Origin of the sequence: Kitasatospora sp. NPDC056651, from assembly GCF_042792155.1 — a bacterium.
In the GTDB taxonomy this organism is placed as follows: domain Bacteria; phylum Actinomycetota; class Actinomycetes; order Streptomycetales; family Streptomycetaceae; genus Kitasatospora.
Genome location: NZ_JBHTWX010000043.1, coordinates 1 through 56,764 on the forward strand (window position 1 = coordinate 1; position 56,764 = coordinate 56,764).

Sequence of the window (56,764 nt, forward strand, 5' to 3'; positions counted from 1 at the left end):
ACGGGGAACCGTTCGGGCCCGCGGCCTCGTCGTGTTGCCTGGTCGACGGGATCGAGCCTGGTCGACGTGATCGAGGGAGGGCACGTGGGGGTGGGCACCGGGATGGCGGGGCTGCTGCGGCGCAGGGCCGGGCTGCTGGGGGCACGGCTGCGGCAGCGGCCGGCCCAGCGCCGGGTGTTCCAGGCCGGGACGGTGCTCTGCTCGCTCGCCCTGGCGCCGAGCGCCTGGGTGTGGCTCTCGGCGGGGGACCGGGTGGGCACGGTGGAGAGCGCGCCGTCCGCGCCCGTCGCGGTGGTCTTCGGCGCCGGGCTGGACCAGGGCAGGCCCTCGCCGTACCTGGAGCACCGGCTGGTCGCGGCGGTGGACCTGTACCGGGAGGGGAAGGTGCGGGCGATCCTGGTGACCGGGGACAACGGACGGGCCGAGTACTCCGAGCCCGACGCCATGTACACCTACCTGACCGAGCACGGGGTGCCCGCGGACCGGGTGGTCCGGGACTACGCGGGATTCGACACCTGGGACTCCTGCACCCGGGCGCGCCGGATCTTCGGGGTGGACCGCGCGGTGCTGGTGAGCCAGGACTTCCACGTCCGCCGGGCGCTGGCACTGTGCGAGGCGGCGGGCATCCGCTCGTACGCGGTCGGGGTGCCGGAGTCGCGCGACGAGACCTGGCTCTACGGCGGGCTGCGGGAGGTCGCCGGGGCGGGCAAGGCGGCGGTCAACGCCTGGCTGCGGCCGGACCCGCTGTTCCTCGGGCCCGAGGAGGATGGCATCCCGAAGGCGCTGGCGGAGACCGCGGGCAGATAGCCGCCCGGGGCCGGCCGCGGGGTTCCCGGCCGGGTTCGTACGCACTGTCGGACCCGTACGCGATGATCGGCGGGTGCGATCTCTGCCGAGCATCATCCACCTCGACATGGACGCCTTCTTCGCGGCGGTGGAGCAGGCGGCCAAGCCGAGCCTGCGCGGCAAGCCGGTGATCGTCGGGGGGCTCGGCGGTCGCGGTGTGGTCTCCACGGCCTCGTACGAGGCGCGGAAGTTCGGGGTGCACTCGGCGATGCCGATGGCGCAGGCGCGCCGGCTCTGCCCCAACGCCGCCTTCCTGTCGGGGCGGTTCGAGGCGTACCGGCAGAACAGCGAGATCGTGATGGGGCTGCTGCGGCAGCTCTCCCCGCTGGTGCAGCCGCTCAGCCTGGACGAGGCCTTCGTGGACCTGGAGGCCGGCCCCTACGGTCCCGCGCTGCGGGAGGCGGACCACGAGACCGGCGAACGGCTGGTGCTGGCGCTGGCGGAGGACCTGCGGGCGGACATCGAGCGGCTGACCGGGCTGACCGGCTCGGTGGGGGCGGCCGGCTCCAAGCTGATGGCCAAGATCGCCTCGGAGCAGGCCAAGCCGAACGGGCTGGTCATGGTCGAGCCCGGGCAGGAGCGGGCGGTGCTCGGCCCGATGCCGGTGCGGGCGCTGCCCGGGATCGGGCCGGCCACCGAACAGGTGCTGCGCCGGGCCGGGCTGAACACGGTGGCCGACCTCGCGGAGGCGGGGGAGACGGAGCTGGTGCAGCTGGTCGGTCGGGCGCACGGCGCCGGGATCTTCCAGATGTCCATAGGCCTGGACGAGCGGCCGGTGGTCGCCGACCAGGACGCCAAGTCCGTGTCGGTGGAGGACACCTACGAGGTGGACCTGGCCGACCGCGACCGGGTGCTGCGCGAGGTGGAGGCGCTGGCCGCCCGGTGCGTACGGCGGCTGCGGGCGGCCGGGCGCTCGGGGCGGACGGTGGTGCTCAAGGTCCGGCGGTTCGACTTCTCGACGCTGACCCGCTCGGAGACGCTCGGCGGGCCCACCGACGACGAGGCGGTGATCACCGCGACCGCGCGCCGGCTGGCCGAGCAGGTGGACATCACCGGCGGGGTGCGGCTGCTCGGCGTAGGCGTCGCCCAACTCGCCGACTACACCCAGGAGGACCTGTTCGCGCAGGCGCTCCGGGAGGAGGCCGCGGAGCACGCCGAGGTGGCGGCCGCGGCGGAGCAGGCCGAGGAGGAGCCGGAGGCCGTCGTGGTGCGGCGCTGGATGCCCGGCCAGGACGTCCGGCACACCGGGTTCGGTCCGGGCTGGGTGCAGGGCAGTGGCGTCGGGAGGGTCACCGTACGGTTCGAGACGCCGTGGAGCGAGCGGGGGCGGGTGCGGACCTTCTCGGTGGACGACCCGGAACTCGAAGCGTCCCGGCCGCTGCCGCTGCGCCGGGGTGAGGGCGATGACGGCGGGGCGGACGACGGGACGGACGGGGGCGGACGGGCGGACCGGGGGGACTGAGGCACGAAAACGGCCCCACCCGGTGGGGGAGTACCGGGTGGGGCCGATCACCGTGCCGGCTCCGTACGTTCGTGATGCCCTCGCGACGTACGGAGGCCGGATGCCCCGCGCCCTGTCCCTGAGCGCGGGGGCCGGACGCCTCGTCAGGCGTCGGTCTTGACCAGCTCGGGGCTGGAGTCCTGCTGGGCGGAGCCGCCGACGACGGTCGCGGTGGTGGCCGACGTGATGCCGCGGATCAGGAACGGGACGACGCCGGCGACGGCGCAGACGACGGCCGCGGTCCAGAACGCGTGCTTGTAGGCGTCCAGGGTCGGGAAGGAGAACGGGATCTGCGGCGGCAGCTTCATGATGTCGCCGGTCAGGATGGCGGCCATGACGGCGGTGCCGATCGCGCCGCCGACGGTGCGCAGCACGGCGTTCATGCCGTTGGCGATGCCGCTCTGCTCGGCCGGGACGGCGCCGTTGATGTAGGCCGGCATCGCGGAGAACGCGAGGCCGATGCCGAGGCCGAAGATCGCCGAGGCGGTGTAGATGTCCACCTCGTGGCTGTGGCGCACGGCCAGGTAGGCCATCGAGACGGCGCCGAGGACGCCACCGAGGACCAGCGGCAGGCGCGGGCCGCGGCGGCCGATCAGCAGGGCGCCGACCGGGGCGGCGACCATCGAGCCGATGGCGGACGGCAGCAGCATGACGCCGGCGTGCAGCACGCTGGCGGTGAAGCCGTAGTGGGTCAGCTTCTCCGGGGTCTGGGCGAAGTTGCTGATGACCATGAAGGAGCCGTACATGCCGAAGCCGATGAGCAGGCCGGCCAGGTTGGTGAAGGCGACGGCCGGGCGGGACATCATCTTCATGTCCACCAGCGGGTGCTTGACCTTGGACTCGATGATCATCCAGACCAGGGCGACCACGGCGGCGACGGCGAACAGGCCGAGCGTCTTGTTGGAGGTCCAGCCCCAGTGGTTGCCCTGGCTGACCGCGACCAGCAGGGCGGAGAGCCAGCCGGCCAGGGTGAGGGCGCCCAGCGGGTCGGCGCCGCCGTCCTTGTCGGTGACCGGGTCGGACGGGACGCGGAAGGCGACCAGGGCGACCGCGAGCAGGCCGCAGGCGAGGCCCATCCAGAAGATCGACTTGTAGCTCCAGTGCTCCAGCAGGAGACCGGTGGCGACCAGGCCGAGGCCGGAGCCGACGCCCATCGAGGCGCTGATGGCGGCGACGCCGCCGGTGACCTTCTGCCTGGGCAGCTCGTCGCGGACGATGCTGATCGCCAGCGGGAGCACGCCACCGCCGGCGCCCTGGAGGACGCGGGCGACGACCAGCCAGGTGAACGAGTGGGTGCTGACCGCGAGCGCCGAACCGGCGACCAGACCGGCCAGTGAGATCAGCAGCATCGGCTTACGGCCCCGGAGGTCGCCGAAGCGGCCCAGGAGGGGAGTCAGCACGGCTGCGGAGAGCAGGTTGGCGGTCATCAGCCAGGTGACGCTGGACGCGGAGACGTCCAGTTCCTTGGCCAGCGAGGGCAGGATCGGGACGACCGCGGTCTGCACCACGCTGTACGACAGCATCGCCAGGATGAGGGCCGGCAGGACCCGGGCGCCGCTCTGCTTCTCGGCCGCGGTGGTGGGCTGTGGTGCCTCACTCACGGTTGCTTCCTCCCGTACATAGTGAATGAACTGAAGTAACTTTGCCGACGATACTTCAGAGTGTCAAATATCGAGCGGTTAAGCTTTGGCAAAGGCGAAGGGTCGGGTACGCGACAACGGGGGCGGGGGGTGTGGGGCGGGCCGGCAGGAGGGGTGGGCGCGCGCCGAGGGCCCCGGACGGTGTCCGGGGCCCTCGGGTGGGGGTGCTGTCAGGTGAGGGGGTGCAGGGCGCCGGGGCGGGGGGCGTCGGTGGCCGGGGAGACCGGGGCGGTGGTGTCGTGGATCTCGACGTGTTCGCGGCGCAGTTCGTCCCGGACCACCTCCTCGGTGGTGTAGCGCTCGACGACGAGGCGGACCCGCTCGACGGGAGCGAGGTACTTGCGGATCACCGGGCGCTCCTCGCGGAGGGTGACCTCCTCGACGGCCTCGGCGACCTCCTTCTCGGTGAGGCCGGCGCGCTCGGCCTCGCTGACCGGCATCCGCTCGACCCGGACGCGCTCGTGGACCACCGGGACGCGGCGTTCGACCTGCTCGGTCGTCACGTACCTGCGCAGCTTCGCGGTGCCGATGGTGTGCCACTCGGTGGTGATGTCCAGCCGTTCCTCCCGGCAGGTGATCTCGACCGGGCTGCCGGCGGTGGGGGCGGACGGGGTGGAGGTGGGCGGGGCGGTGGTGGCGCGTGCTGCGGCGGCGGCCGCGGCGGCCGCGGGTGCGGGTGTCGGGGCGGGCCGCGCCTGGTGCTTCGGCTCCACCACGGGGACCGAGGGGGTGGGCGCCGGGGCGGCTGCGGGCGCGGGGGCGCCGAGGGTGCGCAGGCCGGCCTCCGGTGCTGCTCCGCCGGTGTCGGCGGTGGCCGGGGCGACGGGAACGACAGGATCGACGGGAGCCCTGGGCGGGGCGGGCTCGGCGGCGCGCTCGGGGTGGTGGAAGGTGAGCGACCTGGCGGGGGCCGCCGCGGTCGACGCGGCGGCGGCCGCGGTGGTGCCGAAGTCGAGGTCGGGCTGCTCGGCGCGGCTCCCCTCCTCACCGTTCGGGTGGCCGTCCACCGGGGTGTCCAGCCCGTAGTAGCGGTAGAGCTGGAGTTCCTGGGCGGGGGACAGGTGCTGGCCGACGCCGAAGTCCGGCGACTCCTTGACCAGTGACTTGTCGTAGGGCACCCGGAGCTCGTCGCCGGCGAACTCGCTCGTGGTCAGCGGGACGAAGGCGTCCCGGCCGAAGATGCCGGTCCGGACCGCGGCCCACTCGGGCCGGCCGGTGGCGTCGTCCAGGTAGACCTCGTCGACCGTGCCGATCTTGTCTCCGTTGCGGTCGACGGCCCTGTGGCCGATGAGGTCCCGGGGGTCGATGTCGGTCTGCACTCATTCCTCCAGTGCGCTGAGCTGCGGAACTCCCACAGGAAGGCGGCCGGAGCACCCGTTCCGTCCGCCACTTCACACCAAAAGCCATGAACCGGACGAACGCGACCGGGGTGCGCCGGACGGGCTGCGCACTGGACCGTCCGAGGGAACGCGCGTAGACCCCGAGTGACCTGACGCACCGGTGATCCGAGGGCCTCCCGCTGGTACCCTGGGCCGCGACCGCCGAGCCTGCTCGGGAGAGTCCCCGGCAGTGAAAACCGCTGGTCGGGGCGCCGAAGGAGCAACTCCTCCCCGGAATCTCTCAGGCATCCGTACCGTGCGGGCTAGGTCACTCTGGAAAGCAGGGCAGGAGCGCCGGCGCGGGAGCCGACGACCACCACCCTCACCGACGGTGCAAGCCGACGAAGCGCCACAGCGCGACGTGCGGGCGAAGCTCTCAGGTCCCGATGACAGAGGGGGAGGCCTTTCGGGTCCGTCCGCCCAGGCCGGTCCGCTGTCCGCAGCGGCGTTGGCCGGCCGGCGTGCGTACCCCCGCCGGTCCGTGACCAGGAGGCCTCGACCACCATGAACGCCCAGCCGAACGCGGGACGCCCCACCGGCGCCTCGACCCTCACCGAGCTTGAGCTGGCCAGTCCCTTCGAGAACCGTCACATCGGCCCCGACGCGGCCGCGCAGGAGAAGATGCTGGCGTCCGTCGGCTACGGCTCGCTGGACGAACTCGCCGCCACCGCGGTGCCCGAGGCGATCCGCTCCATCACCGCCCTGGACCTGCCCGGGGGCCGGTCCGAGGCCCAGGTCCTCGCCGAGCTGCGCGAGCTGGCCGGCCGTAACCAGGTGCTCCAGCCGATGATCGGCCTGGGCTACTACGGCACCTTCACCCCGCCGGTGATCCTGCGCAACGTCATGGAGAACCCGGCCTGGTACACCGCCTACACCCCGTACCAGCCGGAGATCTCGCAGGGCCGCCTGGAGGCGCTGCTCAACTTCCAGACCCTGGTCTCCGACCTGACCGGCCTGCCGACCTCCGGCTCGTCGCTGCTGGACGAGGGCACCGCGGCGGCCGAGGCGATGGCGCTGGCCCGTCGCGTCACCAAGGTCAAGGGCGGCGTCTTCCTGGTCGACGCCGAGACCCTGCCGCAGACCGTCGCGGTCATCAACACCCGCGCCGTGCCGACCGGTGTCGAGGTCGTCGTCGCCGACCTGTCCGAGGGCATCCCGGCCGAGATCGTCGAACGCGGCGTCTTCGGCGTGCTGCTCCAGTACCCCGGCGCCACCGGTGTGGTCCGCGACCTCGCCCCGGTGATCGAGCAGGCGCACGGCCTGGGCGCGATCGTCGCCGTCGCCGCCGACCTGCTCGCGCTGACCCTGCTCAAGTCCCCGGGCTCGCTGGGCGCCGACATCGCCTGTGGCACCTCGCAGCGCTTCGGCGTGCCGATGGGCTTCGGCGGCCCCCACGCCGGCTACCTGTCGGTGCGCGCCGAGTACGCCCGCTCGCTGCCCGGCCGCCTGGTCGGCGTCTCCGTCGACGCCGACGGCAACCGCGCCTACCGCCTGGCGCTCCAGACCCGCGAGCAGCACATCCGCCGCGAGAAGGCGACCAGCAACATCTGCACCGCCCAGGTGCTGCTCGCCGTGATGGCCTCGATGTACGCCGTCTACCACGGCCCGGACGGCCTGGCCGACATCGCCCGCCGCACCCACCGCTACGCCGCCGCCCTCGCCGAGGGCCTGCGGGCCGGCGGCGTCGAGCTGCTGCACGGCGAGTTCTTCGACACCGTCACCGCCGTCGTCCCGGGCCGCGCCGCGGAGATCGCCGCCGCCGCCCGTGCCAACGGCATCAACGTGTACCAGGACGGCGAGGACCGGATCTCGGTCTCCACCGACGAGACCACCACCCGCGAGCACCTGGCCGGCGTCTGGGCCGCGTTCGGCGTCGAGGGCGTGGAGGTCGCCGAGAGCGCCGAGGCGCTGCCCGCCGCGCTGCTGCGCGAGGACGAGTACCTCACCCACCCGGTGTTCCACAGCCACCGCTCGGAGACCGCCATGCTGCGCTACCTGCGCCGCCTGTCGGACCGGGACTACGCGCTGGACCGGGGCATGATCCCGCTGGGCTCCTGCACCATGAAGCTCAACGCGACCACCGAGATGGAGGCGGTGACCTGGCCGGAGTTCGGTCAGCTGCACCCCTTCGCCCCGATCGACCAGGCCCAGGGCTTCCTGACCCTGATCCGTCAGCTGGAGCAGCAGCTGGTCGAGGTGACCGGCTACGACGCCGTGTCGATCCAGCCGAACGCGGGCTCCCAGGGCGAGCTGGCCGGTCTGCTGGCCGTGCGCGCCTACCACCACGCCAACGGCGACACCCAGCGCGACGTCTGCCTGATCCCGTCCTCGGCGCACGGCACCAACGCGGCCTCCGCGGTGATGGCCGGCATGCGCGTGGTCGTGGTGAAGACCCTGGTCGACGGCGACGTCGACGTCGAGGACCTGAAGGCCAAGATCGAGCAGCACCGCGACAGCCTCGCCGTGCTGATGGTCACCTACCCGTCCACCCACGGCGTGTACGAGACCCAGATCACCGACATCTGCGCCCTGGTGCACGAGGCCGGCGGCCAGGTGTACGTGGACGGCGCCAACCTGAACGCGCTGGTCGGCCTCGCCAAGCCGGGCAAGTTCGGCGCGGACGTCTCGCACCTGAACCTGCACAAGACCTTCTGCATCCCGCACGGCGGTGGCGGCCCGGGCGTCGGCCCGGTCGCGGTGCGCGCCCACCTGGCGCCGCACCTGCCGAACCACCCGCTCCAGGCGGAGGCCGGCCCGGCCACCGGTGTCGGCCCGATCTCGGCCGCGCCGTGGGGCTCGGCGGCCATCCTGCCGATCTCCTGGGCGTACGTCCGCCTCATGGGCGGCGAGGGCCTCAAGCACGCGACCCAGGTCGCGGTGCTGAACGCCAACTACATCGCCAAGCGCCTGGCCCCGCACTTCCCGGTGCTCTACACCGGTCCGGGCGGGCTGGTCGCGCACGAGTGCATCATCGACCTGCGCCCGCTGACCAAGGAGACGGGCGTGACGGTGGACGACATCGCCAAGCGCCTGATCGACTACGGCTTCCACGCGCCGACGATGTCCTTCCCGGTGGCCGGCACGCTGATGATCGAGCCGACCGAGTCCGAGGACCTGTACGAGATCGACCGCTTCTGCGACGCGATGATCACCATCCGCGGCGAGATCGACAAGGTCGGCTCGGGCGAGTGGGCGGCCGAGGACAACCCGCTGCGCAACGCCCCGCACACCGCCGCCACGCTGGCCGGCGACTGGGCGCACGGCTACTCGCGGCAGGAGGCGGTCTTCCCGGCGGGCGTGAACCCGGCGGACAAGTACTGGCCGCCGGTGAGCCGGATCGACGGCGCGTACGGCGACCGCAACCTGGTCTGCTCCTGCCCGCCGCTGGACGAGTACGGCGTCTGAGCGGAGGAGCGGTGACGCGGCAGGGCCCCGGCGGAGTTTCCGCCGGGGCCCTGCCCCTTGTGCTGTGGAGTCGGCGGCTGCCCCCGCCGTACGGCCGGACCGGGTGGTCAGGCCGCGTGGGCGACGGGGCGGCGCGGGGCGATCACCCGGCCGTCGGGCAGCAGTTCTCCGGTGTCCTCGAACATGACGACGCCGTTGCAGAGCAGGCTCCAGCCCTGCTCCGGGTGGCGGGCCACCGAGGCGGCCGCCTCGCGGTCCTCGGACTCGGCCGACGGGCACTCAGGACGGTGCTGGCACATACGCGTACCCTCGCTTCGCTCTGCGATCCTCCCCGTGGGGCGGCCACCGGAGGTCGTGCCGTCCGGAGCCGCCGCGGTAGTCGGATCCTGTCCGCGCGCCGACCAGGTGTGGACCGACGCTCAAGTGGGTAGGACAGGTGGTCCTTCCACGCTGGTTCCCAGTGTCGGCATCTGCGGACCCGCGCGCAGGGATTTCGTGACATGCGCCACAACTCCCGGTCAGAGATCACCCGTTCAGGTGGGACCGGCGGGAAACGGCGCACCAATGGGCCAGGAGGGGCATGGCCCGTTGGGGCCATAGCGGATGGTCCGGCTGGGGGGTGTTCCAGGGAAGGCGTTCCCGGGGGCGGGTACGAGGGCGTGCGCGCGGGCACGGCTGTGGGCCGCCGGGCGGGTGGGCCCGGCGGCCCGCGGGGTGCCGGTGGGTCAGGAGGAGCCGAGCAGCAGCGGCCTGGCGAGCGGCGCTCGGGCGAGCAGGGGCAGCAGTTCGGAGGCGGGCCGGGCGCGGTGCGCGGTGACGCCGAGCGGGGCCGGGGCCAGTGGGATCAGGAGGTCGGTGGCCGTCCCGGGGTCCGGGTCGTGCAGCCACAGCGCCGTGGCGTACTGGCCGGGGAAGGTCAGCAGCCGGGGCCGCCGGGGGGTCCGGGCGCCCTGGGCGAGCTGCCAGGCCTCGCGCAGCGCCCTGACCGTCGAATCGAGGTAGGGGCCGGCGGTGAAGTGGGAGAAGGTGTGGCCCTCCGCGCTCTGCACCACCTCGGCGGCGGCGGCCACCTCGGTGCCGTCCTTGATCAGGAAGCGCCAGCCGGTGCGGCGGGCGGCCGGGAGCCCCGGGCGCGGACCGTCCAGGACGTACACGGCGAGCGGGTGGGCGGGGAGCAGGGGGCCGTTCGGGTGACGGAGCGCTGCGGCGGCGGGCTGGCGCAGTGCGGTCTCCGAGTCGAGCGCGCCCAGGACCGCGCGCAGGGCGCTCGGCGGGGGCTGGGGGGTTTGCAGAGTCATGGCGGGATCCGCCTCTCCAAGCGAGATCGGCGTGCGAGTGCGGCATACCGGCGTGGCGCGGCGACGCGTCGACGGTGACGGGGCCTGCCGTGTCCGGTTGTGCAGGATCGCGGTGCCGGCGCGGTCGCCGCCGTCGATGGGACCTCGGGGCAATGGCCGACCGGCCGGGCGCTGTGCGAATTCGAACAGGTGCGCAGGGTGACCTGTTTATCACGGGCTGTGGTGGCGGGCAAGTCTGTAGTTCTTCTGATTTTCCGTCAGATGCCTTGCAATGCAAGCCAGTACGCGTGTTCGGGTATCGATCTTCGAGGTGGGCATATTGGTTGCACGGTCGGTCGACCGGGGTGCTCGACGGGGTGGCTCTTGAGGAGGGGACCGTGGGCGAGAAGGTCGTGGCGACTCGGGCGGAACTGGCGGACCGGCAACTGTACCGGCGCAAGCTCCAGGCGTGCCTCGAAACGCTGGGACGGATGATCCGGGAGGACCGGTTCGACCGGCCGCGGGCGGTGATGGGCCTGGAGATCGAGCTCAACCTGGCCGACGAGCAGGGCCTGCCGGCCATGACCAACGCGCAGGTGCTGAGCGAGATCGGGTCCAGCGACTTCCAGACCGAGCTCGGCAGGTTCAACATCGAGGTCAACATCACGCCGCACCGGCTCTGCGGGCACGTCTTCGAGGAACTGCGCGAGGAGATCGACACCGGGCTGCGCTACGCCGACCGGCGGGCGGCCGAGGCGGGCAGCCGGATCGTCATGGTGGGCATCCTGCCGACGCTGGAGCACGCCCACACCGGGCTGGACGCGATGAGTCACAACCAGCGGTACAGCCTGCTCAGCGACCAGATCCTGGCCGCCCGCGGGGAGGAGATCGCGCTGGACATCGAGGGGGTCGAGCACCTCCAGCTGGAGTCGATCACCATGGTGGCCGAGGCCGCCGCCACCTCGCTCCAGCTGCACCTCCAGGTGACCCCGGAGCGGTTCTCCTCGGTGTGGAACGCGGCCCAGGCGATCTGCGGGCCACAGTTGGCGCTCGGCGCCAACTCGCCCTTCCTGTTCGGGCGGGAGCTGTGGCGGGAGACCCGTCCGGTGCTCTTCCAGCAGGCCTGCGACACCCGTTCGGCGGAGCTCAAGGCGCAGGGCGTGCGCCCGATCACCTGGTTCGGCGAGCGCTGGGTGGACTCGGCGTACGACCTGTTCGAGGAGAACCTGCGGTACTTCCCCGCGCTGCTGCCGATCTGCGACGACGAGGACCCGCTGAAGGTGCTGGCCTCCGGCGGCGCGCCCAGGCTCGCCGAGATGCGGCTGCACAACGGCACCATCTACCGCTGGAACCGGCCGGTGTACGACGTCGCGGGCGGGGTGGCGCACCTGCGGGTGGAGAACCGGGCGCTGCCGGCCGGGCCGACGGTGGCCGACACGCTGGCCAACGCCGCGTTCTACTACGGGCTGGTGCGGGTGCTCGCCGAGCAGCCCCGGCCGATCTGGACCCGGCTGCCGTTCGAACGGGCGGATGAGAACTTCCGCCAGGGCGCCCGGTACGGCATCGACGCGGTGTTCCAGTGGCCGCGCCCCGGGCGGGCCGGGCGCGGCGGCGGGCTGCAGACCGTGTCCGCCGTCGACCTGGTGCTGAACGAACTGCTGCCGATGGCCCACCAGGGGCTGGACGAGTGGGGCGTGGAGCCCGCCGACCGGGACCGCTACCTGGGCATCATCGAGCAGCGCTGCCTGCGCCGCACCAATGGTGCGTCCTGGCAGGCCGCGACCTTCCACCGGCTGCGCGAGCAGTACGGGATGGACCGGCCGGCCGCGCTCGCGGCGATGACCAGGCGATACGCCGAACACATGCGCGGCGGCGAGCCGGTGCACACCTGGCCGGTGGGCTAGCTAGGCCCTTCCCTTCGGATCCTGCCGGGCCGCCGAGCCGGACGGGCCCCCGGCCTCCCCGTCGGGGCCGTCCGGCGGTTGTGCCAGGATGATCGCTCCGGTGGTCGGCCGACGGCCGGAGCGACCGCCCGTCCGCTGGAGCCCCCGTGACGACCGTCCCGACCGCGCCGGAGACCGCGAAGCCCACCCGCCGGCTGTTCGGCGTGGAACTGCTGATCGTCCTCGGCCTCTCCCTCGGGGCCAGTGGGATCAGCGCGCTGATCAGCTTCACCGGCTCGCTCACCGAACCGCTCAAGCTCGGCCAGCAGGTCGCCACGCTGAACGGGTCGCGGGCGCCCGGGCGGCCCTGGCTGGACCTGGTGTGGCAGCTGTACTACATCGGGCGCGGGCTGATGCCGGTGGTGCTGGTCGGCTACCTGCTGGTGCGCGAGGGCGTCGCGCTGCGGGTGCTGGGCTTCGACCTCGGGCAGAAGCTGCGCGACCTCGGCCGGGGCGCCGGCGTCGCGGCCGCGATCGGCGGGTCGGGGCTGGCGCTCTACCTGGCCTCGCAGGCGGCCGGGTACAACCTGACGGTGGCGCCGTCCGGCCTGCCGGACGTGTGGTGGCGGGTGCCGGTGCTGGTGCTGTCGGCCTGGCAGAACGCCATCCTGGAGGAGGTCGTCGTCCTCGGCTACCTGCTGCGCCGGGTGGGGCAGCTGGGGTGGTCCTGGCCGGCCGCGGTGGCGGCGAGTTCGGTGCTGCGCGGCTCGTACCACCTGTACCAGGGGGTCGGCGGGCTGATCGGCAACATGGTGATGGGCGTGGTGTTCTGCCTGCTGTACCGGCGCTGGGGACGGGTGATGCCGCTGGTGGCGGCGCACGCGCTGATCGACACGGTGGCCTTCGTCGGGTACGCGCTGCTGGCCGGGCACGTCAGCTGGCTGCCGACCCCCTGAGCGACGGCCCTCCGAGCGACGGCCCTCCGAGCGGCGGCCCTCCGAGCGGCGGCCCTCCGAGCGGCGGCCCTCCGAGCGACGGCCCTCCGAGCGGCGGCCCTCCGAGCGACGGTCCCCCGGGTGACGGCGCCGGGCCGCGCGGCGGGCGGGCGAGCAGCCGGTCGACGTGCCGGCGCTCCAGGCCCTGGCCGGGGTCGACGGGCAGCAGCACGCGGTCCCGGCGCCAGCGGGAGCGGCGGACCAGCCGGGGTGGGATGACGTCGTCCACCCAGGCGAACGGGCGGCCCCCGGCGTAGCGCAGCAGCGGGGCCCACTTCGCGGCGGAGAACAGCTCCATCAGTGGCACCCGCGGGTCGCCGGGCTGCGGGACGTAGCCGGTGAAGGTGACCACCGGCAGCGGGTCGAGGCCGATCGCCGGGGCGATGTGGGTGTTGGCGTGCTCCTCCCAGGTGGTCGCCCAGACCAGGTCGTACGCTCCGGCCAGCTCGCGCAGCCAGGCGCCGTGCCGGGTGGACAGCAGGACGGTGTGGCCGAGGAGCGCGTGGGCGTCGAATCCGGCGTCCGGATGCGGGCAGACCGGGTTCAGGACGCCGTCGACGTCCAGGAACAGCAGTGGCTTCGGCACCGGTGGCCCCTCGGGACAGTGGAGTTTCCTGACTGGTCGGACGTCCCTCCGGCACCTCCGGTTGCCCCCGGGCGGGCGCACGTGGGGCGCCCTGAGCGCTCAGGTGGCGGGCGTGGGCTCGGGGGCGGGCACCGGTGCGCCGGTCGCGCTTCGACGGCTCAGCCGACGGACCTGGGGATCCACCAGGACGGCCACGCTGAGCAGCAGGCAGGCGGCGGCGCACGCCCAGAGCGCGCCGGACAGGCCGAGCACCACGGCGGCGGGGCCGGCCAGCGCGGTGCCGACCGGGGCCAGCGAGTAGGAGCCGAGTTCGTCGTACGCGGTGACCCGGGAGAACATCTCCTCGGGTATCTCCTGCCGGAGCGCGACCATCCAGTTGACGCCGAAGACGGTGACGCCGACGCCGGACAGGAACATCGCCACGACCAGCAGCGGCAGCGCCACCTCGGCGGCCAGGGCCAGGGCGGGCACGCCGAACAGGAAGACCCCCCAGTTGCCGACCAGCAGGATCCGGCGGGGGCGCCAGCGGGTCATCAGCACGCCGGCCGCCACCAGGCCGACGCCGTACGCGGACATCGCCAGGCCCCAGGCGCCCGCGCCGCCGAGCCGCTCCTTGGCCGCGGTCGGCCCGTACACCGCCTCGACCGCGTTGACGCAGGCGAGCAGGACGGAGAACTGGAGCACGATCACCCAGAGCCAGCGGCGGGAGGCGAACTCCCGCCAGCCCTCGCGCAGATCGCGCAGCATGCCGCCGGAGGAGGGCACGGGGGCCCGCTCCGGCTCCAGGAAGAAGCGGAGCGCGGCGGCGACCAGGAAGCAGAGGGCGTCCAGGGCGAGCACCCAACCGGGGCCGACGACCGCGGTGAGCGCGCCGCCGAGGGCTGCGCCGCCGATCTGGGAGGCGTTGAGGCCCATCCGGAAGACCGCGAAGGCGCGGGCGGCGTGCTCCTGGGGGACGGCCTGCATGATCATGCCGCCGGAGGCGGGGGCGTAGAGGGCGTAGCCGGCCCCGCCGGCGGCGGAGAGCACCAGCAGCTGCCAGAGCGGGACGTCCCCGGCCAGCACCAGCGCGGCCAGCACGGCCTGGGAGAGCCCGCTGAACACGTTGGCGCCGACCATGATCAGGTGGCGCGGCAGCCGGTCGGCGAGGGTGCCGCCGACCACCATGAGCAGGACCGTGGGGACCAGGCGGGCGGCGGTGACGTAACCGACCTCGGTCGTGGTGCCGCCGGCGCCGAGCACGGCGAAGGCGGTGGCGATGGGGGCGCCGGCGTTGCCGAGGCCGCTGATCACGGTGGCGGCGGTCTGGATGCGGAAATTGCGGCTCGCCCAGGCGAAACGGCGGGGGTGCGGGGGAGGGATCGGCACCCGGCGACTATCCCGAACGGTCGTACCGGTGTCCATCCGGTTTTCCTGCCGAACCCCCAGGTGGGAGGGATTCAGCCGAGGTGGCCCCAGAGGAAGGTGAGGGTGCGGCGCCAGGCGATCCGGGCCTGGAGCGGGTCGTAGGTGCCGATCAGGTTCTCGTCGTTCATGAAGGCGTGCCCGGCCGGGTAGAAGTGGATCTCCGGACGGACGTCGGTGGCCTCGCCGATCCGGATCGCCGCCTCGTCCACGGCGGCCATCGGGATCGAGCCGTCCAGCTCGCCGAAGTGGCCGAGGACGTGGGCGGTCAGGCCGAGGTAGTCGAAGGCGGGATCGGGTGGCAGGCCGTAGAACGGGACCACGGCGGCCACCTTGTCGCCGGCCCGGGCGGCCAGCAGCAGGGCGAAGCCGCCGCCCATGCAGAAGCCGACCACGCCGACCGCGTCGCCGACCACGCCGTCCAGTGCGAGCAGGTGGTCCACGGCCCCGGCGAGGTCCTCCACCGCCCGGTCGACCGGGAGCTCGCGTCCGAACCGGGCCGCCTCGGCGCCGTCATGGGTGGTGGCGCCGCCGAACAGGTCGGGGGCGAGGACGGTGAAACCCTCCGCGGCGAAGCGGTCGGCCATGGCGGCGATGTGCGAGGTGAGCCCCCACCACTCCTGCACCACCACCAGGCCCGGGCCGACGCCCTGCGGCGGGCGGGCCAGGTAGCCGTGCGCGGTACGGCCGTTGCTCGGGAAGGTGACGTTCTGCCGGGAGCCGCCCTGGTCAGGCATGGCTTCCTCTCGGTGGGTCGGGCCGCGCGGGGTGGGGCCGGGTGCGGCGGGGGTTCGGCGGGCCGGTCAGCCCATCTCCTCCAGGGCGCGGCCCTTGGTCTCCTTGATGAAGAAGGCCACGAACGGGATGGAGAGCAGCGCGAAGGCCGCGTAGATGACGTACGTCGCGGAGAGGTTCCAGTCGGCGAGGCTTGGGAAGGAGACGGTGATCGCCCAGTTGGCGATCCACTGCGCCGAGGCGGCGACGGACAGGGCCAGCGCGCGGATCCGGTTGGGGAACATCTCGCCGAGCAGGACCCAGACCACCACGCCCCAGGAGAAGGCGAAGCAGAGCACGAAGACGTGCGCGGCGATCAGCGCGACGGTGGCATGGGTGTTGTCCAGGGTGGCGGTGTCTCCGGTGCCGTGCCGGTAGGAGAACGCCCAGGCGGCGGTGGCCAGCGCCGCCGCCATGCCGATCGAGCCGGCCAGGGCGAGCGGCTTGCGGCCGATCCGGTCCACCAGGGCCATCGCGATCACGGTGCCGATCACGTTGATGATCGAGGTGGAGAGGCTGATCAGCAGGGAGTCGGACTCCTTGATGCCGACCGACTGCCACAGGAAGGACGAGTAGTAGAAGATCACGTTGATGCCGACGAACTGCTGGAACACCGAGGCGCCGATGCCGACCCAGACGATCGGCAGCAGACCGAAGCGGCCGCCCAGCAGGTCCTTGAGCCGGGGCTTGCGCGCGGACTCCAGCACCGCGCGGATCTCGGCCACCCGGGCGTCCAGGTCCACGCCCTCGCCCTCGACCTCGAGCAGCACCTTGCGGGCCTGCGCCTCGCGGTGGTCGGCGATCAGGAAGCGCGGCGACTCCGGGATGGCGAGCGCCATCAGCCCGTACACCAGGGCCGGGATGGTCTCGACGCCCAGCATCCACTGCCAGGCCTGGATGCCGCCGAGGTGGTTGGTGGACTCGCCGCCGGCGGCCTGGTTGAGGGCGAAGTTGGCGAGCTGGGAGACGGTGATGCCGAGCACGATCGCCATCTGCTGGAAGGAGGCGAGCCGGCCGCGGTAGGCGGTCGGGGCGACCTCGGCGATGTAGGTGGGCGCGATCACCGAGGCGATGCCGATCGCGATGCCGCCCACCACGCGCCAGATGGCCAGGGTCTCGATGTTCGGCGGGAACATCGAGCCGACGCCGCTGGCCGCGAACAGGACGGCGGCCAGCAGCATCGTGCGCACCCGGCCCAGGTGGTCGGCGAGCCGCCCGGCGAGCACCGCGCCCACCGCCGAGCCGAGCAGCGCGATGGCCACCACGAAGGCGGTGGTGCCGTGGCCGACCGCGAAGTGCTTCTGGATGCCCGTGACGGCGCCGTTGATCACCGCGCTGTCGTAACCGAACAGGAAGCCGCCCATGGCGGCGGCCGCCGAGATGAACACCACGTGACCGAGGTGGGCCTCGCCGGCCGCCCGTTGGCTGTGGACTGAGGACACGCGCTCTCCCGGGGGTCGACGGGCCCGCTCTGACGCCGAGTGGGCAGGGCTCGTCTCACATTCGATCAGCGCGGCGCCCGGCCTGCGCGGGTTGGCGGCCGACCGGGTGATCCCGGGTCAGTCGGCGGCGCGCGGCCGGTCGGTGCGCGGGGCGGCGGTGCGCGAGAGGTCGGCGTGCGGGCCGGTGGGGTCCGCGCCGGTGCTGCCCGCCACGGCCGTGTCCGCCCGGGTGGTGCCCGCGTGGGCCTGGTCCGTGTGGGCCTGGTCCGCGCCGAGGACGCCCGCCCCGGCGGTGCGTCGCCGGTGGCGGCGGAGTAGCTGGGTACGGGCGGCGCCGTACTGGTCGCGGGCGCGTCCCCGGCCCTCGGCGCGCTCGGCGAGCCGGTCGGCGATCGCGTACTGCGCCTCGGCGGGCTTCTTGTCGTCGTACTTGAACTTGGCCCGCACCTCGTTCACGGTCAGCCGGAGCCCGCGCAGCCCGGGCAGCTGCCGGGCCAGCCCCTCCTCGCCGGGCACCACCCGGACCTCCGGCGTCTCGGGCTGGAAGTGCGCCAGCTGGCGGTTGAGGATCTCCGCCTTGCCGGCCGCGGACTCCACCACCTCGGCGGTGCAGTGGAAGTGGACCGAGGCGTAGTAGCTGGTCGGCGTGCCCGGTGCGCCGCGCCAGTGGCCCGGGGCGAAGGCGTAGCCGTCGGTGACCGCGAGGGTGACGTGGGGGTCGGCCCGGACGGCGGCCAGCAGCGGGTTGGGCGCGGCGAGATGGAGCAGGACCTCACCGCGTTCGGCGTCCAGCAGGAAGTGCGTCGGGACGAGGACCGGCCCCTCGCCGGGGGCGCCGTTGGCGGCCAGCAGGCCGAAGTCGCGGCCCTCGGCCAGCCAGGCGCGCCACTCCTGCTCGTCGCCGCGGTCCCAGGATCTGATCAGCATCGGTGCGCCTCCCGTCAGCGGGGGTAGCCGCGCAGGTGCGCGGGGAGCGGGACGGTGCCGCCGGGGTGCGGCTCGGGGGCGCCGTGCACCGTGGTGACCGGGATGAGGCCGGACCAGTGCGGCAGGCCGGCGTCCTCCGGGTCGTCGTCGGCGCCGTCGTGGCGGGTCTTGGCCGAGACCTCGTCCAGTTCCAGCCGGAGGACGGCGGTGGCGGCGAGCTCCTTGGCGTTGGCCGGACGGACCTCGGCGGAGCGGCCCGGCACCGCGTGGTCGACCAGGGCGGCGAGCGCGACGTCCAGCTCCTGGGGGTCGGTGACCTGGTGCGCGGTGCCGTGGGCGACCACCGAGCGGAAGTTCACCGAGTGGTTGAACGCGGACTTGGTCAGCACCAGCGCGTCGACCTGGGTGACGGTGACGCAGACCGGCATGCCCTGCTCGCCGGAGGCGTTGCGCAGCGGCCTGCTGCCGGTCGAGCCGTGGACGTAGAGCCGGCTGCCGACCCGGGCGAAGATCGTCGGCAGGACGACCGGGGCGCCGTCGGCGACGAAGCCGAGGTGGCAGACGTAGGCGCTGTCGAGGATGGCGTGGATCGCCTCCTGCTCCCAGGTGGCCCGGTCCCGGTACCGGGTGGGGGTGGTCCTGGGGGTGCGGGAGTAGCCGGGTGAGCCTTCCGGAGTCGCTGACATGACACCCTCTATGTACTAGTGCATAATTTGTTTTGTGCTAGGAGACTATCCGCTGAAAGGGCGACGCGCCAGCGAGATCGCGGCCCACATCGAACAGGGCGTGAGCAGCGGAAAGGTCGCCCCCGGAACGGCGCTCCCCCCGCTGCGTGACCTCGCGGTCGAACTGGGGGTCAACCCCAACACCGTCGCCGCCGCCTACCGGCTGCTGCGCGACCGCGGTGTGATCGAGACGGCGGGCCGCAGGGGCAGCCGCATCCTCCCCAGGCCCGCGCTCACCCCGCGTGACGAGATCCGCATCCCCGTCCCGCCGCACGCCCGCGACCTGTCCACCGGCAACCCCGACCCGGCGCTGCTGCCCGACCTCACCCGGGCCCTCGCGGCCGCCGCCGAGGCCGCGCGCACCGACCCGGTGCTGTACGGGCACGCGGCCGTCGACCCCCGGCTGCGCGCACTCGCCCGCGCCTCCTTCGAGGCCGCCGGCCTGCCCGCCGGCCCGGTCGTCGTCGCCTCCGGCTCGCTGGACACCATCGAGCGGATCCTCGGCACCCGGCTGCGCCCCGGCGACGCGGTGGCCGTCGAGGACCCGGGCTGGGGCAGCCTGCTCGACCTGCTGCCCGCGCTGGGGCTGAAGCCCGTCCCCGTCCGGCTGGACGACGAGGGCCCGCTGCCCGCCTCGCTGGACGCGGCGCTGGCCGACGGCGTGCGGGCGGTGGTGGTCACCAGCCGGGCGCAGAACCCGACCGGGGCGGCACTCACCGCGCGCCGGGCCGAGGCGCTGCGGGCCGTACTGGCCGGTCACCCCGGGGTGCTGCTGATCGAGGACGACCACGGGCACGGCATGGTCGACCGGCCGTACCACCCGCTGGTCGCCGCGAGCACCCGGCACTGGGCGGTGGTGCGCTCGGCGGCCAAGGCGTACGGGCCGGACCTGCGGATCTCGGTGGCGGTCGGCGACGAGGAGACGATCGGACGGGTGGCCGGCCGGCTGCGGCTGGGCGCCGGCTGGGTCAGCCACCTGTTGCAGCGCACCCTCGCGGAGCTCTGGCGCGCCGACGCCGCGCCGGTCGACCGGGTGGCCGCCGCGTACCGGGTCCGGCGGGACGCCCTGCTGGGCGAGCTGGCGGCGCGCGGGATCGGGGCGCACGGCGAGAGCGGGCTGAACGTCTGGGTGCCGGTGCCCGACGAGACCTCGGTGCTGGCGGCGCTGGTGCAGCGCGGCTGGGTCGCCGCGCCCGGCGCGCGCTACCGCATCCAGTCGCCGCCCGGGGTGCGGTTCACCACGGCGGGGCTGGAGCCGGCCCGGGCGCGGGAGCTGGCGGAGGACCTGGCGGCGGTGCTGGGGGCGGGCGCGGGCGGGTCCCGGCTGGTGTGATCCGGGGCCGGTTCCGGGGCCGAGCCGGTGAGTGCGTGCGTCGGCGCCCCCGCGGTGCTGGTCGCGGGGGCGCCGAGGTGCGCCGCCGATCAGCCCTTGGCGAGCAGGGACTGGGCGTGGGCGCGGACCTGATCCTTCGTCAGATAGGCGTCGGTGTACTCGAAGTCGCGCAGCCGGGCGGGCTGGCGGGCGAGGAATCCGGTGCGGACGAAGTCGTCGCCGGCCGTCGCGTTGAGCAGCCAGTTGGCGCCCACCCGGAACTTGGCCGCGTTGGTGCGCATCGCCATCAGGTGGTAGCCGCGCGCCACCAGCTGGGCGGGCACCCCGCGCAGCTCCACGCCCAGCGGCTTGGAGACCGCGTCCTTGCCGCCGAGGTCGACCACCAGGCCCAAGTCCTTGTGGTAGTAGGGCTCCAGAGGCTGCTGGCGGAGCGAGGCGATCACGTTGTCGGCGACCGCGCGGCCCTGGCGGGCGGAGTGCTGGGCGGTCGGCGGGCAGACCGCGCCGTCGCCCTTGGCGAGGTCGGGGACGGCGGCGGCGTCGCCGAGCGCGAACATGTCCTCGAACTGCGGCACCCGCATCTCCGCCGTCACGGCGAGCCGGCCGCGGACCGTCTCCGCGTCCAGGGTGCCGATCAGCGGGCTCGCGGCCACCCCCGCGGTCCAGATCAGGGTGCGGCAGGGGAGCACCCGGCCATCGGTGAACTTGACCGTCTCGGCGCCGACTTCGGCCACCGAGACACCCAGCGAGACCTCGATGCCGCGCTCGCGGAGCACCTCCAGGGCGGCCTCGCCGAGCGGGTCGCCGAGCTCCGGCATCAGCTTCGGGGCGATGTCGATCAGGTGCCACTTGATCTGCCGGGCGTCCAGACGCGGGTAGCGGTGGGTGGCGGCGGTGGTCAGGCGCTGGAGGCAGGCGGCCGTCTCGGTGCCCGCGTAGCCGCCGCCGACCACCACGAACTGGAGCCGGGACTCGCGCTCCTTCTGGTCCAGGGAGGCGGAGGCGAGGTCGAGTTGGGCGATCACGTGGTCGCGGACGTAGGCCGCCTCGGCGAGCGTCTTCATGCCCCGCGCGTAGTCGGTGAGGCCGGGGATGTCGAAGGTGCGGGTGACGCTGCCGGGGGCGAGCACCAGGTAGTCGTACTTCTGCGCGACCACCTCGTCGGTGATCTTGCGGATGACGCAGACCTTGGACGCCGGGTCCACGCCGATCGCGCCGCCGGGGACGATGTGGGTGCGGCGCAGCGAGCGGCGCAGCGAGACGGCCACGGACTGCGGGGTGAGGACGCCGGCGGCGACGTGGGGGAGGAGGGGGAGGTAGAGCTGGTAGCTGAACGGTGTCACCAGCGAGATCTCGGCCTCCGACGGTGACAGCTTGCGTTCGAGACGGCGGGCGCACTCCAGGCCGGCGAAGCCACCGCCCACGATCAGGATCCGAGGTCGTTCCATCGTTCATCCCTTTGCCGTGAAGGTCCCCACTACTGCCCGCCACACTCGCACGGAGCAGCGGGGGCTGCCACTGGGGAGGGGCGGAGGAGGGAGGGGCGGGGCGGAAGGGACAAGCGGAGGCCAGGACACCGATAAGCTGTCGGCCGTGCTACCCGAGGTGACGGCGATCCGGTACGTGACGCCACTGCGAGAAGGCGGCTCGATGCCGGGCCTGGTCGAGGCCGATGATCGGCGGCTGTACGCGCTGAAATGGGTCGGTGCGGCGCAGGGCCGCAAGGCGTTGGTCGCGGAGGTGCTGGCCGGGGAACTCGGCCGGCGGCTCGGGCTGCCGGTGCCGGAGCTGGTGACGATCGACCTGGACCCGGTGCTCGCGCGCAGCGAGCCGGATCACCAGATCCAGGACCAGATGCGGGCCAGCGGCGGGACCAACCTCGGGATGGCCTTCGTCAGCGGCGCGCTCAACTTCGACCCGCTCTGCTTCGAGGTGGATCCGGAGCTCGCCGGACAGGTGCTCTGGTTCGACGCGCTGATCGGCAACGTCGACCGTTCCTGGCGCAACCCCAACCTGCTGGTGGCGACCGGTGGGCTGCGGCTGATCGACCACGGCGCGAGCCTGATCTTCCACCACAACTGGAAGGGCGCCGCCGGCTGGATCCGCCGACCGTACGACGCCTCCGACCACGCGCTGTCGGGGGCCCGGCCGGACCTGACGGCGGCCGACGAGGCGCTCGCGCCGCTCGCCGAGGCGGCGATCGAGGGTGCGGTGGCGCAGATCCCCGAGGTCTGGCTGACGGACGAGTTCGGCTTCGACTCGCCCGACGAGGTGCGCGCCGCGTACCGTGCCCAGCTGACCGAGCGACTGGCCGGTCCGCGCGACTGGCTGCCGGAGGTGCCCGCATGACCGAGTCCCCGCTGTCCGGGCTGCCGGCCACCGTCGAGCTGCACGACTACGAGTACGCCGTGATCCGCGCGGTGCCGAGGGTGGAACGCGGCGAGTGCGTCAATGTCGGGGTGCTCCTCTACTGCCGGCAGAGCTCGCACCTGGCCGCCCGTACCCATCTGGACCAGGCCCGGCTGCTGGCGCTGGACCCGGTGGCGGACGTGCAGGGCGTGCGGCGGGCGCTGCACGGGATCGAGGCGGTCTGCCTGGGCGGCGCGCAGGCCGGCCCGGCGGCGGGGGACAGCGCCGGGCAGCGGTTCCGCTGGCTGACCGCGCCGCGCAGCGCGATCGTCCAGCCGGGGCCGGTGCACACCGGGCTGACCGCGGACCCGGACGCGGAGCTGCGGCGACTGTTCGACCAACTCGTCCTCTAGGCTCTGTCCGGCCGGTCTTGCCGGGCCCGGAGCGGCCGGACAGGGCCCAGGACCGGCTCGTCCTCCTGGGGCGCGGGGCGGCACGCCGACGGTTGCCAGGGTCAAAGCTTGAGTTGGTGAAGCACCTGGCCGTACGCTGACCCCATGGGTTCGACAGCGACGACGACCGTACCGACCAACGCCGAGTTGATGGAGGCGTTGGCCGCCGTCGGTGCCGCGTACTTCCACGACTTCGCGGCGGCCGCCGCCCGGCACGGGCTCTCCTCCTCGCAGGCCAAGGCACTGGGCGCGGTGCAGGAGCCGGTGCCGATGCGGGCGCTGGCCGGGCGGCTGGGCTGCGACGCGTCGAACGTCACCGGCATCGTGGACCGGCTGGAGTCGCTGGGCCTCGCCAACCGGGAGGCGGCGGCCGGTGACCGCCGGGTGAAGATCGTGGTGATCACGGCCGAGGGCCGGGAGATCCTCAACCGCATCCGCGGCGAGATGGCCCGGACGCACCAGGCCTTCGAGGCGATGACCGACGAGCAGCGGGTCGCCCTGCACTCGATCTGCGCCCAGGTCCTGCCGGTGCTGGCCGGCCGTACGGGCGGCGCGCAGTAGAAGCCGCGCCGCCCGCCGGCGGAGCCTCGGCCGGTCGGTGGAGCGAGCCCCGGTCAGAGCAGCTCGGCGAGTTCCGGCGGCAGCGGTAGCCGGTGGAGCAGGGTGAGCGAGCGGGTGGCCCGGGTGAGGGCGACGTAGCGGTCGCGCGGGCCGAGCTCGGCGGGCTCGACCACCACGACCGCGTCGAACTCCAGCCCCTTGGCGTCCGCCACGGTGAGCGCGTCCAGCTCCGCGGCCAGGGCGTCCGGTGCGATCACGCCCAGGGTGCCCGGGCCGCCGGGAAGCCGGGCCAGCGCGGTGGTGAAGTCCCCGTCCGGGACGGGGACCGCGCGCGGCCGCTCGGTGCCCGGGCGGACGGACTCGGGCGGCTGGTGCCCGGGCAGGGCGGTGCGCAGAACGGCGGCGGCGAGGGCCATGACGGGCTCCGGCGTGCGGTAGTTCACGGTCAGCCTCTCCTCGCGCCAGCGGCCGGGCAGATGCGGGTCGAGCATCTCGGCCCAGCTGCGGGCGCCGGCGGGCGATCCGGTCTGGGCGAGGTCGCCGACGATGGTGAGCGAGTTGGTCGGCACGCGCCGCAGGACGGCGCGCCAGGTCATCGCGGACAGTTCCTGGGCCTCGTCCACGACGACGTGGCCGTACGCCCAGGTGCGGTCGGCGGCGGCGCGTTCGGCGGTGGAGCGGTACGGGCCGTCGTCGCGGAAGCGCCCGGCCAGGGCGGCGGAGTCCAGCAGCGGGTCACCGGCCTGTCCGGTGATGGTCAACACGCCACGGGCGTAGGCGAGTTCGTCCACACCGCGGTCGGACGGGGCGGACTCCGGTTCGGTGCCGAGGAGTTCGGCGGCCTCGTCGAGCAGCGGGACGTCCTCGACCGTCCACGGGGAGCCGGGCGGGCGGAGCAGGGCGGTGGCGTGCTCGGGGGCCGCCTCGGCGAGCAACTCGTCGTCGGTGAGCAGCTGTTCGAGCAGCTGCCGGGGATCGAGCCGGGGCCAGAGCGGGTCGAGTGCGGCGCGGACGTCCGGCCGCTCCCACAGCTCGCGCGGGGCGTAATGGGCCTCCTCCTCGTCGTACGGGCGGCCGAGGGTGAGCGCCTGGGCGATGGCGAGGGCGTCGAGCAGGGTGCCCAGGTAGAAGCTCCGGGCCCGGTTGTGCGGCAGTCGCAGGCCGCGGGCGGCGTCCCGGGCCTCGGCGCACGCCCGGGCGGAGAGCCGCAGTCCTTCGCCGAGGTCCAGGCCGTCGGCGGGGGCCGTCTGGTGGGCGGCCACGGCGCGGCGCAGCACCCCGGTCATCCAGGGGCCGCCCTTGGCGACGGCGGTGTCGGGGGCATCGCCGCGGGTGGCGGTGACCCCGGGGACGAGCTCGCCGACGGTGCGCAGCACCACCTCGGTCTCCCCGAGGGCGGGCAGCACCTCGTCGATGTACCGCAGGAAGCCGGCGTTGGGGCCGATCACCAGCACGCCCCGGCGTTCCAGCGCGGCGCGGTGGGTGAACAGCAGGTAGGCGGCGCGGTGCAGGGCGGCGAGCGTCTTGCCGGTGCCGGGCCCGCCCTGGACGACCAGGGCGCCGCGCAGCGGGGAGCGGATCACCCGGTCCTGCTCGGCCTGGATGGTGGCGACGGCGGTGGCCATCCGGCCGGTGCGCTCGCGGGCGAGGGCGGCGAGCAGCGCGGCCTCGCCGACCAGACCGCGCCGGCCGGGCTCGTCCAGCCCGGCGAGGTCGAGCGCCTCGTCGTCCAGGCCGGTGAGGGTGCGGCCCCGGGTGTGCAGGTGGCGGCGGCGCACCACCGGGCCGGGGTGGGCGGGGGTGGCGGTGTAGAAGGGGCGGGCGGCCGGGGCGCGCCAGTCGAGCAGCAGTGGCTCGTACACCTCGTCGGTCAGGCCGGTGCGGCCGATGTAGTGGACGGTGCCGTCGCGCTCGTCGAGCCGCCCGAAGCACAGGCCACGCTCGACCGCGTCCAGCCGGGCGGCGTGGCGGGCGGCCTCGCGGGCGCGGACCTCGCGTTCCAGCCGGGCCTGGTGGGTGCCGCCGGGGGCGGCTCCGTCGTGGGCGCCGTCGGCGGTGCGGCGGGCCCGTGCGCGTACGGTGTCCAGCCGCGCGTAGAGCCGGTCGAGATGGGCCTGCTCGGTGCGCAGGGCCCCGGTGAGGGTGGAGTCCCACCCGGCCGCTGGAGCTTCCGTCATGGATGTGGTATCCTTGCGGTGAGGAGGTTTTGGAGTGGTGCATCAATGGCGCTCAATTGACCCAGCCTACCCCATCCGCCGACGTCCGGCGTGACCTCGACTGTTACCCTTGCGAAGCGTGAGCGCGAAGCCCCAGATCCCCAATGTCCTGGCCTCCCGGTACGCCTCGGCGACCCTGGCCCAGCTGTGGTCCCCCGAGCACAAGGTGGTCCTCGAGCGCCACCTGTGGCTCGCCGTCCTGAAGGCTCAGCAGGACCTCGGCATCGAGGTTCCGGCGAACGCCGTCGCCGACTACGAGCGGGTGGTCGACCAGGTCGACCTCGGCTCGATCGCCGCCCGTGAGCGGATCACCCGCCACGACGTGAAGGCCCGGATCGAGGAGTTCAGCGACCTCGCCGGCCACGAGCAGATCCACAAGGGCATGACCTCCCGGGATCTGACCGAGAACGTCGAGCAGCTGCAGATCCGCCAGTCCCTGGAGCACGTGCGGGACCGCACGGTCGCGGTGCTGGTGCGCCTGGCCAAGCTCGCCGCCCAGCACTCCGAGCTGGTCATGGCCGGCCGCTCGCACAACGTGGCCGCGCAGGCCACCACCCTGGGCAAGCGGTTCGCGTCGATCACGGACGAGCTGCTGGTCGCCTTCCGCCGCCTGGAGGAGCTGATCGCCCGCTACCCGCTGCGCGGGATCAAGGGCCCGGTCGGCACCGCCCAGGACATGCTGGACCTGCTCGGCGGCGACACCGAGAAGCTGGCCGAGCTGGAGCGCCGGGTCGCCGCGCACCTCGGCTTCGACAACGTGCTGACCAGCGTCGGCCAGGTCTACCCGCGCTCGCTGGACTTCGAGGTGCTCACCGCCCTCGTCCAGCTGGCCGCCGCGCCGTCCAGCCTGGCCAAGACCATCCGCCTGATGGCCGGCCACGAGCTGGTCACGGAGGGCTTCAAGGAGGGCCAGGTCGGCTCCTCCGCGATGCCGCACAAGATGAACACCCGCTCCTGCGAGCGCGTCAACGGCCTGGCCGTCATCCTGCGCGGTTACGCCTCGATGACCGGCGAGCTGGCCGGTGACCAGTGGAACGAGGGCGACGTCTCCTGCTCGGTGGTGCGCCGGGTCGCGCTGCCGGACGCCTTCTTCGCCTTCGACGGCCTGCTGGAGACCTTCCTGACCGTCCTCGACGAGTTCGGCGCCTTCCCCGCCGTGATCGAGGCCGAGCTGGACCGCTACCTGCCGTTCCTCGCCACCACCAAGGTGCTGATGGGCGCGGTGCGCGCGGGCGTGGGCCGGGAGACCGGGCACGAGGTCATCAAGGAGCACGCTGTCGCCTCCGCGCTGGCGATGCGTGCGGGCGCCCGCGAGAACGAGCTGCTGGACCGCCTGGCCGCCGACGAGCGGATTCCGCTGGACCGGGCCGCGCTGGACGCGCTGCTGGCCGACAAGCTGTCCTTCACCGGTGCCGCCGGCGCCCAGGTCGCCGAGGTGGTCCGCCGGGTGGAGGCCGTCGCGGACGCCTACCCGGCGGCCGCCAAGTACGCGCCCGCCGACATCCTCTGATGTAGCGTCAGTCGTCGGCCGAGGGCCCCGTCGCCGGACCGGTGGCGGGGCCCTCGCGCGTCACGGGGACGTGGCCAGGGTCGAGCGGCGGTGCGGTGGGGCCGCACGGCCAGTCGCAGCTCGGCTCGGCCACCGGCTGGTCCTCGGGCGCGAGCACGTTGCCCCGTACGGTCACGAGGGCGATCAGGCCGCCACCGACCAGCAGGCCCGCGCAGATCAGCATCGCGGTGTGGAAGGCGGAGTCGACCGCGGAGGGCACCCGGTAGGCGTCCCCGCTCAGCCCGGCCAGGGCCGGCAGGGCGGCCACCGCGAGCAGGCCGGCCGCGCGGGCGGCGGCGTTGTTGACCCCGCTGGCGATGCCCGCGTGCCGCACCTCGACGGCGGCCAGCACGGTCGCCGTCAGCGGCGCGACCAGCAGCGTCATCCCGCAGCCCATCACCGTGACGGCGGGCAGCACGTCCGCCCAGTAGGAGGAGTCGGGGCCGGTGCGCAGCATCAGCAGCACCCCGGCGGCGCACACCAGGGGGCCGACGGTCAGCGGGACGCGCGGGCCGATCCGCTTGCCGAGGCGCCCGGCGCGCGCCGAGAGCGCCAGCATCAGCACGGTGATCGGCACCAGCGCGAGGCCCGAGACCAGCGGCGAGAACCCGGACACGATCTGGAGCTGCACCACCAGGAGGAAGAAGACGCCGCTGAACGCCGCGTACACGCACAGGGTGACCAGGTTCACCGCGGTGAACAGCCGGGAGGAGAACAGGCCGAGCGGCAGCATCGGTTCGGGCGCCCGGCGTTCGACCGCCACGAAGGCGGCGCCGAGCAGCAGTCCGAGCACCCCGCTGACCCAGACCGTGGGGGACAGGCCCTCCCCGGCCGCGGTCAGCGCGTAGGTGACGGCGCCGAGGGCGAGGGCGGCGAGCAGGGCGCCGAGCACGTCGAAGCGGCCGGAGGCGCTCTCGTCCCGGCTCTCCGGCACCGACCGGGTGGTCACCGCGATCACGGCGGCGGCCAGCGGCAGGTTCAGCAGGAAGATCCAGCGCCAGCCGGGGCCGTCCACCAGCCACCCGCCGAGGAAGGGGCCGATCGCGGCCGAGACCCCGCCGAGGCCGGACCAGAGACCGACCGCCGCCGAGCGGTCGTCAGGGTGGAAGACGGCCTGGAGCATGGCGAGCGAGCCGGGGGTGAGCAGTGCCCCGCCGATGCCCTGGACGGCGCGGGCGGCGACCAGCACCTGGATGTTCGGCGCGGCGGCGCAGGCCGCGGACGCCACCGCGAACCAGACCACGCCGACCAGGAAGACCTTGCGCCGCCCGTAGCGGTCGCCGAGCGCGCCGCCGAGCAGGATCAGGCCCGCCAGGGTGAGCAGGTAGGAGTTCAGCGTCCACTGCAGGGACGCCAGGGTGGCGCCGAGGTCGGCGCCGATCCGGGGCAGCGCGACGTTCACCACGGTGCCGTCGAGCATCGCCATGCTGGAGCCGAGCACCGTCGCCAGTAGTACCCAGCGACCCTGCGCGGTGCCCAGGCGCAGGGTGCCGGCCTCGGAGGTGGCCACGGGCGAATCCTGCGCCGCCCGGGGCGTACGTGACAAGGGTCACCGGTGGGCGTGTCGGCCGGAAGCGGTGCGTGAGCGGCCGGGTGCGCGGTGTCCGGGATCTCGGCGCAGGGTCGTGGATCAGTGGCGGGGGGTGAGTGGGTTGTGTACGTACTGTGGGGTCGGGCCTGCGGAGGGTCACCGGGGGTGGGGGAGTCGTTGCCGTTTCAAGAGATCGACATTGCTTCACCCGAACGGATGGGTTTTAGTTCAGCGACCGCCCGGCCAGTCCGGACGGATCCGCCGGGTGGAACGCCGAGTCCTGCCGCTGCCCGGTGGTTCGAAACGAACTCTGTACGGCAGGAGCGGGGGACCCACAGGTAAGTCGCCGGACCGGAGTTCGCGCCTCATGGCGCGGGCGTCCAGGACCGGCTCGGGGTGAAGCCGCGCATGCGGCCGGGCAACTCCAGCCCGAACCCGACAGCTCACCTCGCAGGCGTCGGAGAGGAAAATTCCATGCCTGCACAGGCCCGTCGTATCGCCCTGCCCCGCGCCGCCCGCATCGGCATCGCCACCGCCGTCACCGGCGTGTCGTTCGCCCTTCCGCTGGTGACCGCGATCAGCGCCCAGGCGCACACCGCCCCGGCGGCCCCGGCCGCTTCCGCCGCCGCCGAGCGGTCCGCCGCTCCGGCCGCGCAGGAGGGCTACCGCGTCGTCAGCGGCGACACCCTGTCCAAGATCGCCGCCGTCGGGAACGTCGAGGGCGGCTGGCACGCGCTGTACGAGCAGAACCGCTCGGTGGTCGGCGCCGACCCGAACCTGATCTTCCCGGGCCAGCGGCTCGCGCTGCCGGGCCGCGCCGCCGCGCCGGCCAAGCCCGCCGTCCCCGCCAAGCCCGCCGCCCCGGCGACCAAGGCCGCCGAGCCGCAGGCCCAGGTCCAGGTGCGGACCGAGGCGGCCGAGCCGGCCGAGCAGCTCCAGACCCAGCTCCAGGTCGCCACCCCGACCCAGGTCGTGACCGCCACTCCGGTCGCCGCCGCCACCTCCGGCTTCGTCGCCCCGCTGGTCGCCCCGAAGCGGGGCACCGCCTACGGCGTGGCCGGCTCGATGTGGGCCTCCGGCCACCACACCGGCCAGGACTTCGTCGCCTCCACCGGCACCCCGCTGCGCGCGATCGCCAACGGTGTCGTGGTCAAGGCCGGCAACGGCGGCGCCTACGGCAACGAGGTCGAGATCAGGCTCGCGGACGGCCACTACGCCGAGTACGCGCACCTCTCCTCGATCGGTGTGAAGATCGGTCAGACCGTCAAGGCCGGCCAGCAGATCGGCCTCTCCGGCGCCACCGGCAACGTGACCGGCCCGCACCTGCACTTCGAGATCCGCAACGGCTCGGAGTACGGCTCGGACATCAACCCGGTCGCCTACCTGCGCGCGCACGGCGTGGCGCTCTGAGCCCGAGGGCTCCGACCCCGCGGGGTCTCAGGAACCGCCGCTGCTGCGGAGCGAATCGGTCCTCCGGGATGGTCATGTCGGGTGACCGCTCGACCGGGTGACCGCCGCACGGCGGACATGGGCGAGGGACACGCCCGGGTCGGCCCGGTCGCACGGGGAACTCCTCGTGCGGCCGGGCCGGCCGCTTGTCGTTCCCGCCCCGTTCGACCCGTCGAACGGGGCGTCAACTCCGCTGCCGCGGGCGGTGTTCACCGGCCTCGTGGCCGCCTCCGGCGCGCGATGCTGTCGGACGGTCAGCGCCCGGCCGGTCCGGCGGCCGGGCTCGGACTGTTCTTCGCGTTCTGGTCCTGGGTGGGCTTCGAGTGCGGGTGGTGCTGGAGGACGCGGTCGAGCGGTGACCGGGCGGCGCGGCGGCGGGCCGGGGCTCAGTGGCGGTGGACCGGCAGGCCGTGCTGGGCGGCGGTCAGCAGGTCGTGCATCCGGTGGCCGAAGTCCTCGGTGTCCCGGGCCGGTTCGGGGAAGACCAGGCGGACGTCGCGGTGGCCGTGCGGGTGGTCCAGGCGCAGCACCAGGCCGTGGCGGTCCAGGGCGAGCGGGCGGACGTCCGGGGCGTGGGTGAGTACGGCCGGGTCGAGCAGCCGGGTCAGGAGGTCGAGCGCGTCGGCGTGGTCGTCGGCGAAGTGGGTGAGCATGGCGGCCTCGTGCCGGGCCAGCGGGTCGGGGGCGGCGTGGGCGAGGTCGGCGGCGGTGATCGCGCCGGTGCCGTACGGGGTGGCGAGGACGGCGTGGGCGACGTCCACCCGCAGGTGTGCGCTGAGGCCGTCGTCGGCGAGGTGGGACAGGTGCAGCCGGCCGGCCAGGGTGAGGCGGGCGCGGACCCGGTCGCGGACGGCGACGGGGGAGACGTCGGTGACGTCGAGGACGACGGCGAGGCCGTCGGTGGCGCCGGCGGCGGCCGCGGTGAGGGGGTCGTCCAGGGCGCAGCGCAGCCGCAGCCGGGAGCCGTGCACGGAGACCGGGGTGTCCAGGTGGTGGTGCTCGCCGAGGGCGCGGACGGTGAGCGAGGAGGTCGTGCAGAGCAGGCTGCGGATCCGTTCGGCGGTGGTGGGCTCGGGGACCTCGGTGTCGCCGGTGGGCAGGCTCATCGGGCGGACCTCCAGTTAGTTAGGTGAGCCTAACCTAATGTCCGCGGATGGGTGTGGCAAGCAGGCGGAAGGGCCCGGACGCGGGTGGCGTCCGGGCCCTTCCGGGCGGGGGTCCGTCAGCCGATGACGGCCTGGGCGTCGATCTCCACCAGCATCGGCTCCTGCGGCAGCTCGACGAAGATGGTGGTGCGGCACGGCTTCACGCCGCCGGGCTCGATGTTCTCGTCGATGAACTCGGCGTAGACCTCGTTCATCAGCGGGAAGTCGGCGCGCTTGGTGAGGTAGACGCGGAACATCACCACGTCCCCGATGGTGGCGCCGCCGGCCTCGACGATGGCCTTGACGTTCTCCAGGGTGCGGCGGGTCTGCGCCTTCACGTCGCCGTGGTGCAGGTACTCGCCGGTGGCCGGGTCCTGCGGGCCCTGGCCGGAGACCTGGAGGATCGGGCCCTTGCGGACGCCCTGGGAGAACATCCAGGCCGGGGCGGGGGCACCGTCGGTGCGGATCTCGGTCTTGGTGGAGGACATGGGATTCCTTACTGTTTCCTGATGGTTCGTCAGTTGCGTTCGGGGCGGCCGCAGTCGGCCGAGACGGCGCGGGTGGTGGCGAGCAGCTGCGGGAGCAGGTCGAGCACCTGCTCGTACGGCAGGACCACGTCCGGGACGGAGATGGAGGCGGCGGCGACCACCCGGCCGCTGGCGTCCCGGATCGGCGCGGCCACGCAGTTGATGAAGGACTCGTGCTCGGCGTGGTCCTGCGCCCAGCCCTGGGCGGCGACCTTCTCCAGCTCGGCGAGCAGCGCCTCGGGGCCGGTCAGGGTCCGCCCGGTGTGCGGGACGAAGTCGATCCCGGCCACCACCCGGCGCCGCTCGGGCAGCGGGAGGTCGGCCAGCAGCACCTTGGAGACGGCCGCGCTGTGCAGGGCGGCGCGCAGGCCGATCCGCGAGTACATCCTGACCGGGTGGCGGGAGTCGAACTTGTCGATGTAGACCACCTCACCGCCCTCGTACGCGGCCAGGTGCACGGTCTGGCCGGTGGCGGCGTTGAGCTCGGCCAGGTGCGGGGCGGCGATCCGGCGCACGCCGCGCTGCTCCAGGGCCAGGCCGGAGAGGGCGAAGAGGCCCGCCCCCAGGTGGTAGCGGTAGGCCGCGTCGCGGTAGACGAACCGTTCCTCCTCCAGGCTCTGGAGCAGCCGCAGCACGGTGGTCTTGTGGACGCCGAGCACCTCGGCGAGCTGGTCGAGGGAGCGCTCGCCGTCGCCGAGTTCGGCGAGGATGCGCAGGGCGCGGGTGACGGTCTGACTCATCGTGCTCCGCTTCGAGGGTGGGGTTCCTGCTCATTGTGCCCGGGACCGGTCGGCGGACGGCGCCCGGTCGGCGGGGCGGACGGGGTCGGCGGCGGGGACGGGGTCGGCGGCGCGGCGGGCCGCGGCGGAGACCAGGGCCGGGCCGGTGATGCCCGTCGCGGTGACCCGGGTGGCGGCCCACTGCGCCGGGGAGGCGTCGAGCAGCGCGGCCACCACGGCGGCGTCCGGCAGCTCGGCCTGGTCGCCGTGGGCGGTCAGCGCGCAGGCGGCGCTGAGGTGCCCGAGACGCAGCCGGCGACGCTGGTCCAGGCCCCGGACGGTGCCGGCCAGGTAGCCGGCCGCGAAGGCGTCGCCCGCGCCGGTGGCCTCGACCACCTCGACCGTGAGGGCCGGCTCGGTGACCGCCGTACCGTCCCGCTCCAGGGCGGTCACCTGCCGGGCGGCGTCCTTGACCACGACGGTCGCCGGGGAGGGGAAGCGGCGGCGCAGGGCGGCCGGATCGCCGGTGCCGAAGGCGGCCTCGGCCTCGTCGGAGCCGAGCAGCAGCAGGTCCGCGCCGTCCAGCAGCGGCGGCAGCACGGCCGGGTCGCGGTCGCGCCAGAGCGAGGGGCGCCAGTTGAGGTCGAAGCTGACCGTCCGGCCCGGGCGCCGGTCGGCGAGCAGGGCGTGCAGCAGGGCCAGGCAGTCGTCGGAGAGCGCGGCGGTGATGCCGGACAGGTGCAGCAGCCGGGCGCCGGCCAGCAGGGCGGCGGCCGCCGGGTCGGCGAGCAGCTCGGGGGAGAGCGCCGCGGCCGCCGAGCCGCGCCGGTGGTAGTGCAGCCGGCTGTGACCGGGGCCGAGGTCGTGGCGGTCGCCGGTGGTGCCGCCGACCTCCTTGAGGTAGAGGCCGGTCGGGCGGTGCGGGTCGACCGCGACCCCCGAGACGTCCACCCCGCGGGCGGCGACCTCGGCGAGCAGCCGGCGGCCGAAGCCGTCGTCGCCGACCCGGCTGATCCAGGCGCTCGGCACCCCGAGCGCGGCCAGGGCGCCGGCCACGTTGGACTCGGCGCCGCCGACGGACAGCCGGAAGCTGTCCACCGACTCCAGCGGGCCCGGACGGTCCGGCAGCAGGACGGCCATCGACTCGCCCACGCACACGGCCGTCGGGGGAGGGCCGGGGCGGGTCGGGCCGTTGGTGTCCTGTCGCGGCATGGGCGGGGCTCCTCGTCTGCGGCCGTTCCGTCGAGAGCGGGCCCACCGGGTCGACCCCGCCGCACGTGAGCGCCGCAGGGGAGTCGACCCCGTCGACCGGGAGTCAGGTCCGTTGACCGTGATCCGGCGCCGATGCTAGAACCGTGCTGCCAGCATGTGCAACCCTCGTTGCGTATGTTGCAACCTGTGCGGATGGAGGAACACGGTGGAGAAGACCTTCGCAAGCAGTGCGAACGGGCCGGGCATCGCCCGCGGCGCGGTGGCGGCCCTGGCCGACGAACCGCTGGACTGGCGGTTCAAAGCCGCCCCGCCCACGTCGTGGGGCCGCACCGTGCGGGAGTGGCTCGCCACCGGCCCCACCCTCTCCTCGCTAGGCACCCCGCTGCTCACCCTCGACGGCGCGGCCCTCGACCACAACGTCCGCACCATGGCCGACTGGTGCGCCAAGGCGGGCGTGGCGCTCGCCCCGCACGGCAAGACCACCATGGCACCCGCCCTCTGGCAGGCGCAGCTCGACGCCGGCAGCCACGGCATCACCCTCGCCAACCTGCCCCAGGTGCGGATCGCCCGGGCCTTCGGGGTGCAGCGCGTCCTGCTCGCCAACACCCTGCTCGACCCGGCCGGACTGGCCTGGCTGGCCGACGAGCTCGCCGGTGACCCGGACTTCGCCTTCCTCTCCTGGGTCGACTCCGTGGAGAGCGTGCGGCTGATGGACGAGGCGCTGCGCGCCGCCGGGGCCGAGCGCCGGGTCGAGGTGATGGTCGAACTCGGCGGCCCCGGCGGGCGGACCGGCGCCCGCGGCGTGGACACCGCCGTCGAGGTCGCCGCCGCGGTGCTGCGCGCCCCCACCCTGCGCCTGGCGGGCGTCGGCGGCTACGAGGGCGCGCTCGCCCACGACGCCTCGGCCGAGGGCCTGGCCGCCGTCCGCGGCTACCTCCGGCAGATCGGCGAACTGCACGGCCGGCTCGCGAGTGCCTACCCGGACGGCGCTCGGCCGGTGGTCTCGGCCGGCGGCAGCGCCTACTTCGATCTGGTGGTCGAGGAACTGGCGAACCTGCCGGAGGCCTTCGTGGTGCTGCGCTCGGGGGCCTACATCGCCCACGACGACGGCTTCTACCGGGGCATCTCCCCGCTCTCCCGGGACGGCGGCGAGGCGCCGTTCCGCGGCGCGCTGCACGGCTGGGCCCGGGTGGTCTCCCGGCCCGAGCCGCAGCTCGCCCTGCTCGACGCCGGCAAGCGCGACCTGCCCTTCGACGAGGGCCTGCCCGAGCCACAACGGGTCCGCGGCGGCGCCGAGCTGACCGGCACCGCGGCCCGGATCACCGCGCTCAACGACCAGCACGCCTTCCTGCGCGACGCGGGCGACCTCGCGCCGATCGGCGCGGTGCTGCGGCTGGGCGTCTCGCACCCCTGCACGGCCTTCGACAAGTGGACGGCGATCCCGGTGCTGGACTCCGCGGGCGCGGCGGAACCGAAGGTCACCGGCCTGGTCAGGACGTTCTTCTGATGTCCGGCGAGAGAGCGGCCGCCGAGGGCGGGCAGGGTGCGACGGTCTTCCGCGGCGCGACGGTCGTCGACGGCACCGGCGCGGAGCGCTACCGGGCGGACGTCCGGATCGCCGACGGCCTGATCACCGGGATCGGCCACGGCCTGGCGGCGCCCGAGGTCGTGGACGCCGACGGGCTGGTGCTGGCCCCCGGATTCATCGACATGCACGCCCACTCCGACCTCGCCCTGCTGCGCGAACCCGAGCACCCGGCCAAGGTCACCCAGGGCGTCACCTGCGAGGTCCTCGGTCAGGACGGCCTGTCCTACGCCCCGGTGGACGGCGTCACGCTGCCCGCGCTGCGCCGCCAACTCGCGGGCTGGAACGGCGATCCGGACGACTTCGACTGGGACTGGCGGGATGTCGCCGGCTACCTGGACCGGATCGACCGCACCGGCGTCGCCGTCAACGCCTGCTACCTCGTCCCGCACGGCACGCTGCGGATGCTCGCCATGGGATGGGCCAACCGCCCGCCCACCCCGGCCGAACTCGACCGGATGCGCCAGGTGTTGGCGAAGAGCCTGCTGGACGGCGCGGTCGGCATGTCCAGCGGCCTCAGCTACACCCCCGGGATGTACGCGGACACCGACGAGCTGGTCGAGCTGTGCACGGTCGTCGCGGCCTACGGCGGCTTCCACGCCCCCCACCAACGCTCCTACGGGGCCGGGGCGTTGGAGGGCTACGCGGAGATGGTGGAGATCGCCCGGCGGAGTGGCTGCGCCTTGCACCTGACCCACGCCACGATGAACTTCGGAGTCAACCGGGGCCGGGCCGGCGAGCTGCTGGAACTGCTCGACGAGGCCCTGGCCGACGGCGTCGACCTCACCCTGGACAGCTACCCCTACCTGCCCGGCTCCACCACCCTGGCGGCCCTGCTGCCCAGTTGGGCCACCGAGGGCGGCCCGGCCGCGACGCTCACCCGGCTCGCCGACCCGGCGCAGTGCGCCAGGATCCGCTACGAGGTGGAGGAGAAGGGCAGCGACGGCTGCCACGGCGTCGTCACCGACTGGGCGACGATCCAGATCTCCGGCGTCCGCTCGGACCCGCTCGCCGGCATGGTCGGTCGCACCGTCGCCGAGATCGCGGGCGAGGAGCGGCGGACCGGCACCGAGGTCTTCCTGGACCTGCTGCGCCGGGACGAACTGGGCACCACGATCCTCCAGCACGTCGGGCACGAGGAGAACGTCCGGGCGATCATGCGCCACCGCGCGCACACCGTCGGCAGCGACGGGCTGTTGGTCGGCGCCCGCCCGCACCCGCGGGCCTGGGGCACCTTCCCGCGCTACCTCGGCCACTACAGCCGGGAGTTGGGCGTGCTGACGCTGGAGGAGACGATCGCCCGGATGACCGGTCGCCCCGCCGCCCGGCTGGGACTGGACCGACGCGGCCGGATCGCCCCCGGCCACCACGCCGACCTGGTGCTCCTCGACCCCGACACGGTCCGGGACACCGCCACCTTCGAGGCCCCCCGGCGGCCCGCCGAGGGCATCGAGTACGTGTACGTCAACGGCATCGCCGTCGTCCGGCAGGGTCGTACCACCGGCGCCCGCCCCGGGCGCGCCCTGCGCCGCACCGACCGAGGAACCCTGGCCATATGACCGAGCTCTCCGCCCCGACCGACCTCTCGCCGCTGCGCGACGACCCGGTGATCGCGGTGGTCCGCGCACCGCGGATCCCCGACGCCGCCGCGCTCTGCGCCGCCCTCGCCGAGGGCGGCATCAACCTGACCGAATTCACCTACACCACACCGAATGTGACGGATCATCTGCTCCGCGCCTCGAAGGCCGGCTGGCGGGTCGGCGTCGGGACGGTGCTGACCGCCGAGCAGGCCCGGCGCGGGGTCGACGCCGGGGCGTCCTTCCTGGTCACCCCCGGCTGCCGTCCGGAGGTCGCCGAGGCGGCGGCCGCCGCCGGGGTGCCGGTGGTGCTCGGGGCGCTCACCCCGACCGAGGTCGCGCACGCGGTGGACCTCGGCGCCGCCGCCGTCAAGATCTTCCCGGCCCGGGCGTTCGGACCCGGCTACTTCAAGGACCTGCGCGGCCCGTACCCGGACGTCCCGCTGGTGGCCTCCGGCGGGGTGAACGCGGGCAACGCCGCCGAGTTCCTGGCGCACGGCGCGCTCGCGGTCTGCGCGGGGACGGACGTGGTGCCGCCGGACGTGGTCGCGGCGGGGGACTGGGCGGAGATCACCCGGCGGGCCCGGGCGTTCACGACGGCCTGCGCGGGGGAGGGCGCGTAGCGGCGCCTCCCGGGGGCGTGGCCGGGCGAGGCGGGCGAGGCCGGGTGAGGCGGGCTGTCGGGACGGCCGGGATCCGGCGAGAATCGGGGGCACCCGGCTCGCCCCCGGCCGAGCCCGGCTCGGCTCGGCTCGGCTCCCTCCCCGCCCGGCCAGGCCCGGGCCCGTATCCGGCAGGAGGAACCACCCATGACCTCGACCCGCCCCGGCCCCGACTGGCTCGCCGACGCCGTGCTGTACCAGATCTACCCGCAGTCCTTCGCCGACTCCGACGGCGACGGCATCGGGGACTTCGCCGGCATCACCGAGCACCTGGACCACCTCGCCTGGCTCGGCGTCGACACCGTCTGGCTCAACCCCTGCTTCGCCTCGCCGTTCCGCGACGCCGGGTACGACGTCACCGACTACCTCACCCCCGCCCCGCGCTACGGCACCACCGAGGACCTGGCGGCCCTGGTCGAGGCCGCCCGGGGCAGGGGCATCCGGGTCCTGCTGGACCTGGTCGCCGGGCACACCTCCGACCGCCACCCCTGGTTCCTGGCCTCCGCCGAGGACCCGTCCGACCACCGGTACATCTGGTCCGACCGCCCGGTGGACGGCTTCGTCGCCTCGCCCGGAACCCGCCCCGGCTGGTACCGGCCGAACTTCTTCGACTGTCAGCCCGCCCTCAACTTCGGCTACGCGCAGAGCAGTCCGGCGGAGCCCTGGCGGCAGGCGGTGGACGCGGACGGCCCGCGCGCCAACCGGGCGGCGCTGCGCGGGATCATGGCGCACTGGCTCGGCCTCGGCATCTCCGGCTTCCGGGTGGACATGGCGTACTCACTGGTCAAGGACGACCCGGGCAAGGTGGAGACGGCCAAGCTCTGGACCGGACTGCGCGACTGGCTGGACCGCACCCACCCCGAGGCCGCCCTGCTCGCCGAGTGGGGCGACCCGGCCGCCGCCGTCGCGGCCGGCTTCCACGCTGACTTCTTCCTGCACTTCGGCGGCGCGGACCACGGCCTTCCGCTGAGGTCCCTGTGGAACAACAACGGCGGGACGGTTGAGGATTTCTGGCACCAGGAGGCCTGCTACTTCGAGGCCGAGGGCCGGGGCACCCCGCAGCCCTTCCTGGACGCCTGGCGCTCCGCCGCGGAGCTCATCGAGGGCAGCGGGCAGATCGTGCTGCCCACCGCCAACCACGATTTCTCCCGGCTGGCCACCGGCCCGCGCACCGCCGGGCAACTCGCCCCGGCCTTCGCGTTCCTGCTCACCTGGCCCACCCTCCCGGCCGTCTACTACGGCGACGAGATCGGCATGCGCTACCTGCCGGGCCTGCCCGACACCGAGGGCAGCGTGCTCGGCCCGAGGTTCAACCGGGCCGGCTCGCGCACCCCGATGCAGTGGACGCCCGGCCCCACCGCCGGCTTCTCCAGCGCGCCGCCCGAGCGGCTGTACCTGCCGGTGGACCCGGACCCGCGCCGCCCGGACGTGCTCTCCCAGCGGGCCGACCCGACCTCGCTGCTGCACGCCGTCCGGCGGCTGATCGCGCTGCGCCGGGCGCACCCGGGGCTGGGATCGGCCGGCGGCGTGGAGGTCCGGCACGCCGGGTACCCGCTGGTGTACACCCGGGCCGGGCGGTACCTGGTGGCGGTCAATCCGTGCCGGGAGCCGGCCTCCGTCCGGCTGTCGGACCTGCCGGGGGAGGGCGGGGCGCCGGAGGGCTTCCGTCCGGCGGACGGCTTCCGGCCGCTGGAGGTGCGGGGCGTGCGGGTCGCGGACGGGGAACTGCGGGCGGACGGGTTCTCCTACGGGGTGTTCGAGCTGCGCTGAGCGCGGGGAGGGAGCCGGGCCGCGGCCGGTCCGGCTTCCGATCGATGCCGGATGGTTGTAAGCTACATCGATAGATCGTTGCATTTGCCACCTGTATTGGTTGCATTTGCCACCTTCTCGCGCGAATCGAGAGACATCACCGGAGGACGGTACGAACCCCATGAGCACACCCCGGAACCCTGCCGCAGCGCCCGCCCTGGGACACTCGCTCAAGCACCTGGCCATCCACCTGATCACTCCGCTGCTGATGTGCCTGGGCATGGCGCTCGCCTACCAGGGCGCCTTCCACCAGCCGGAGCCGCACCACCTCAGGGTGGCCGTGGTGGGAACCACGCCGCAGGCCCACGGCCTGGCGCAGGCGATCCAGGGCAAGGCCGGGGACGCGCTCGACGTCCGCACCGTGGACGACCGGGCCGCCGCCGAGCAGCAGCTGCGCGACCGGGACCTGGTGGGCGCCTTCGTCCCGGACGCCAGGAGCCCCGAGCTGATCGTCGCCAAGGGGAACTCGGAGACCTCGGTGGTGGCGGCCACGGCGGTGTTCACCGACGTCACCGACCAGCAGGGCGTGCCGCTGCACGTCACCGACCTGACCACCCCCGCCGAGGGCGACCCGACCGGCCAGGGCCTGTTCTTCCTGCTGGTGGCGCTGAGCATCGGCTCGTACGCGAGCGTCGCGGTGATCGGCGCGGCCGGCGCGGCGCTGAGCGTCACCGTCCGGGCGCTGGTCGGGGTGGCGGTCTCGCTGGCCGTCAGCGTGATCGGGATCGTCACCGCCGGGCCGGTCTTCCACGTGGTCGACCACCAGTACGCCGCGATCTGGGCACTCGGCTGGCTCTACTCGGCGGGCATCGTGCTGATCGGCATCGGCCTGCACAGCTTCCTGAAGAAGTGGACCACGCTGGCCCTGATGGTGCTGTTCGTGATGTTGAACTTCACCTCCTCCGGAGGCATCTACCAACCGGAGCTGCAGAACGGGTTCTTCGGCGCCCTGCACGGCTTCTGGACCGGCGCCGGCTACCTGGAGGGAGCGCGCGGCATCCTGTACTTCGATGGCGGCGCGGGCCTCGGCGGGCACCTGGTGACCCTGCTGGTCTGGCTGCTGCTCGGCGGGGCGGCCCTGGTGGCCGCGGCGCTGTACGAGGGCCGCGGGCGCCGTCCGGTGGAGACCCCGCAGGAGGCCGAGGAGGAGATGGAGGAGGCGGTCGCGGTCTGACCGCGCTCCTCGGACGGGCCCCACGAGAGGCTCCACGACAGGCTCCACCCGGGGCCACGGGCATCGGCGCCGGGTGGGGATCGGCGGCCCGCGCCCGGCTCTGGACAAGCCGGACGCGGGCCTCGCCCACTCGCTCCCGCGCCCACTCACTCACGCACGGGCTCGCCCACGGGCTCACGCACGGACTCACCGGTAGGCGGCCTGCCCGGTGAGCGCCTGGCCGACCACCAGCGTGTGGATCTCGCTGGTGCCCTCGTAGGTCAGCACCGACTCCAGGTTGTTGGCGTGCCGGATCGGCGAGTACTCCAGCGAGATGCCGTTGGCCCCGAGGACCGTCCGGCACTCGCGGGCGATCGCCAGCGCCTCGCGCACGTTGTTGAGCTTGCCGACGCTGACCTGCTCCGCCCGCAGCCGCCCGCCGTCCTTGAGCCGGCCGAGGTGGACGGCCAGCAGCGCGGAGTTGCCGAGCGCGAGCGCCATGTCGGCGAACTTGCGCTGGGTCAGCTGGAATCCGCTGATCGGCCGGTCGAACTGGACCCGCGAGTCCGCGTACCGCAGCGCCGCCTGGAGCGAGTCCCGGGCGGCGCCGACCGCGCCGAACAGGATGCCGAACCGCGCCTCGTTCAGGCAGGACAGCGGGCCGCGCAGCCCCTTCGCCTCCGGCAGCCGCGCCTCGGCGGGCAGCCGGACGCCCTCCAGGTGCAGCTCGGAGGTGACCGAGGCGCGCAGCGACAGCTTCCGCTCGATGTCGCGGGTGGTGAAGCCGGGCGTGCCGCGCGGGACCAGGAAGCCGCGCACGCCGTCCTCGGTGTTCGCCCAGACGGTGGCGACGTCCGCGATGCCGCCGTTGGTGATCCACATCTTGGTGCCGTCGAGGATCCAGTCCGAGCCGTCGCGCACCGCGCGGGTGCGCATCCCGGCCGGGTTGCTGCCGAAATCCGGTTCGGTGAGCCCGAAGCAGCCGATCGCCGTGCCGGCGGCGAGTCCGGGCAGCCACTCCTGCTTCTGCTCCTCCGAGCCCCACCGGTGGATCGAGTACATCGAGAGCGAGCCCTGGACGGAGACGAAGCTGCGGAATCCGGAGTCGGCGGCCTCCAGTTCGAGGCAGGCCAGGCCGTAGGAGACGGCGTTGGTGCCGGCGCAGCCGTAGCCCTCCAGATGCATGCCGAGCAGGCCCAGCGCGCCGAGCTCGGGGGCGAGTTCGCGGGCGAAGTGGGCGTTGTCGAACCACTCCGGCAGGTGCGGGCGGACCCGGTCGGCGAGGAAGCGGGCGACGGTGGCCTGGATCTCGCGCTCCTCGTCGGTGAGCAGGGTGGCGAAGTCGATCAGGTCGAGCGGGTCGGACATGGCGGTGCCGGTGCCGTGGGCGGTGCTCATGGGCGGTCCTCGGGGTCCTTGTCGTGCGGAATCCCGGTCTGCGGGTTCCGGTTGTGCGGGTTTCGGCCGTGGCTGTTCCGGTCGTGGGTGTTCCGGTCATGGGTGTTCCGGCCGTGGGTGGGCGGGTCGTACGGGGTGTCCAGCCAGGCGGTGAGTTCGGCGGTGTGCTCGCCGAGCCGGGGCGGGGGCAGGTGGTAGCGCGGCGGGGTGCGGGAGAGGCCGATCGGGTTGGCGACCAGGTCCAGGGGGCGGCCGTCCGGACCGGGCAGCGGCGCCCGGGGGCGCAGGCCGAGCGAGTCGGCGAGGTCGAATGCCTCGGCCAGGTCGTTGACCGGGCCGCAGGGCACGCCGAGCGGGGTGAGTACCGCGAACCACTCGGCGGCGGTGCGGCGTTCGAGCCGGGCGGTGAGCGCGCGGGCCAGCGCGTCCACGTGCGCGACCCGGTCGGAGTTGGTGGCGAAGCGCGGGTCGGCAGCGAGTTCGGGGGCGCCCACGCCCCGACAGAGCGCGGCGAACTGCCGGTCGTTGCCGACCGCCAGGACCAGCGGGCGGTCGGCGGCGGTGAACACCTCGTACGGCGCGATGGACGGGTGGCGGTTGCCGAGGATGCCCGGCACGGCGCCGGCCAGGGTGTAGCCGGCGGACTGGTTGACCAGGCCGGAGAGCAGCGTGGAGAGCAGGTTCAGCTCCACCAGCTGGCCCCGGCCGGTGGTCTCGCGCTCGCGCAGCGCGGCCAGCACGCCGACCGCCGCGTGCAGCCCGGTCAGCACGTCGACCAGCGCGACGCCGGCCTTCACCGGCTCGCCGGGCGCCGGGCCGGTCACGGACATCAGGCCTCCGACGGCCTGCACCAGCAGGTCGTAGCCGGGCAGTTCGGCGCCCCGGCCGGAGCCGAAGCCGGTGATCGAGCAGTAGACCAGCCGCGGGTTGAGGTCCTGGGCGCTCTCCGGGCCGAGCCCGTGGCGGGCCATCGTGCCGGGGCGGAAGTTCTCCACCAGCACGTCGGCCCGGCGGACGAGTTCGACGGCGCGGGCGTGGTCGGCCGGGTCGCGCAGGTCGAGGGTGAGGGAGCGCTTGTTGCGGTTGACGGAAAGGAAGTAGGTGGCCTCGCCCTGGGCGTGCGGCGGGCCCCAGGCCCGGGTGTCGTCGCCGGTGCCGGGCTGCTCGACCTTGATCACGTCGGCGCCGAGGTCGGCCAGCAGCATGGTCAGGTAGGGCGCGGCGAGGACCCGGCCGAAGTCGGCGACCAGGACGCCGTCGAGGGGGAGGCTCATGCGTCCGCTCCCCGTCCGGTCGCGTCGCCGGAGGTCGGGTTGCCGGAGGTCGCGTCGCCGGAGGGCGCGTCGCCGCGCAGGTGCGGGCGGGCCACCAGCAGGTAGAGGCCGCCGGCCGCGAGCACGACCACCGCCGAGAGCAGCACCAGGTAGTTGTCGTACCAGGCGGCGTCCGGGGTGCGGCCCCAGCAGATGTTGACGATCGCGGCGACGCCGTAGACCAGCGCTCCGGTGTTCACCGCCAGGCCCCAGCGGCCGAGCCGGAAGTCCCCGCTCGGGCGCCAGCCGCGCAGCCGGGCCCGCAGGGCGGCCAGCACCACCATCTGGAAGGCCAGGTAGATGCCGATGCTGGAGAAGGAGATGATCTTCGTGAGCGCTCCCTCGGAGAGCGCCGAGGCACCCACGATGATCACGCCGGGCAGCGCCGCGGCGAGCAGCAGCGCGTACGGCGGCACCCGCAGCCGGCCCGAGACGGTGGCCAGCAACCGGCTGCCGACGATCATCCGGTCCCGGGCGAAGGAGTACGCGAGCCGGCCGGCCGCGGCCTGGAGGCTCAGCACGCAGGACAGGAAGGAGATCAGCACCACGCCGATCACCACCCGGGCGCCGGCCGCGCCGAAGGCGTCGTGCAGCACCTTGGCCACCGGGTCCTTGTCGTCGCCGGAGACCACCGCGCCGATGTCCTGGATCGACATCACCAGGGCCAGGCTGACGCCGATCGCGGCCGCGCCGCCGACGTAGATGGTGCGCCGCATCGACTTGGGGATCTGCCGACCGGGATCGGGCACCTCCTCGGCGACGTCGCCGCAGGCCTCGAAGCCGAAGAACAGGAAGACCGCGATCAGCCCGGCGGCCAGGAAGGCGTCGGTGTAGCTGCCGTCGCCGCCCGCGCCGAAGCGGTCGAAGACCACGCCGAGGCCGTGGTACCGGTGCGTCAGCAGCAGCCAGGCGCCGACCGCCAGGGCGCCGAGCAGCTCGGCGGCGAAGCCGAACATCGCCGCCGCCGACAGCACCCGGGTGCCGCCGAGGTTGATCACGGTGGCGAGGGCCAGCAGGCCGAGCGCGCACCAGACGGTGGTCGCGGTGCTCGGCTCGACGCCCAGCAGGACGGCCACGTACGGGCCGGCGCCGTAGGAGACCGCCGCGATGGTGGACATCAGGGCCAGCAGGTAGACCCAGCCGGTCAGCCAGCCCCAGGTGCGGCCCCAGAGCCGGCGCGCCCACGGGTACACCCCGCCGGCCACCGGGTACTGGGCGACCACCTCGCTGAACACCAGGGCCACCAGCAGCTGGCCGAGGCCCGCGATCAGGAAGCTCCAGAGCATCGGTGGCCCGGCGGTCCGCAGGGAGGTGGCGAAGAGGGTGTACACACCGACGACGGGGGAGAGATAGGTGAAGCCGAGCGAGAAGTTCGCCCACAGGCTCATGTCGCGCTTGAACTCGGAGGTGTAGCCGAGGGCGGCCAGCCGTTCGGCGTCCGGGTCGGGGGAGTGGATTGTGGCACGTGTACTGGCATCGGTCATGACCAGCTCCTGGGAACGTGTCGTGATGCGTGGGGAGTGCTACGGGGGTTGACGCTCGGGCCGAGGTTGCGGGAAAACATACGAGATTGAGTTTCTAGCGGCAAGGGTGCGCGCTCGACCGGAGGTAGCCTGCGGGAGACATCCGGCCGGACGGAGATCCGGCGACAGCGATCGGGGAGGGGGCGGCGTGACGACCATCGGCAGTGCGACCCCGCTGCTCAGTGCCGTGCTCGCCCCGCTGACCGACCTCGGGCGCGCCGACGCGGTGGCCCGCCGGATCACCGAGGCGATCGCCCTCGGACTGGTCGGCGACGGGGACCAGCTGCCCAGCGAGAACGACCTCGCCGACCAGCTCGGCGTCGCCAACGGCACCGTCCGCGAGGCGCTCGCGCTGCTCCGCGAGGCCGGGCTGATCGAGACCAGGCGCGGTCGCAACGGCGGGAGCTTCGTCCGTACCCCGGCGGAGGGCTCGGAACGCCTCCAGCTCGCCCGGCTGGGCGACCTCGCCACCGTGGACCTGCGCGACCTCGGCGACGAGGAGCTGGCCGTCTTCGGCACCGCCGCCCGGCTGGCCGCGGAACGCGCCCCCACCGACCTCGGGCCCCGGCTCACCCGGCTGGTGCACGAACTGCGCGACGCCACCGGGCCGGCCGAGCAGCGCCGCGCCGACGCCCGCTTCCACATCGAACTCGCCGTCGCCGCGCAGTCGGTGCGGCTCACCCAGCTCGCCGTCCGGCTCCAGGCCGAACTCGGCCCGCTGCTCTGGCTGCCCGCCCCGTACGGGCCGGATCAGGAGCGCTTCGCCGAGCAGCACCGGGAGATCCTGGTCGCCGTGCTGGCCGGTGACGCGGCCGGCGCCCGGGCCGCCGCGGAGGCGCACGCGGTGGCCTGCGTGCACCACCTGGTCCGGCGGCACCTGGAGTTGGCGGACGACGGCTGAGCCGGGGTCGTGCCGTCGTTCCCGGAACCCTCCCTCGCCGCCGGAGCCGTCATGACCAGCACGTCCAGTCCCACCCTGTCAGCGGCTCCCGAGCCCGCGGTTCTCGAGTCCGCAGGCGCCGGGCCGGCAGCTCTCGGGCCCGCAGCTCTCGGGCCGGTGGCTCGTGAGCCCGACGCCGCCGGTTCGGCCGCCGTCGAGCGGTGCGCCAGGCGGCTCGCCGCCGTCGTCGACTCGGTGCTCGCCGAGCTGGACGGGCTGCGGGCGGCCGCCGCCGACTGTTGGACCCGGGCGGCCGCCGAGGGGCGCCGGCCCGCCGCCGGTGAACTCGCCGCGGTCCACGGGCCGGTGAGCGAGCTGCTGGCCCGGCCGGGCTCGCGCTGGTTCGGCTGCGGCGCGGTCGCGGCGCCCGGCGCGCTCGCCGACGCCGAGCTGCACGTGGAGTGGTGGTACCGCGGCGCGCGCGGCGCCGGGGAGCGGCGGCTGCGGCTCGCGCTCGACCCGGCGGACGCCGAGTTCTACGACTACCGGGTGCTGCCCTGGTTCGCCCGGCCCCGGGACGAGGGGCGGCCCGCGGTGGCCGGGCCGCAGGTGGACCTGCTCTGCGCCGACCGGTACGTGCTGTGCTGCGCCCGGCCGGTGACCGTCCCGGGCGCGGGCTTCGTCGGGGTGGCGGCCGGGGACGTCCCGCTGGCCGCGCTGGAACGGCTGCTGGTGCCGCCGCTGCGGGCGCTGCCCGGTGAGGCCGCGCTGCTCGACGGCGAGGGGCGGGTGCTGGCCGCCACCACCCCGGCCCTGCCGGTGGGTTCGCTGGCGCGCGGGCTGCTGGCGGACCCGGCGGCCGGGCGGGCCGCGGTGCCGTCGGCGGCGGTGGACTGGACCGTGGTGCGCGGCTGAGAGCGGCAGCCGGACGGGCTTATGACCTTCATTTGTGAAGGTATTAATCGTTCCGCTTCCGGCGACCGGGCGGGGTGGTGAAGCAGCAGTCCCCGCAGAGTCCGGCGCCCGGCCCCACCCGGTAGTACAGGCAGCAGCTGGTGCGCCGGAACACCGTGCCGCGCGGACCGGTGCGCAGGGTGCCGGATCCGGCCAGCGGCGGACGGCCGAGCAGCTCCACGGCCAACGCCCGTGCGGCGCCCGGCGCATGGGCGTCCAGCACCCGAAGCGTACCGGCCAGCGCGGACGCGGTGTTGCCCAGGAGCAGGCGCGAGGAGAGCGGGGCGGCAGCCCGTACGGCGGCCGCCAGCGGCTCCAACCGGCCCAGCAGGACGGCCTGGTGGAGCTGGTCGGCGAGGGTCCCGGCGGCCGGACGGGCGGGCTCGGCCGGGCTCCACAGATCGATCGGGCCCTGATCCGGAATCCGCACCCAGGCGTCCTCCAACGTCGGGACCGTCCCCAGCAGGACGGCCGAACCGAGCCCCACCGACCAGAAGCGGGCGGCCAGCCCCAGGTGGAGGATCGAGGCGGCGACCCGGGGCTCCCCGGTGCCGAGCCGCCGCGCCACCACTCGCAGCCGGGCCGCCAGCGGGGCGTCCGGCCCGGTGCCGTGGAGCTCGGCCAGCGGCCGGAAGCCTTCGGGCGGTCGCCCGGCCCGCCCGGCCGGGGAGGTGTCCAGCGCGAAGTACGGCCCGACGGCGGCGAGTCGGGCGTAGTCGGGCGGCCGGCGATCGGCCCCGGTGTTCAACGGCCTTCCCCTGTACGGTCGTTGAACCCCGGTACGGCTGGTGGGGGGATGGTCGGAAGGTCGGGGGACAACGGGGCCTCCAGGTCGTCGGGCGCGGGGTGGCGGCACGCGGCCCCAGCCGTCGCAGGAGAGGCCTCGGTGGGCCCAACCGGCGCAACCGGCGTAACCGGCGTAACCGGCCCAACCGGCGCGGTCGGTCCGGTCGGTCGGGCCGGTTCCGGTCCGGTCCGGTCGGTCGGGGGTCAGCCGCGCACGGAGAAGTCGCCACCGGTCGTGCGGATGAACGGTACCGTGCCCTGGCAGTCCGACACCGGCTGGCCGAACACGCCCCAGACCCAGCCCATCCGGTCCCCGCCCCGTCCGTTGTCCTCCAACGAGATCGAGACCTTCTGTCCGGCCGGCTCCACGCCCGGGAACCACGGCGCCTCGCCCTTGGTGACCACCCCGGTGACGCGCCGCTCCCTCCCGAGGAGGAGGGCGTCCTCCCCCGGGGGAGCTGCCCGTAGGCTCGGCCGGGTGCGCACCGACTCTCCCTCCGCCCGCCCCGGTCCCACGCGGCCGCGATCGGTCCTGATCCGCCGACAGCTCGCCGTCGTCTCCGTGCTCGTCGTACTGGCTCCGATCCTGCTGGCGCGGCCGGACGCCCGCGCCGCCGCCCTGCTGCTCGCCCTGACCGCCGCGCTCGCCGCGGCGGCGGCGACGCTGCCCTGGCCCGCCGGGCGGATCACGCTCGGCACGGTCGGCGCGGTGGTGACCGTGGCCTCGCTGCTGGTCGACCTGCTCTACTCCGGGCCGTTCCGGCTGCCCGCGTTCTGGCTGCCCTTCGAGTGGCTCGCCCTGCTCGGGCTGCTGTTCCGCGCCGTCCGCCGGCTGCCCGACCGCTGGGTCGGGCCGGTCGGCGCCCTGCTCGGGCTGGCAGTGCTGGTGCTGCCACTGCGGTTCGCCCTGCGGGTCCCCCAGGGCGGCGCGGCCTGGCCGGTGGCCGGGATGCTGCTCTCGCTGCTGCCGGTGCTCGCCGTCGCGGGGGCGGCCCTCTACCTGCGCATCCTCGACGTCCGCCGGGAGCGGGCGGTGGACCGGGCCCGGCGCGAGCAGCGGCTCGAAGTGGCCCGGGGGCTGCACGACTTCGTGGCCCATGAGGTCACCGGCATCGTGCTGGAGGCCCAGGCCGGCCAACTCCCCGGCCAGGAGCCGGAGGAGACCGCCGCCCTGCTGCGCCGCCTGGAGGAGGCCGGGCTGCGGGCACTGGACTCGATGGACGAGATGGTCGGTGCCCTGCGGGAACCGGGCGGCCAGGCCGGCGGCACCGGGCAGGACGAGCGGGCCTCCGCGGCGACCACCCGGCGGCAGGGCCTGGCCGATCTGCCCGAACTGGTCGCCCGCTTCGGTGCCACGGGCAGTCTGCGCGCCACCGCGGACCTGGCCCCCGACACCGCCGGGCGGCTCTCCGCCGAGGCCGAGGCGACCGCCTACGCCATCGTCCTGGAGGCCCTCACCAACATCCGCCGGCACGCCCCGAAGGCCACCGAGGTGACCGTCCGGGTCGCCCCCGGTGAGGCCGGCGCGGTCGAGCTGACCGTCACCGACGACGCCGGCGGCCCGGCCGGCACGCCACTGCTGCGTCGTCGCCCCGGAGCCGGTGGCACCGGCCTGGCCGGTCTCACCGCCCGCGCCGCCGCCCACGGGGGCTCGCTGACCGCCGGCCCCGGCACGCCCGCGGGCTGGCGGGTCAGCTGCTCGCTGCCGGGGCGCTGAGGCATGGTGTCCGGCGGCGCCGGCCCGGCCGGCCGGTGCCGCTCCTCGGGCGTGCCGAGGGTCAGCGGCCCTGGCTGTTTCCGCCCTGTCCGTTGCCGCCCTGGTTGTTTCCGCCCTGTCCGTTTCCGCCATGGCTGTTGCCGCCGCCGCGGGCACCGCGGGGGCGGGTCAGGGTGAAACGGTCGACCGGGACGAGGTCCCCGTACGGGCCGCTGACGGGGTAGTACGTGACGCCGATGGTGGTCTGGCCGTTGCGGCCGCCCGGGTCGACGTCGAAGGACGCGAAGCCGTACGGGTTGTCGGCGTCCCGGAAGGCGGACCAGGGGGCGTCCTCGATCACGTACACCGGCGGGCGCTTGCCGGTGGCCGGGTCGACGGCGCCGACACCGGTGATCACCCGGGCCTTGGCGGGACTGAAGAAGAGCTGGTTGGACGGGGCCGAGGTGCCGCCACCGCCGATGACCATGTGGACGGTGCCCTTGGTCGTGTCGATGGTCGTGGTGTCGGTGGAGACCGGGACCGGCGTGCGGGTGTCGGTCGGCTGCTGGCCGCGGATCGGGTGCGAGCGCTCGTAGTGGTGCTCGTGGCCGCAGACCACCAGGTCCACGCCGTACTTGTCGAACAGCGGCACCCAGGCCTCACGGACGCCGAGGTCGGCGCCGTTGAACTTGTCGGCGGTGGAGATCACCACCTGGTGCATGCAGACCACGATCCAGTCGATCCCCGGGTCCGCGTTGGCGGCGATCAACTCCCGCTCCAGCCAGCGCTTCTGAGCGCCACCGGAGTAGCCGTGGACGTAGCTGTTGCCGCCGTCCTGGTAGGCCACGTCGTCGTTGTTGAGGCTGATCACTCGCACCGAGCCGGCCGTGAACGAGTACCACAGGCCGCTGGTCTCCGCGTCGGAGCGGGCGTCCGGCAGCTCGAAGTACGCCTGGTAGGCGCCGAAGCCGATCGGGCCGTTGCCCTTCTCGTTCTCGTGGTTGCCGGCCGCGGGCATCCAGGGGCGGTGGCGGGCCGAGCGGCTGTTGTTCTCGAACCAGTCGGACCAGGTGCGGACCCGGTCGGTGGCGATGTTGGCGTAGCAGAGGTCGCCGTTGAGCAGGTGGAACAGCGGGGCGATCCGCTCGACCCCGGCGGTGGTGTCGCCGGCGGCGGGGCTGCCGAGGTTGTCGTTCACGTAGCCGTTGGCGGTCTTCTTGCCGAGGGTGGGGGTGCCCTGGTCGCCGAAGCTGGTGAAGGTGAAGGCGGCGCGGCCGCGCGGGGCGGTGCGGACGGTGCCGAGCTCGGGGGTGGTGCCGTCGTGGACGGCGGCGTAGACGTAGTCCGTGTCGGCGTGCAGGCCGGTCAGCCGGGCGTGGTGCGCCTGGACCTCGGTGCCGGAGGCGGCGTCCCGGTAGGTGCGGGTCGCGGCCTGCGCCGTCCGGCCGAAGCCGCTGTTCGAAGTCCCGTACATCACCCGCGGGTTGGCGACGGACCTGGTGGTGTGCCAGGAGACCACCACCTCGCGCGAGGCGTCCGAGCCGAACTGGAGGTGCAGACCGGCCACGCGAGGTGCGCCGGAGCGGCCCGGCCGTTGCCAGAGCACCGGGGAGGCGGCGGCGGGGGTGGCCGACAGGCCGGAGAGGGAGACGGCGCCGCCGAGGCCGACGCCGGTCGCACCGGCCAGGAGTCCGCGCCTGCTGACGGGGAGACGTCCACTGGAATGGTTCATGGCGGCCAGCTCACCGGACGAAGGTGAACCGTGCCGGGTCCGCCGCGTGAACTTTCCCGCCTGGTGGCGCGGTCGGCAGGTCAGCAGGTCGCCAGGTCGCCAGGCCACGGGCTCACGGGTCCACGGGTCTGCGGTCTCACGGTCTCGCGGGCGGGACACGGGAACGCGTCCACGGAACCGAGGGGATGCTCCGTGGACGCGCGGAACCCGTGAGGCTGGGGTGGCCTCCGGACGTGGTGTCCTCCGGCCGGTAGTTCGATCGTCGACCGAGGTAGTGCCCAGCGGCAGACCCTGATCCGTCTCGATCTGTCGCCACTGCCTCCTGCGGTCGAACTATTTCAGCTGCCTCACAGGTCCACCTCCCATCATGCGCCTCCCACGCGCCGTGCACCAGGGGTGTACGGCATGAATCCGGGCAATTTTCGCAACTCGGGCATGAGTGGCCTCAGGAGCTCGGCCAGCCGTCCACGAACGTGAGCGTCCGCCGGTAGGGCCCCTCGGGGCCGGTGCTGCGGTACTCCTCGGTGCTGCTGCCGGTGCGGACGGTGCGGTCCCCGTCGTGGCGCCGGGCGGTGGGGCGCAGGGTGTGGTCGACGGTGGAGCGCTCGGTGACGTGGCCGCCGGTCGCCGCGGTGGCCTCGCGGTGGTAGCCGAGGTCCATGGCGGTGGTCTGGTCGGTGTTGCCGGCCGCGTCGCGGCTCACCAGGTAGCGGACGTCCAGCGGTTCGCCCTCGTGCACGGTGGTGGTGCGGTGCGGGCCGCCGCCCCAGGTGGCGGTGGTGCGGGTGAGGTCGGTGCCGTTGCGCAGTGTCACGTCGTCGCCGGTGGCGCGCAGTTGCTGGGCGGAGCGGAAGGCGAGGTCGTCGCGGACTTCGGTGGTGATCCGGCCGTGCGAGGTCTGCACCCAGCCCCGGGCGAGGTCGTGCCGGCTCGCGGTGACCGTCCAGTCGCCGCTGCCGCCGCCGTGGTCGGCCAGTTCGGTGCCGACGGCGGCCTCCGGGGCGACCCTGTGGTCGGTGAGCTGCCCCGTGGTGCGGGCGGCACCGTGGTCGGTCTCGGCGAAGAGGTTGACCTGGCCGGTCCAGACGTCGTTGCTCTGCGCCTCGGCGGTGTTCACGGTGACGCCCACGGTGTGCGGCCGGCCGTCCAGCAGCAGCCCGACGTACGGGGTGAGGTCGAGCCGGTAGGCGGGCAGGTCGAAGGCGAAGACGCCGGGGACGGGCCGCCAGAGCAGGGGGTCCCAACCACCGGTGTAGATCACCGGGTACGGCCAGACCGCGCCGGCCACCCGGCCGTCCACGGTGAGCCGCAGTTCGCGGAACGGGCCCTTGCCGCAGATCCCGCTGCCCGGGTTGGCGGCGGCGAAGGCGTCCGGCGCGGAGGCGTACGCGAACTCCTCGCAGGCGCCGCCGCCCCGGGCGTAGACCTCGGCGGTGAGGCGTTCGAGGTTCTGCGGGAAGGTGAGCTCGCGCCCGGTGGCGGGGGCGGCCTGGGTGAGGTCGAACGGCCCGGTGGTGAGCAGCCGGTCGGCGGTGCGGGCGGCCGGCCAACGGTCGTTCGCGGTGAAGAAGGTCAGCTCGGCGCTGATGGTGAAGACGCCGGTGTAGGTGGCGTCGGTGACGTTGGCGAGGTCGAAGGAGAACTCCTGCGGGCCGCCCGAGAGGAGCGGGGCGTAGCGGGTGACGTCGTGCTCGACGTTCCACGCGATGCCGTCCTTGGACGGCTCGGGGGTGGAGGAGAGCAGGACCTGGACGCCGCCGACGCGGACGCCGAAGATCCGGTCGAACTGCCGCCCGGCGACCTGCCCGTGGAGGTCCAGGACCACCGCGGACCAGGGGCCGGCGCAGTCGGCGGGCGGGGTGAGGGTGGCGGTGTACGGGGTGTCCGGCGGGTTGCCGTACCCGTTGCGGAACTCGCGCTCGTGCATCAACTCGACGGTGCAGGAGCGGGTGTCGGGACGGGTCAGCGGCCGGGTGGCGGTGACCGGGTCGTGGTAGTCGGTGCCGAAGTCGGCGTGGGCCGGGCCGGCGGCGGTGAGGGTGCCGGCCAGGGTGAGGACGGCGGCGCCGGCCAGACCGGCGGCGCGGCGGAGCAACGGGCGCAGGTGCAAGGCGGGTTCCCGGAGGTCGGGCGGCCCACGGGCGGGTGCCGCGGGCCGGTCGGATGGTCCGGGAATCCTTCCGGCGGTGGCATGGCTGCGTCAAGACTTGGCGGGTGCCGTCCCTGTCGCGGCTCCTGCCCGGGTCTACCTCGGCACCGCGTCCTTGCGCAGGAAGTGCTTCAGCTTCTGCCAGGTCCAGGTGTTGACCACGTCCTCCGCGGTGAGCCACCCCCGCTGCGCCGTGCCGACGCCGAAGCGCGGGTAGGCGAGGTGGCCGGTGGCGTGCGCGTCGCTGTCGATCGCGAAGCGCACGCCGTGCCGCCTGGCCCGCAGGACGTCCTCGTCGCGCAGGTCGAGGCGCTGCGGGGAACTGTTGATCTCGATCGCGGTGCCGGTGCGGGCGGCGGCCTCGAACACCGCGTCCAGATCGACGTCGATCGGCCCGCGGCTGCCGATCCGGCGGGTGGTGAGGTGTCCGATGACGTGCACGTACGGGTTCTCGCAGGCGCGGACCAGCCGACGGGTCTGGGCGGCGCGGTCGAGGCCGAAGTGCGAGTGCACGGAGGCCACGCAGACGTCGAAGCCGGCCAGGAACTCCGGCGGCCAGTCCACGCCGCCGTCCGGGTCGATGTTCAGCTCGGTGCCGTGGAGCAGCCGCAACTTCTTGTGCCGGTCGGCGAGTTGCCGTAGCTGCTCGCGCTGGGCGAGCATCTTCTCGTCGGTCATCCGCTGCATGACCAGGTTCGGCGCGTGGTCGGTGACGGCGAAGTAGGAGTAGCCGCGGGCGGCGGCGGTGTCGACCATCTCCGCCAGACCGGCCAGCCCGTCGGTCAGGTCGGTGTGGCTGTGCAGGTCCCCGCGCAGGTCGGACTCCTGCACCAGGTCCGGGAGTTCACCGTTCAGCGCGGCCTCGATCTCGCCCCGGTCCTCGCGCAGCGGCGGCGCGATCCACGGCAGGCCGAGCGCCGCGTACACCTCGTCCTCGGTCTCCGAGACCACCTTCGCGCCGCCGTCCGCCTCGAACAGCCCGTACTCGGAGAGCTTCAGGCCGGCCCGGACGGCCATCGTGCGCAGCTTGATGTTGTGCGCCTTCGAGCCGGTGAAGTAGACCAGCGCCGCGCCCCAGTCCTCCTCCGGGACGACCCGCAGGTCCACCTGGACGCCCTGGGTGGTGCGCACCGAGGTCTTGGTCGGCCCGCTCCCGATCACCTCGGCCACGTGAGGGAGTTCGACGAGCGCGGCCATCAGCGGGGCGGAGTCCTCGGCGGTCGCGAGCACGTCGATGTCGCCCACCGTCTCGCGCATCCGGCGCAGCGAGCCTGCGTACGCGCAGCGGGTGCAGCCGGGGGCGGCGGAGAGCGCGGCGACCAGCTGATCGGCCAGTTCGGTGGCGGTGTCCAGCAGGGTGCGGCCGCCGGACTGCCGCATCAGCTCGATGCCGTGCAGGATCTTCTCGCCGCTGCGCTCGCCGAAACCGGGCAGGCCGGACAGCCTGTCGGCGCCGGCCGCCGCGGCGAGGTCGTCCACCGAGGCGATCCCGAGGTCGCGGTAGAGGGCGAGGGCGCGTTTGGGGCCGACGCTGGGGACGGCCATCATCTCCCGCACGCCGGCCGGGATCGCGGCGCGCAGCGTCTCCAGCGCGGTGATCCGGCCGGAGGACAGGAACTCGGCGATCTTCTCGGCGGTGGACCTGCCGACGCCGGGGATCTGCTGGAGACCCTTGAGGTCCAGGCCCGCCAGGTCCCCGGGGTGGCCGCCGACCGCGCGGGCGGCCTTCTCGTAGGCGCGGGCCCGGAAGGCGTCCCCGCCGGTGATGTTGATCAGGTCGGCGTACTCCTGGAGCAGCTCCCTGACCTGGTCGTTGAGCCGGGGCATGGGGCAAGTCTAGGTTCGGCGGGGCGGGTGCGCCGGGCGTGCGATCGGGTGCGGGTGCGGGGCCGGGTGCGAGTGTGGGGAGCGCGGGGCGTCAGTCGTGGGCGACGGACAGCAGCAGGACCACGGTCAGCCCGCCGCCGGGGGTGGTCTCCACCGCGAGCCGTCCGCCCGCGGCCAGCACCAGGCTGTGCAGGGCCGGACCCGCCCGGCCGTCCCGCCGGCCGGCCGCGAACAGCCACTCGCGCGCCTCGGACGACTCGTGGGTGCCCCGGTCCGAGATCCGGATCTCCACCCGGCCGCGGTTCGCCGCCGCGCGCCCCCGCGCCCGCCGCCCGGACCCGCCGCCCGCCACGCCGACCCGGACCAGCACCCGGCCGCCCACCGGGCTGCGCCGGATCGCGTGGTCGACCAGCCCGGCGACGGCGGCCTCCAGCCGTCGGGCGTCCGCGGCCACCACCGGGAGCCCGGGCGCGATCCGGACCGTGACGGCCGCCGCCCGGCCGCCGCCGCGCACCACCCGGCGGACCACGTCGGCCACCTGGACGTGCCGGGCCGTCGGCTCGCAGCCGGCCTGCCGTCCGGTCCACCGCAGCCGCTCCAGCTCCGGGCGGGTGAGCGCCCTGGGCGCGGCCATCACGCCGGGCGTCAAGGGGCCGAGGCCCTCCTCGGCCTCGGCCGTCGCCGGCGCGCCCGCATGTCCCGACCCGCCCCGGCGGCCGGGGCCGCCCGCGCCGACGTTGCCGCCGAACGCGCCGAGCGCCCGGGCCCCCGACGCGACGTAGCCCCAGAGCCTCCCGCGTGCCATCGCCCTGCCCCTCGTGCTCCTCCGGCGGCCGTCATCGAGTCCGCGACCGGCCGGGGCGGGCCGCTTCCCGGCCCCTTCCTGCCAGCCTGCGCCTCGGCCGCCCGGGTGACAATCCCGCCGCGGGGCGCGGGCGGCTCCCGGGCCCCCCGCCGAGCGGCCGGCCGGACACCCGCCGTCCGGCGGGGCCACCTCCGGACGGATCGCAAAGAACTCTTCGCGAAAAACCCTTTGCAAAGAACTCTTTGCGGTTCTAGTCTCCTGCCATGACCGAAGAGCAGGGCTGGAAGCACAGCGAGGACCAGCGGGCCGTCGCCCTCACCGCCGAGAGCATGCGGGCGATGGCGCACCCGGTGCGCCTCCAGGTGGTGGGGCTGCTGCGCAAGCACGGGCCCTCCACGGCGACGCGGCTCGCCGCCGAGCTGGGGCTCAACTCCGGCGCGACCAGCTACCACCTCCGCCAGCTCGCCGCCGCGGGCTTCGTGGAGGAGGACGAGTCGCGCGGCAACGCCCGCGAGCGCTGGTGGCGGTCGGCCCACCGGATCACGCTCTGGGCGGTGGACGACATGGCGGACGACCAGCTGGGCGAGGCCGCCGGGTACCTGAGGTCCGTCCTGGCCGCGCACACCCTGGCGGCCCAGCGCTCGCTGGACGCCTTCGAGGTGATGCCGCGCGAGTGGCGCAGGGCGCTGAACCTCAGTGACCTGGTGCTCCAGCTGACGCCGACCGAGGCCGAGCGGCTCTCCGGCGAGCTGAGCGAGGTGATCCGGCGCTACCGGTGGGTGGGCGCCGAGGGGCCGGTCCCGGAGGGGTCGGAGCAGGTATCGGTCGTCGTCCACGTCCTGCCGGACGTGCGCGAGGACACCGATGAGGGGAGCGCCACATGACCGACACGATGACCACCGCCGCGAGATCCGCCGTCGACGGGCCCGGGCGTAGCTACCGGCCGCTGGCCGGGGTGCTGGCCGCCACGGTGGTCTCGGTGACGGGCACCCGGGTCTCGGCCATCGCGCTGCCTTGGTTCGTCCTGGCCACCACCGGCAGTGCCACCATGACGGGCCTGGTCGCCTTCGCGGAGATGGCGCCGTACG

The 56,764-nt window shown here is 74.2% G+C and carries 47 protein-coding genes and 2 riboswitches (1 of these 49 cut by a window edge); of the genes, 21 read left to right on the top strand and 26 right to left on the bottom strand.

The features are described from left to right. The first annotated feature begins 102 nt into the window (after positions 1-102). Positions 103-807: a vancomycin high temperature exclusion protein gene (locus ACFRAR_RS18460; RefSeq protein ID WP_380699190.1), complete on the top strand. Its 705-nt coding sequence runs from the start codon at positions 103-105 to the stop codon at positions 805-807. A gap of 73 nt (positions 808-880) precedes the next feature. Then, a complete protein-coding gene (locus ACFRAR_RS18465) occupies positions 881-2,308 on the top strand; it encodes a DNA polymerase IV (RefSeq protein ID WP_380699137.1) in 1,428 nt (475 codons plus the stop codon). A 143-nt stretch (positions 2,309-2,451) separates the two neighbouring features. Here the strand turns inward: ACFRAR_RS18465 and ACFRAR_RS18470 are convergent, their stop codons facing one another. Beyond that, positions 2,452-3,948, bottom strand: a complete 1,497-nt coding sequence (locus ACFRAR_RS18470; protein ID WP_380699138.1) for an MFS transporter — start codon at positions 3,946-3,948, stop codon at positions 2,452-2,454. 209 nt (positions 3,949-4,157) lie between these two features. After that, positions 4,158-5,306 carry a PRC and DUF2382 domain-containing protein gene (locus tag ACFRAR_RS18475; RefSeq protein ID WP_380699139.1) on the bottom strand — a complete coding sequence of 383 codons (1,149 nt, stop codon included), beginning with the start codon at positions 5,304-5,306 and terminating at the stop codon, positions 4,158-4,160. Between the two features lie 223 nt (positions 5,307-5,529). After that, positions 5,530-5,633: riboswitch (glycine riboswitch) on the top strand. 237 nt (positions 5,634-5,870) lie between these two features. Between ACFRAR_RS18475 and gcvP the strand changes: the two genes are divergently transcribed. Next, positions 5,871-8,771, top strand: a complete 2,901-nt coding sequence (gcvP, locus tag ACFRAR_RS18480) for an aminomethyl-transferring glycine dehydrogenase (protein ID WP_380699140.1) — start codon at positions 5,871-5,873, stop codon at positions 8,769-8,771. A gap of 107 nt (positions 8,772-8,878) precedes the next feature. On the opposite strand, the gene ACFRAR_RS18485 is transcribed toward gcvP, so the two are convergent. After that, positions 8,879-9,070, bottom strand: a complete 192-nt coding sequence (locus ACFRAR_RS18485; protein ID WP_380699141.1) for a DUF5999 family protein — start codon at positions 9,068-9,070, stop codon at positions 8,879-8,881. A 426-nt stretch (positions 9,071-9,496) separates the two neighbouring features. After that, positions 9,497-10,069, bottom strand: a complete 573-nt coding sequence (locus ACFRAR_RS18490) for a hypothetical protein (RefSeq protein ID WP_380699142.1) — start codon at positions 10,067-10,069, stop codon at positions 9,497-9,499. A 377-nt stretch (positions 10,070-10,446) separates the two neighbouring features. Between ACFRAR_RS18490 and ACFRAR_RS18495 the strand changes: the two genes are divergently transcribed. Continuing rightward, on the top strand, positions 10,447-11,952 hold the full coding sequence (locus ACFRAR_RS18495; protein WP_380699143.1) for a glutamate--cysteine ligase: 1,506 nt from the start codon (positions 10,447-10,449) through the stop codon (positions 11,950-11,952). A 146-nt stretch (positions 11,953-12,098) separates the two neighbouring features. Then, the gene (locus ACFRAR_RS18500) at positions 12,099-12,887 is read left to right on the top strand and encodes a CPBP family intramembrane glutamic endopeptidase (RefSeq protein ID WP_380699144.1); all 789 of its coding nucleotides are present in this window, start codon (positions 12,099-12,101) and stop codon (positions 12,885-12,887) included. Here the strand turns inward: ACFRAR_RS18500 and ACFRAR_RS18505 are convergent. The 6 genes from ACFRAR_RS18505 to ACFRAR_RS18530 all read right to left on the bottom strand — a co-directional run bounded on the left by ACFRAR_RS18505 (position 12,865) and on the right by ACFRAR_RS18530 (position 18,745). Further along, entirely contained in the window at positions 12,865-13,512 is a 648-nt protein-coding gene (locus ACFRAR_RS18505; protein ID WP_380699145.1) for an HAD domain-containing protein, read from the bottom strand. The genes ACFRAR_RS18500 and ACFRAR_RS18505 overlap by 23 nt on opposite strands. Positions 13,513-13,611: 99 nt before the next feature. Then, positions 13,612-14,880, bottom strand: a complete 1,269-nt coding sequence (locus tag ACFRAR_RS18510; protein WP_380699146.1) for an MFS transporter — start codon at positions 14,878-14,880, stop codon at positions 13,612-13,614. 71 nt (positions 14,881-14,951) lie between these two features. Continuing rightward, entirely contained in the window at positions 14,952-15,653 is a 702-nt protein-coding gene (locus ACFRAR_RS18515) for a dienelactone hydrolase family protein (protein ID WP_380699147.1), read from the bottom strand. A gap of 66 nt (positions 15,654-15,719) precedes the next feature. Beyond that, complete coding sequence (locus ACFRAR_RS18520) at positions 15,720-17,054, bottom strand: sugar porter family MFS transporter (protein ID WP_380699191.1); 1,335 nt, start codon at positions 17,052-17,054, stop codon at positions 15,720-15,722. Between the two features lie 195 nt (positions 17,055-17,249). Continuing rightward, positions 17,250-18,059: an FMN-binding negative transcriptional regulator gene (locus ACFRAR_RS18525; protein ID WP_380699149.1), complete on the bottom strand. Its 810-nt coding sequence runs from the start codon at positions 18,057-18,059 to the stop codon at positions 17,250-17,252. A gap of 14 nt (positions 18,060-18,073) precedes the next feature. Beyond that, positions 18,074-18,745, bottom strand: a complete 672-nt coding sequence (locus ACFRAR_RS18530; protein WP_380699150.1) for a pyridoxamine 5'-phosphate oxidase family protein — start codon at positions 18,743-18,745, stop codon at positions 18,074-18,076. A 34-nt stretch (positions 18,746-18,779) separates the two neighbouring features. On the opposite strand from ACFRAR_RS18530, the gene ACFRAR_RS18535 reads away from it, so the two are divergent. Further along, complete coding sequence (locus ACFRAR_RS18535) at positions 18,780-20,117, top strand: aminotransferase class I/II-fold pyridoxal phosphate-dependent enzyme (RefSeq protein WP_380699151.1); 1,338 nt, start codon at positions 18,780-18,782, stop codon at positions 20,115-20,117. A gap of 89 nt (positions 20,118-20,206) precedes the next feature. Here the strand turns inward: ACFRAR_RS18535 and ACFRAR_RS18540 are convergent, their stop codons facing one another. Further along, a complete protein-coding gene (locus ACFRAR_RS18540) occupies positions 20,207-21,565 on the bottom strand; it encodes an NAD(P)/FAD-dependent oxidoreductase (protein WP_380699152.1) in 1,359 nt (452 codons plus the stop codon). A 145-nt stretch (positions 21,566-21,710) separates the two neighbouring features. On the opposite strand from ACFRAR_RS18540, the gene ACFRAR_RS18545 reads away from it, so the two are divergent. The 3 genes from ACFRAR_RS18545 (at position 21,711) to ACFRAR_RS18555 (ending at position 23,479) form a co-directional block, all read left to right on the top strand. Continuing rightward, positions 21,711-22,466, top strand: a complete 756-nt coding sequence (locus ACFRAR_RS18545; protein ID WP_380699153.1) for a HipA family kinase — start codon at positions 21,711-21,713, stop codon at positions 22,464-22,466. Beyond that, entirely contained in the window at positions 22,463-22,879 is a 417-nt protein-coding gene (locus ACFRAR_RS18550) for a DUF3037 domain-containing protein (protein ID WP_380699154.1), read from the top strand. The genes ACFRAR_RS18545 and ACFRAR_RS18550 overlap by 4 nt, the downstream gene beginning before the upstream one ends. A gap of 144 nt (positions 22,880-23,023) precedes the next feature. Next, entirely contained in the window at positions 23,024-23,479 is a 456-nt protein-coding gene (locus ACFRAR_RS18555; RefSeq protein ID WP_380699155.1) for a MarR family winged helix-turn-helix transcriptional regulator, read from the top strand. Between the two features lie 53 nt (positions 23,480-23,532). Here ACFRAR_RS18555 and ACFRAR_RS18560 read toward each other — a convergent pair whose 3' ends face one another. Beyond that, positions 23,533-25,656, bottom strand: a complete 2,124-nt coding sequence (locus ACFRAR_RS18560; RefSeq protein WP_380699156.1) for a HelD family protein — start codon at positions 25,654-25,656, stop codon at positions 23,533-23,535. 109 nt (positions 25,657-25,765) lie between these two features. Between ACFRAR_RS18560 and purB the strand changes: the two genes are divergently transcribed. Then, positions 25,766-27,205 (top strand): adenylosuccinate lyase, encoded by a 1,440-nt coding sequence (gene purB, locus ACFRAR_RS18565; protein ID WP_380699157.1) that lies wholly within the window; start codon positions 25,766-25,768, stop codon positions 27,203-27,205. A gap of 7 nt (positions 27,206-27,212) precedes the next feature. Here purB and ACFRAR_RS18570 read toward each other — a convergent pair whose 3' ends face one another. Then, complete coding sequence (locus ACFRAR_RS18570; protein ID WP_380699158.1) at positions 27,213-28,754, bottom strand: MFS transporter; 1,542 nt, start codon at positions 28,752-28,754, stop codon at positions 27,213-27,215. A gap of 292 nt (positions 28,755-29,046) precedes the next feature. After that, positions 29,047-29,247, top strand: a riboswitch (cyclic di-AMP (ydaO/yuaA leader). 2 nt (positions 29,248-29,249) lie between these two features. On the opposite strand from ACFRAR_RS18570, the gene ACFRAR_RS18575 reads away from it, so the two are divergent. Further along, on the top strand, positions 29,250-30,185 hold the full coding sequence (locus ACFRAR_RS18575; protein WP_380699159.1) for a peptidoglycan DD-metalloendopeptidase family protein: 936 nt from the start codon (positions 29,250-29,252) through the stop codon (positions 30,183-30,185). 425 nt (positions 30,186-30,610) lie between these two features. Here the strand turns inward: ACFRAR_RS18575 and ACFRAR_RS18580 are convergent, their stop codons facing one another. The 4 genes from ACFRAR_RS18580 to ACFRAR_RS18595 all read right to left on the bottom strand — a co-directional run bounded on the left by ACFRAR_RS18580 (position 30,611) and on the right by ACFRAR_RS18595 (position 33,827). Continuing rightward, positions 30,611-31,330: a DUF2470 domain-containing protein gene (locus ACFRAR_RS18580; RefSeq protein ID WP_380699160.1), complete on the bottom strand. Its 720-nt coding sequence runs from the start codon at positions 31,328-31,330 to the stop codon at positions 30,611-30,613. A 116-nt stretch (positions 31,331-31,446) separates the two neighbouring features. Beyond that, complete coding sequence (locus tag ACFRAR_RS18585) at positions 31,447-31,857, bottom strand: RidA family protein (protein ID WP_380699161.1); 411 nt, start codon at positions 31,855-31,857, stop codon at positions 31,447-31,449. 29 nt (positions 31,858-31,886) lie between these two features. After that, entirely contained in the window at positions 31,887-32,636 is a 750-nt protein-coding gene (locus ACFRAR_RS18590) for an IclR family transcriptional regulator (RefSeq protein ID WP_380699162.1), read from the bottom strand. A 30-nt stretch (positions 32,637-32,666) separates the two neighbouring features. Continuing rightward, positions 32,667-33,827 carry a sugar kinase gene (locus ACFRAR_RS18595; protein WP_380699163.1) on the bottom strand — a complete coding sequence of 387 codons (1,161 nt, stop codon included), beginning with the start codon at positions 33,825-33,827 and terminating at the stop codon, positions 32,667-32,669. A gap of 205 nt (positions 33,828-34,032) precedes the next feature. Here ACFRAR_RS18595 and ACFRAR_RS18600 point away from each other — a divergent pair, with 205 nt between their 5' ends. The 5 genes from ACFRAR_RS18600 to ACFRAR_RS18620 all read left to right on the top strand — a co-directional run bounded on the left by ACFRAR_RS18600 (position 34,033) and on the right by ACFRAR_RS18620 (position 40,634). After that, a complete protein-coding gene (locus ACFRAR_RS18600) occupies positions 34,033-35,334 on the top strand; it encodes an alanine racemase (protein WP_380699164.1) in 1,302 nt (433 codons plus the stop codon). Next, entirely contained in the window at positions 35,334-36,971 is a 1,638-nt protein-coding gene (locus tag ACFRAR_RS18605) for an amidohydrolase family protein (protein ID WP_380699165.1), read from the top strand. The genes ACFRAR_RS18600 and ACFRAR_RS18605 overlap by 1 nt, the downstream gene beginning before the upstream one ends. Beyond that, positions 36,968-37,612, top strand: a complete 645-nt coding sequence (locus tag ACFRAR_RS18610; RefSeq protein ID WP_380699166.1) for a bifunctional 4-hydroxy-2-oxoglutarate aldolase/2-dehydro-3-deoxy-phosphogluconate aldolase — start codon at positions 36,968-36,970, stop codon at positions 37,610-37,612. The genes ACFRAR_RS18605 and ACFRAR_RS18610 overlap by 4 nt, the downstream gene beginning before the upstream one ends. A gap of 186 nt (positions 37,613-37,798) precedes the next feature. Next, positions 37,799-39,421 carry an alpha-amylase family glycosyl hydrolase gene (locus ACFRAR_RS18615; protein ID WP_380699167.1) on the top strand — a complete coding sequence of 541 codons (1,623 nt, stop codon included), beginning with the start codon at positions 37,799-37,801 and terminating at the stop codon, positions 39,419-39,421. Positions 39,422-39,581: 160 nt separating this feature from the next. Then, positions 39,582-40,634 (top strand): hypothetical protein, encoded by a 1,053-nt coding sequence (locus ACFRAR_RS18620; RefSeq protein WP_380699168.1) that lies wholly within the window; start codon positions 39,582-39,584, stop codon positions 40,632-40,634. A gap of 186 nt (positions 40,635-40,820) precedes the next feature. On the opposite strand, the gene ACFRAR_RS18625 is transcribed toward ACFRAR_RS18620, so the two are convergent. Genes ACFRAR_RS18625 through ACFRAR_RS18635 form a run of 3 tightly spaced genes read right to left on the bottom strand, consistent with a single transcriptional unit; the run spans position 40,821 to position 44,808 of the window. Continuing rightward, positions 40,821-42,011 carry an acyl-CoA dehydrogenase family protein gene (locus tag ACFRAR_RS18625; protein ID WP_380699169.1) on the bottom strand — a complete coding sequence of 397 codons (1,191 nt, stop codon included), beginning with the start codon at positions 42,009-42,011 and terminating at the stop codon, positions 40,821-40,823. Continuing rightward, complete coding sequence (locus ACFRAR_RS18630; protein ID WP_380699170.1) at positions 42,008-43,285, bottom strand: CaiB/BaiF CoA transferase family protein; 1,278 nt, start codon at positions 43,283-43,285, stop codon at positions 42,008-42,010. The genes ACFRAR_RS18625 and ACFRAR_RS18630 overlap by 4 nt, the downstream gene beginning before the upstream one ends. Then, on the bottom strand, positions 43,282-44,808 hold the full coding sequence (locus ACFRAR_RS18635; RefSeq protein WP_380699171.1) for an APC family permease: 1,527 nt from the start codon (positions 44,806-44,808) through the stop codon (positions 43,282-43,284). Before ACFRAR_RS18635 ends, ACFRAR_RS18630 begins: the two co-directional genes overlap by 4 nt. Positions 44,809-44,995: 187 nt before the next feature. On the opposite strand from ACFRAR_RS18635, the gene ACFRAR_RS18640 reads away from it, so the two are divergent. Both ACFRAR_RS18640 and ACFRAR_RS18645 read left to right on the top strand, forming a co-directional pair. Continuing rightward, complete coding sequence (locus tag ACFRAR_RS18640; protein WP_380699172.1) at positions 44,996-45,748, top strand: FadR/GntR family transcriptional regulator; 753 nt, start codon at positions 44,996-44,998, stop codon at positions 45,746-45,748. A gap of 156 nt (positions 45,749-45,904) precedes the next feature. Continuing rightward, the gene (locus ACFRAR_RS18645) at positions 45,905-46,642 is read left to right on the top strand and encodes a cache domain-containing protein (protein WP_380699173.1); all 738 of its coding nucleotides are present in this window, start codon (positions 45,905-45,907) and stop codon (positions 46,640-46,642) included. A gap of 43 nt (positions 46,643-46,685) precedes the next feature. Here the strand turns inward: ACFRAR_RS18645 and ACFRAR_RS18650 are convergent, their stop codons facing one another. Both ACFRAR_RS18650 and ACFRAR_RS18655 read right to left on the bottom strand, forming a co-directional pair. Continuing rightward, entirely contained in the window at positions 46,686-47,429 is a 744-nt protein-coding gene (locus ACFRAR_RS18650; protein WP_380699174.1) for a (2Fe-2S)-binding protein, read from the bottom strand. 242 nt (positions 47,430-47,671) lie between these two features. Next, entirely contained in the window at positions 47,672-47,953 is a 282-nt protein-coding gene (locus tag ACFRAR_RS18655; RefSeq protein ID WP_380699175.1) for a hypothetical protein, read from the bottom strand. On the opposite strand from ACFRAR_RS18655, the gene ACFRAR_RS18660 reads away from it, so the two are divergent. After that, complete coding sequence (locus ACFRAR_RS18660) at positions 47,946-49,184, top strand: sensor histidine kinase (RefSeq protein ID WP_380699176.1); 1,239 nt, start codon at positions 47,946-47,948, stop codon at positions 49,182-49,184. The two genes, ACFRAR_RS18655 and ACFRAR_RS18660, sit on opposite strands and share 8 nt — an antisense overlap. A gap of 61 nt (positions 49,185-49,245) precedes the next feature. Here the strand turns inward: ACFRAR_RS18660 and ACFRAR_RS18665 are convergent, their stop codons facing one another. The 4 genes from ACFRAR_RS18665 to ACFRAR_RS18680 all read right to left on the bottom strand — a co-directional run bounded on the left by ACFRAR_RS18665 (position 49,246) and on the right by ACFRAR_RS18680 (position 55,676). Beyond that, positions 49,246-50,895, bottom strand: a complete 1,650-nt coding sequence (locus ACFRAR_RS18665; protein WP_380699177.1) for a purple acid phosphatase family protein — start codon at positions 50,893-50,895, stop codon at positions 49,246-49,248. 445 nt (positions 50,896-51,340) lie between these two features. Beyond that, on the bottom strand, positions 51,341-53,005 hold the full coding sequence (locus ACFRAR_RS18670; RefSeq protein WP_380699178.1) for a peptide-N4-asparagine amidase: 1,665 nt from the start codon (positions 53,003-53,005) through the stop codon (positions 51,341-51,343). 135 nt (positions 53,006-53,140) lie between these two features. Beyond that, complete coding sequence (gene polX / locus ACFRAR_RS18675) at positions 53,141-54,871, bottom strand: DNA polymerase/3'-5' exonuclease PolX (RefSeq protein ID WP_380699179.1); 1,731 nt, start codon at positions 54,869-54,871, stop codon at positions 53,141-53,143. Between the two features lie 91 nt (positions 54,872-54,962). Continuing rightward, positions 54,963-55,676 (bottom strand): ATP-binding protein, encoded by a 714-nt coding sequence (locus ACFRAR_RS18680; protein WP_380699180.1) that lies wholly within the window; start codon positions 55,674-55,676, stop codon positions 54,963-54,965. A gap of 263 nt (positions 55,677-55,939) precedes the next feature. Between ACFRAR_RS18680 and ACFRAR_RS18685 the strand changes: the two genes are divergently transcribed. Both ACFRAR_RS18685 and ACFRAR_RS18690 read left to right on the top strand, forming a co-directional pair. Beyond that, positions 55,940-56,560, top strand: coding sequence for a helix-turn-helix domain-containing protein (locus ACFRAR_RS18685; protein WP_380699181.1), 621 nt, complete (start codon positions 55,940-55,942; stop codon positions 56,558-56,560). After that, positions 56,557-56,764 carry the 5' end (the start) of an MFS transporter gene (locus ACFRAR_RS18690; RefSeq protein ID WP_380699182.1) on the top strand. It continues 1,148 nt past the right edge of the window, so the window shows 208 of its 1,356 coding nt (coding positions 1-208); its start codon is at positions 56,557-56,559; its stop codon lies off the right edge, out of view. The genes ACFRAR_RS18685 and ACFRAR_RS18690 overlap by 4 nt, the downstream gene beginning before the upstream one ends.

Bases quoted from the DNA above. Each gene is read 5' to 3' on its own strand.
- ACFRAR_RS18460 (WP_380699190.1), top strand. From the start codon at position 103: ATGGCGGGGCTGCTGCGGCGCAGGGCCGGGCTGCTGGGGGCACGGCTG.
- gcvP (WP_380699140.1), top strand. From the start codon at position 5,871: ATGAACGCCCAGCCGAACGCGGGACGCCCCACCGGCGCCTCGACCCTC.
- ACFRAR_RS18485 (WP_380699141.1), bottom strand. From the start codon at position 9,070: ATGTGCCAGCACCGTCCTGAGTGCCCGTCGGCCGAGTCCGAGGACCGC.
- ACFRAR_RS18490 (WP_380699142.1), bottom strand. From the start codon at position 10,069: ATGACTCTGCAAACCCCCCAGCCCCCGCCGAGCGCCCTGCGCGCGGTC.
- ACFRAR_RS18515 (WP_380699147.1), bottom strand. From the start codon at position 15,653: ATGCCTGACCAGGGCGGCTCCCGGCAGAACGTCACCTTCCCGAGCAAC.
- ACFRAR_RS18520 (WP_380699191.1), bottom strand. From the start codon at position 17,054: ATGGGCGGCTTCCTGTTCGGTTACGACAGCGCGGTGATCAACGGCGCC.
- ACFRAR_RS18525 (WP_380699149.1), bottom strand. From the start codon at position 18,059: ATGCTGATCAGATCCTGGGACCGCGGCGACGAGCAGGAGTGGCGCGCC.
- ACFRAR_RS18530 (WP_380699150.1), bottom strand. From the start codon at position 18,745: ATGTCAGCGACTCCGGAAGGCTCACCCGGCTACTCCCGCACCCCCAGG.
- ACFRAR_RS18540 (WP_380699152.1), bottom strand. From the start codon at position 21,565: ATGGAACGACCTCGGATCCTGATCGTGGGCGGTGGCTTCGCCGGCCTG.
- ACFRAR_RS18550 (WP_380699154.1), top strand. From the start codon at position 22,463: ATGACCGAGTCCCCGCTGTCCGGGCTGCCGGCCACCGTCGAGCTGCAC.
- ACFRAR_RS18555 (WP_380699155.1), top strand. From the start codon at position 23,024: ATGGGTTCGACAGCGACGACGACCGTACCGACCAACGCCGAGTTGATG.
- ACFRAR_RS18560 (WP_380699156.1), bottom strand. From the start codon at position 25,656: ATGACGGAAGCTCCAGCGGCCGGGTGGGACTCCACCCTCACCGGGGCC.
- ACFRAR_RS18575 (WP_380699159.1), top strand. From the start codon at position 29,250: ATGCCTGCACAGGCCCGTCGTATCGCCCTGCCCCGCGCCGCCCGCATC.
- ACFRAR_RS18580 (WP_380699160.1), bottom strand. From the start codon at position 31,330: ATGAGCCTGCCCACCGGCGACACCGAGGTCCCCGAGCCCACCACCGCC.
- ACFRAR_RS18585 (WP_380699161.1), bottom strand. From the start codon at position 31,857: ATGTCCTCCACCAAGACCGAGATCCGCACCGACGGTGCCCCCGCCCCG.
- ACFRAR_RS18590 (WP_380699162.1), bottom strand. From the start codon at position 32,636: ATGAGTCAGACCGTCACCCGCGCCCTGCGCATCCTCGCCGAACTCGGC.
- ACFRAR_RS18595 (WP_380699163.1), bottom strand. From the start codon at position 33,827: ATGCCGCGACAGGACACCAACGGCCCGACCCGCCCCGGCCCTCCCCCG.
- ACFRAR_RS18605 (WP_380699165.1), top strand. From the start codon at position 35,334: ATGTCCGGCGAGAGAGCGGCCGCCGAGGGCGGGCAGGGTGCGACGGTC.
- ACFRAR_RS18610 (WP_380699166.1), top strand. From the start codon at position 36,968: ATGACCGAGCTCTCCGCCCCGACCGACCTCTCGCCGCTGCGCGACGAC.
- ACFRAR_RS18615 (WP_380699167.1), top strand. From the start codon at position 37,799: ATGACCTCGACCCGCCCCGGCCCCGACTGGCTCGCCGACGCCGTGCTG.
- ACFRAR_RS18620 (WP_380699168.1), top strand. From the start codon at position 39,582: ATGAGCACACCCCGGAACCCTGCCGCAGCGCCCGCCCTGGGACACTCG.
- ACFRAR_RS18625 (WP_380699169.1), bottom strand. From the start codon at position 42,011: ATGAGCACCGCCCACGGCACCGGCACCGCCATGTCCGACCCGCTCGAC.
- ACFRAR_RS18630 (WP_380699170.1), bottom strand. From the start codon at position 43,285: ATGAGCCTCCCCCTCGACGGCGTCCTGGTCGCCGACTTCGGCCGGGTC.
- ACFRAR_RS18635 (WP_380699171.1), bottom strand. From the start codon at position 44,808: ATGACCGATGCCAGTACACGTGCCACAATCCACTCCCCCGACCCGGAC.
- ACFRAR_RS18665 (WP_380699177.1), bottom strand. From the start codon at position 50,895: ATGAACCATTCCAGTGGACGTCTCCCCGTCAGCAGGCGCGGACTCCTG.
- polX (WP_380699179.1), bottom strand. From the start codon at position 54,871: ATGCCCCGGCTCAACGACCAGGTCAGGGAGCTGCTCCAGGAGTACGCC.
- ACFRAR_RS18680 (WP_380699180.1), bottom strand. From the start codon at position 55,676: ATGGCACGCGGGAGGCTCTGGGGCTACGTCGCGTCGGGGGCCCGGGCG.
- ACFRAR_RS18685 (WP_380699181.1), top strand. From the start codon at position 55,940: ATGACCGAAGAGCAGGGCTGGAAGCACAGCGAGGACCAGCGGGCCGTC.